Here is a 57671-nt window from a genome sequence, read left to right as displayed (position 1 = left end):
ATTTCCGGATCTCACTTCTACAAAATATAATCCTGCAGAAAGATCCGTTACATCAATGTGGTTGGTTGTGTTCGCTGTTTGAGCAGCAAAGCAAATTTCTCCAATCGAATTGTAGATGCGGATATTCGCAAAGGAAATATTTGCTGGCAATTCCACTACAAATTCATTTAGGGCGGGATTAGGAAAAATCCGGAAAGAAAAATTGGCAGAATTATTTTCTATAACACCGGTTACTGTTGCACAGGTTCCGTCATCCATCGGCATATAATTTACAATTCCGTAACTCACATTATCGTGCGCGTCGTAAATGAGTGGTTGAAGCGAAGCAGAATCAGGAACACACCAGAAATTATTTTTCAGATTTACATTGTTGCCACCGGTGTATTGCAGATCATACGTAGTGTTGTCACAAATGTGATTGCACGCGATGCTGTCCATGATCAGCGTGAGATGAATGCCGATGTTATTTCCATTGATGGCATTGTAACGGATATCCGAAGGATTGAAACCATTCTGGTGATCATAAATTCCTACACCATTGTAATCGATCACGCAATTGTGGATCTGCGAAGTTTTACCGAGGTCAATCCCGGTCACGCTGTTTGAATCGATGGTGCAGTAATTACAAGCCACTCCGTTTCCTGCAGCGATGCCCGTAAAATTATTATTCACTGTGCAATAGTTGAGCGTGGTGTTTCGCGTATCACCCAGTCCCGTTCCGTTGTGATTGAACGTGCAATGATTTAGAATATTGAGAGAGTGAGCAGAGAAACCGGCGTTGGAGTTGTACGACATGTCGCAGTAATTCATCGTGGTGCCGTACACATCAGCTGCGCCTGTGCTGTTATTCGTGAAAGAAGAGTATTCGATGATCCCGCAATTCCATCCTGTACCTGTTCCGATAAAGCCGGTGTTGTTATTGCTGAAAATGCAATTCCTGATGATCAGCGAATCGCCGCTGGTAGCGCGTTGGTCATTGAGTGCATTGTTTCCATAATGGAAATTGCAATAAGTGAATTCGCAATTCATTGTTCCTCCGTTGAGGTAAACCTCGCTCCACGCGCTTGCAACAACTGATCCGTTACTCGTGAACGTAATGGAGTCGGTGCTGGTGCCAAGTGCAATAAGTGAAGCCTGCCTGATCTCGAGTTGAGTTCCTGCATCGAATTTCACCACCACCCCGGGCTGAATGGTGAGTACGTAAGTCGGGAATAAAACAACATTTCCTGTTACTATGTACGGACTGTTTGCGAGCGTCCAGGTAGTGTTTGCGAAAATTCCCCCGCTTACATTTGTTTGTGCAGAAATAGAAATTGAAATAACGGTGAGAACTAAGAGTACGGCTATTTTTTTCATAATTAAAAAGTTAAAATCATAAATGTGATAGAATAATAAATTCGTATTACCAATGCTAAGTTACAAAATCGGTAAGGGCAATCAATGAGAAAAGTCATTTATCGCGGCGAAAGCAGTCAGGTTGAATTCCTCCAAGCTCCCGAGTTTCATATCTGCGATGTCAAATTTCGGATCGTGAAAATATTCTTTTGCCGGAACAGCTACGCATTTCATCTTCGCCAATTTTGCAGCGAGGACGCCATTGAACGAATCTTCAAATACAATGCAATTCTTTGCATTCACATGAAGAAGTTTTGCTGTGGAAAGAAAAACATCCGGTGAAGGTTTCCCGTTTTTTTCAAATTCAGCACTGTGCACCACATGGAAATATTTCAATAGCCCGAAATGCGACATCAGTTGGTTGATCAAATAGAGTGGAGAAGAGGAGGCGAGTGCAATGGGAATTTTTTTTTCCGAAAAGAAATGCAGGCATTCGTTCACACCCGGGAGCAGGCGTGCATTCGTGCTCACGAGGCGGAAAACTTCATTTACAATTTCATCTTTCGTTTCTTCGGGAGAAAAATTTTTCCACGGATGTTCATCATACCATTTCCGGATCACATCCTGGATCCTGTTGCCCATCATCTTTTCGAAATCTTCTTCTGTAGGTACTGTGGAATATTTTCCGAAAACATTTCTTTCCGCTACCCGCCACCACGGTTCTGAATCGACAAGCAATCCGTCCATATCAAAAATAGCTGCATTGATCACGGGCGAAAATTACGAATGAAGTTTTTAAAAAAGAATAAACCTGGTTCGTACGTTTCCCCCATACGTGTCCAGGTTTATTTAGTGTAGCGTAACTGGCGCAATTTCACAGGACCCTATTTCTGTGACAGAGAACCGAAGATTGGTTCGTTGTTACTTGTTGGAAGTAATCTGTTGCTTTCAATTAGCTGACAGGACAAAAGTGAAAAAGAATAAAAAGAAGGAATAGCGGTGGCGATTCTTATCAGGACATTTGTTTTACCAATAGAATAACAAAATTACTATTGATAATCAGTTATTTACAATTATATAAGGACATTGGTTTTGATTATTAGTGTAAACCTGAAATGGGATGCTTTTCCGCTTTATGATCATGAACAACCCGGTATAGCGTATCTCTTTCGATCGGGCTTCTTCCTGATCCGAGAATGAGTTCCACTAATTCATCAGTTGTCATGGAAGGATTCTGTTCTTCCGAACCGGCCATCGAATAGATCTTCGTTGTATCGTCGATAGTTCCATCGAGATCATCTACTCCGAAATTCAGCGAGAGTTGCGCATTGGTTCTTCCGAGCATGGGCCAGTACGCTTTCAGGTGGGCAATGTTATCGAGAAATATTCTTGCAATAGAATAATTCCGCATGTCTTCGATCACGGAAATTTCAGGAACGGCCGACATCTGGTTATCATGATTGCGGAATTTGAGCGGGATAAATGTGTTGAATCCTTTCGTGCGGTCCTGCAATTGACGCAAGCGATCCATGTGAGCAATACGATGCTCATACTTTTCTATATGGCCATAAAGCATAGTCGCATTCGATGGAATTCCCAATGTATGCGCGGTTGCGTGAATGTGAAGCCATTGCTCGCTGGTGCATTTATCTTCGCAGATCTTTTTCCTGATCTCTTCGTCAAAAATTTCAGCGCCACCACCGGGCAAAGAATCCAATCCATGATCGCGAAGAAATTTCAATCCTTCTTCAACAGAAACTTTTGCTTTGCGGAACATATATTCCAATTCAACAGCAGTAAAAGCTTTGATGTGGATGGAAGGACGTATCTGTTTTATTTTTTTCAGAACATTACCGAAGAATTCCAATCCGAGTTTCGGATGCACGCCTCCTACAATGTGAACTTCGGTCACCGGCTGATCTTTATAAGAGTGAACAATATCCAGCATTTGTTCTTCACTCAATTCCCATGCGCCGTCTTTTTGTTTCAATAAGCGGGAATAAGAACAGAATTTACAATCGAAAACGCAGATGTTCGTAGGTTCAATATGAAAATTACGATTGAAGTAAACGTGATCGCCGTGTTTTTTCTCACGTACAATATTCGCAAGCGAACCTACGAATCCAATGTCAGCTTCATGGTAAAGTAAAAGTGCATCGCCCGTCGTTATTCTTTCTCCTGCGAATATTTTATTTGCAACTTTTTTCAATGAAGATCCTGCAGCAGATCTTCCAATCATGTTTTGCGTCTTTTCAATTGCAACTGTATCCATAAATGAAAGGTCCCCTTTCCGGAACAAAGTTAAACATTGAACAGGAAAGGGGACCGCTAACGAGATCCGATTCTGATTACTGCACGACTATTTTCCGCGTCACTTTATCTTTTTTGTCGCTTACCTGAATGAAATAAACGCCATCGGCATTTCCGGTAAGATCAATATCCACTTCATTATTATTAAGCGCATCGAGATGTTCATTGAAAACTTCTTGGCCAACAACATTCAGAACGTGAATGTCAATATCCGAAAAATTGCTATTGGAAAAAGAGATCGTGAATTTTCCGTTTGAAGGATTCGGGTGAACGCTGAATGCGCCGAGCATTGATAATTCCTGTACAGCAACTGTTCCGCAGCGATTGGAAAGCTGAAGCGTATTGTAGGGAGCCGTATTCAGAACAGCAAGTATCCGCGTCTTCTGATTATTCGTGAAAAGATTCATAACTGCATCATCTGAATAATCCATGTAATTCTCATACATAATTCCCGGTGAAGAGGGAGAGCACGCATCAGTCACTACTCCGCTTGGAGAACCGAAAGTAGCATCGGCCTGGTTTGGCGTATCCATGCAATAATCATTTCCGGTGCAAGCGCCTCCATCATCACCCCAAATGTGAAGCAGGTCGAAGCAGTGTGAAAATTCATGTGTAGTTGTTCTTCCTAGATCATATCCTGCGAGGTAAGTTCCGGAAGGATAAATTGCGCTGCTTCCGAATACACTGTAGTGAATGACCACACCAAAAGTAGAAGTTGTATTCACCAGCGGGAATTCTCCGTAACCAAGAAGACCAGCTCCGAGATTGCACACCCAGATATTGAGATAATTATTCGGATCCCAGATATCGAGCCCGCCGGAAGAAAAATGTTTTACGTTATTGTTTTGCGAGAAAGAAGTGATCGTTGTATTTCTCCTCTCAATTCCTGTGGTAGAATTTCCTGACGGATCCACAGTAGCGAGACAGAAATTAACCCCGATGTTAGCGGCGATGCTTGTCCAAACTGCAGGAGTATTCGACGCGTCAGGATTTGTTCGCGTCCAGTCCTGGTTTAGAACGGTGATCTGCGACTGGATCTGTCCATCAGAAATATTCTGCGCTGCAGTTTTATAAACGAGGTGAACCACCACTGGAATAGTCATTACTGAACGGCTATTCTCCAGTCCTGGATGTGCAGCGATGTAAGACTGAAGATTCTGTTCGAATGATGCACGCATTCCTGCGCGATTAGGATCCTGTTGTTCGAGGTAAGTTTCATTCTGCATGATCCCGCATCTTTCCTGCTGCGATGAATTCTGGTGAGAAATCATTGTTGCATTTTGCCCGAAAGAAATGAATGAGATGGAAAATGAAATTCCGGTGAGAAGTAGTAAATGTTTTTTCATGTGTGGTCAGGATTAATATGTAACGAAGTTACTGTTTCTACGATTGAAAATCAATAATGATTCGCATGCAAATAAAAAAAACCTGCCTCGCAGAAGCAGGTTTTTTTCAGGATTTATTCTGATTATCGGCTGATCACTATACGCTGAACGGTTTTCTCTTCGCCTGCCTGAACAGTAACGAAATAAATTCCGTCTGACTGTGAAGAAAGATCGACTCCGAAAGTTCCGCCTATTGTATTTCCGAGATCCTGAACTTTTACAGTTTGACCAAGTGCATCAGTCACTGTAACCACAACATTCTCCTGCTGTGCAAGTGCAAGATTCATATTGATCATTCCGTCATTCGAAGGATTCGGGAAGAAATTAACGAGACTGCTCAGCGGCACTCCATTAATTCCCAATGCAGCCATGATATTTACATCATCAATGTACATCTGGTTTTCATAATCGCAGGTGTGTTTGAATTTGATCATGGCATTTGTTTGCGCTGCATACGGAGTAAGAGAAATTGTTTCCAATCTCCATTGTGCAGCCGTTGGAACGAACAGTGTTGTGCTGTAATTCGGAGTTGCAGTGGTAAGATTTGCTCCATACTTAAAGTACAGTTGTGTCCATGTGGCACCACAATCAGTAGAGATCATTACACGAAGCGTATCCGTATAATTTGGATTGGAAGTTGGATTCGTGTACATGCGGTACGCCACCTGGAACGTCATAGTTGGATTAAGCGCCGAAGAAAGATTCAGGTTCGGCAGAACAAGTTCGTCGATCTGTCCTGCTGCATTGTAATTGAAATCATCCATGTATGCAGAAGCAACTCCTGTTTTAGCAGCAGCAGTTGTTCTTGCCCATGTTGTTCCGGCATCAGGATTATTTATTGTGCATCCTGCAGGCGGCCATGTGGCAGATTCAAATCCTTCTGCGTACGGAAGATTATTTGCTCCCGCGATCACATTGAAATTACTACTCGTCTGATCGTTCACCGTATTTCCATCTGCTCCTGCATTCGGCGCAGTGGTCCACGAAGTGAATGTATGTGTGCCGGCTGTAGTTGTCATAGAAGAAAGCGTAACGTTTGCAGTTGCATTCGTTGCAAGACTTCCGGACCAGTTGTAAGTTACCGGTGTTGCCGCATCAATCTGGTAATGGATCACTGCTGAAGTAAGTGTAGATGTTCCGAAGTTTTTGATGGTAACGGATGGTGTGAATGTCAATCCGCAAACTGTTGCTCCCGGAGAAAGTATTGCAGTTATTCCCGCGTCAAGAGGAACAGAAACAGGAGACTGGCATCCGTTTGAAGTGGTGAGTGCATTGTAAGGTGTTGTACTAAGCACAGCCAGCATTCTTGCTTTTTGCCCGGCTGTGAAAAGATTCAAACAGTTATCGTAAGAATAATCCATATAATTTTCGAACATGATTCCGGGATTTGAAGCAGAGCATGCATCAGTGTGTGGGAATGTAAAGCAGGTAGTTGTTGCATCTGCCTGGTTCGGCGTATCAGCGCACTGGTCGCTTCCTGAACATGAACCGCCGTCATCGCCCCAGATGTGATAAAGATTCAAACAGTGAGAAAATTCGTGCGTTACAGTCCGGCCGCGATCATAAGGATTTGCGATGTCGGCAAATGTTCCGTAAGAAGTATAATTACTTCCGAATGCAGAGTAAAGAATTACAACTCCCATGGTATTGCTTACAGTTCCTGTAGGGAATTCTCCGTAACCAAGAAGACCAGCTCCGAGATTGCAAACCCAGATGTTCATATAACGGGTAGGGTCCCATGCGTCGAGTCCACCGCTTGAAAAATGTTTCACATTATCATTGGTTGTCCATGATGCAGTTGTGGTAGAACGACGCTCAATTCCATTCGTTGCCGCTCCTGCCGGGGTACGCTGCGCAAGACAGAATTGAATAGTAGTATTTGCCGCCTGCGACCAATGTGTATTAACATCAGAATTGGTGCGGCCATAATCTTCATTCACTACTTGTATCTGCGACAACACCTGGTTGTCGGAAATATTCTGAACAGCGCCATTGTAAACTACGTGCACCACCACAGGAACGGTGATCGTCATTTGCGCAGAATAACTATTCGCGTTGTTCGCAAGATAAGTCTGAAGGGCCTGCTCATAAGCGTTTCGATCCTGGTCGTAATTCGGATTGGAATTTACCATTGCCTGGTAACGATCAAGATTCATCTGATCCATTTGTGCAGGAGAAACAATATCCGTATTGAAACGGATGGTTGATTTTCCACTTACATCGTTCGGATCATTTGCGTTGCGCTCTACAAGTGTTGTGGCGCTCATACCTGTCGTGTTCTTGATCTTCGGAGTCTGGGAGAATCCGTAAGTGAATGCAAGACAAAGACAGACCGCAGAAAATAAATTTTTTTTCATGCTTTTTGGTTTTTTGGACCGGTAGGATGAACCGGTTAGCCTGTTAGGAATGATTAGTTTGTTGATTGTTTGGTTGCAGGGCTGCGTTAAAATTGATAAAAAAAAAGTGAAATTCCAAATTCCTCAACGCCAATCTATTGTCTGAAAAAGGTCATGCAGCTCATTTATTTGCCAATCGTGTTGTTTATTGCTGTTTTTTGCAATTTTGTAGAATGAAAAAGCAGGTATTGATTGTTGAAGACGAAGTCAATTTGTTGAAAACAATACGGCTCAATCTCGAAATGGAGGGGTACAATGTGACGCCCGCCATTGACGGAGATAGTGCAATAAAGGTTTTCAATGATGGCAATTTCGATCTCGTCATTCTCGATGTGATGCTTCCGCTGAAAAATGGTTTCGATATTTGCAGCGAGATCCGTAAAAAAGATGCAGACGTTCCCGTTCTTTTTCTCACTGCAAAAATGGAAGGAGAAGATCGTGTGCATGGATTGAAACTCGGGGCCGATGATTACATGACCAAGCCCTTTATACTCGAAGAATTTTTATTGCGCGTGAATAATCTTCTGCGCCGCTCAGTCAGGAAAGAAATTCAGAATTTTCCGCCGCAGATAACATTCGGCGAAAATGAAATTGATTTCACCACTTTCCAATGCAAAGGCCCGAATGGAAAATTTGAATTGACAAAAAGAGAAGTGGAGTTGTTGAAATTACTCATCAGCCGTAAAGGAGAAGTGGTTTCGAGAGAAGAGATCCTTGATAATTTATGGAAGGACGATACGCAACCCACCGGCCGCGCTATCGATAATTACATTCTCAATTTCAGAAAATATTTTGAAAAGAACCCACGCGATCCACGTCACTTCTTTTCTATTCGCGGAGTAGGTTATCGTTTCATCGGTTAGCGTTTGGAGTTTTTTCTTTCGCGATAGAATCACTTTTCCGGATCGAATCTGCCCTGTGTTTTTTCTCCTGTTGGTTTCCGCCGAATTCCACGATCATCCACGTGAGCGTAAGAACAATGAGCACACCGAGCAGGATGCTTCTGTAACGGTACAAAGGAGTCCGGTAAAGCGGGTGCGTCATCTTCTGGTAATTGTGGAGCACCTTTCCGAAATCGCGATGACGTTCTATCATGTCTTCGCGCGGTTCCTTCGGATTGAGTTGAAATTTATAGTTGGCCATGTTCGTAGTTGCGCATTCAGCGCGAACCTGCTTTAATGAATACTGATTTTAATTTATCAATGATGCGATACGTTCTCACCTTCGCATTGTTCTCTGTTATTCCGAGTATTTCTCCCACTTCTGCGAATGCACGCTTTTCGAAAAACCTCAATTCGATCAGTTGCATTTCTTCTCCGGGCAATTTCGCCAGCGCACGCAGGAGCAATTTCTGATTGTCATCATTATCACTTTCTCCGCTCTCTGCGATCACTTTTCCGAGATCATTCACATCAAGACTCACTAACCGTTCACGATCTGTTTTCCGGAAAAACATATTCATCTCGTTGATCGCGATCCGGAAAAGCCATGCTGAAAATGGGACGCCCTTGAAAACATATTTCTGTAACGAGATCATTGCTTTGAGAAAAGTGTTGGATACAATATCTGCTGTTGTTTCTTCATCGCCTGTCCTCCTGTAAATGAACACGAATACCTGCTTGTAATATTTTTCATAAAGCGCACCGAATCGCGCAGGATCTTTCCTTGCGGCTTCTATCACCTCCAGTTCCGATTTCAGATCTTCTGCGGTCTTGTGATGTTCGTTCAATTTTTCCGGTGTTTTTTATTCCTAATGCAAATATGGGGGAAAAGATACAGTAAGCAGTAGGCAGTTTGTAAGCGGCAGCAGCTAAAAATCAGTGATCAGTATATCAGCGCTCATTCGTAATTCGTACCCGATGCGCCGGAAGCAACGGTTGTATCCTTTTCCCGTCCTATCGTTATAAAGTCAAATTCCAAGACATGAAAAAATTATTTCTTTTGAGTTTCATCGGAACTTTTTCCGTGAGCATGCACATGTACGCGCAGGTGAATATGCGCAATGCGCTTAAAAATCCTCCTTCAGTTACTTCACTTCAGCTTGGCGCCGATCCCAACGATGCAAAATTTCTGATGAAAGATTTTCAGAAGTTCAGCAATGTGAAAAATGTAGTGATCAGTAATGTGAATGATTCCATTACACTGGAGCAGGATATCATTGCCATTGCCGCTCTTCCCGGCGTGCATTCCATTACCATTGAGAATTGTGAAGTGAAAAATATTTCCGGTGGAATAAAAATGCTCACGAATGTAAAAGAACTGAACGTGGTGAATTGCGAAACAATGGATCCCGGAAATCTTTTCAGCAGTGTAGCAGGAATGCCCGCCATTGAAAAATTTCATTATGAAACTTCTTCGCTGCAATCCATTCCGCGTTCATTCGGCTATCTCCGCAACCTGAAGGAAGTGGAGGTGGTCAATAAAGATATTTCGCTTGCCGATGGATATGAGATCAACAATGAAGATCCTTCTTCTCTTATCGCAAGCGATAGTATTTCACTTGGATTCGGCGACAGCAAATTGCAATTGAAATATTCCAGTTACGATGAAACATTCACACACGAGCATACAGGCATCATGCGCGATATGCTGCAGGGAATGGCATTCGACGGAAATGAAATGAAACTTCCGCACCGGCCGATCGCACTGAACAAAATTCATCCGCTTGTAAAAGAACCGATACCGGGGCTGAACGTTGTGAAAAATATTTATTCCGAGAATGCGCTTACCGGCGGCACAATAGAATATCCTTCAGGAACGAAGATCATTATTCCGGAAAACGCTTTTGTGGATGCGAATGGAAATACCGTCAAAGGAGATGTGACGATTGATTACCGCGAATTCCGTGACCCGGTCGACATCATGCTCAGCGGAATTCCGATGAATTACGACAGCGCAGGAAAGAAAGGACATTTTGTAAGTGCAGGAATGTTCGAGATGAATGCAAGTGTGGACGGAAAAGAAATTTTTCTCGCGTCAGGAAAAAATGTTCAGATGCAGTTTGCTGTCGTTGATACAGCAAGGAATTTCAATTTTTACCGTCTTGATGAAAAGAACGGATGGACGTACCAGGAAAATACAGGAAGCGTGGAATCGGATAATTCTTCCAATGCACTTACGGTTCAGTTACCATCGGAAGCGGTCCAGAAATTCTGCACGAAAATGAAAGAGCTTAGTAAAAAAAGGCCGCGTCAATTCGATCCGAACGATCTCGACACACGATACAATGACCTCGACTATTATTATGACCAGCGTAAAGGAACGTATCGCGGATTTTTTAAAACAAAAACTGCGCAGCAGAATGTTTTCCGGCTTCACAAAAATTATCATCACAAGGGAACGACGTGTTTTTATCTCGAACGCATGCTTGCTCACAATAACAACAATCCCGAGTTGCGTGCATTTGCCGGCGTGAAATGGATGACCACTGATAACCTGCGGACGAAAGAAATGAAAGATCTTTTCCGCAAACGTTCCGGGATAAATGATGTGCGCATTTATGATGATGGCGACGGATTTATTCTCGAATTGAAAACACCGAAAGGTTTCAGGAAAATAAATGTGGTTCCCGTTCACCTGTTGAAGAGCGGACCGAAAGAGATCAATGAACGTTCGAAGAATTCCATGTTCCGCAGGTACACGCGCGCGCTCGATAAAAGAAAAAATTCCATGACGCATTCTATCCAGCGAATGGGAAAAAGAAATGCAGGACTCCTGAAAGAACTTTCGCAGGATTCGCTCAATGCGTGGAAGGATTGCAAACGGCTGATGAATGATTCTGAAGCAAATTTTGATTTCGCGGGATGGATGGATTATTATAAAAATGAATTTCCAAAACTCATGGGCAACAATGCAGCTTTTTATCCTTATGGAAATTATCCGAATGGCGTTGCCGATGCGCAAACACAGCAGAATGAATTAGTGTACCAGTCACTCTCCATCGCTTCATTCGGAATTTACAATTGTGATCACTGTGGCGATATTCCCGATCCGGTGAATGTGCGTACCGATTTTAAAGTGAATGATTCGGCAACGGTTGCCACTGCAAATCTTTATCTCATTGATCGCGATGTGAATTCGGCCACCAGCTTTTTTCCTGATAAAGGAGGTAAACCATTGGTGACTTACAATAAGACCGGGACAAATGTGATGGTGATCGTCGATAAAAAAGGAAAATTATTTTACGTGAATGAAAATGCATTTCTCGACGGAAAGAAAATGAATGGTAATACGCGTTATGATGCTGCATTGATCTCCGAGAAACCTGCAACGCTGGAACAACTAAGGAATATTATTTTTGGCGAAGAATGAACTGGAATCAGTTGTCAGCGGCAGTTGTCATTCGCATTTTCGCATGTCGTCCTGAGCGAAGTCGAAGGGCGCAATTCGTTCCCTTTGTGATGGAATGTGTGATGGATTTACTGAATAATAATATGCTGTGTGTTGTCTTTCTTCAGTGAATCGCCCGGTTGTGTATTCATTCCCGGAATATCGCGTTCAAATTCCAGCGTCTCGATTTTCGGATGGCCTTTTTCTATCCCTTCTAATTTAACTTTCATCGTGTTGCTCTTTTCCAGCTCGTAGGTGATCCGTTTCGGAAAATCATGTTCCTTATTCTCGAATATCGCATGATGCGCATCACTCTCGATCAATTTGAAAAGAACCGGTTCTTTACTTTTCGGAAGTGTTGCAAAATAAAACGGAACATTTTCAACGAGATCGATCTTCAGCGGCTGATGTAAAACGGTATCTCCTTCCGGAGAAATAGAACAACTGAATCCAGTGAGACTTTTTTTATCACCGCGTTCCCAGTTCTCATGAAACACAAGTCCATTCACATCAGTGCCCGACCATTTTCCCACCATCCAGTCCAGGTCATCCATATTTCCGTGATCGGAGCAGGATTCTACCGCTAAAGAGACTATTAAGAAGATGAAAAGTTTCTTCACGCAGCTAAGGTAATGCATAATGAATAATGCATAATGGATATTGAATCACAAGGGCAAACCATTTTCATTATACATTTTCATTATGCATTATGCATTACTTCGTGAACTTCGCCAACACATCTTTCACCGCATCTTTATGAATAGTGAAAGTCATCATTTTTAATTTCACATAATCTTCGTGATAATAATAGTAACCCGGATTCTGCGGATTATTTCTTGCACTGCTTCCGCTGTCTTTGATCAGGAACCAGGTTCCATTTGTTTTTTCACAATAACCAATAAGATGAATTCCATGATCATCTGTTGTACTTCCATTGGAGAAACGGAGTTGCCGCGCATTTTCGTCAATGTATTCGTGCGGACAATCATAAGAAGGAACCATCGCCACACCCAGCGAAGGATTCATTCCTGATTCGGAAACATCACCGCCGAGCGCCATGCTGTAACCGTTCTTCACACCTGTTTTAATTATTTCCATCCACGTGTCGAGCGGAACATTATAATAATCGGTAGAATGCCACCAGTTGTCCGGAACATTATATTCTGCCTTTGTCCAATAAGGCGATTGCATGAGCGACATGAATTCGCAATAATCATCCGGATTTAATTTGCATACATCGCTCAGGTATGCCTGCGGCGACATTGTTTTTCCATTTATAGTTACAGCAGCCGGGGGTTCACCCATTTGAAAATTCATTATAGATTTCACCGTAGCCACTGCTTCATCTTCATTCCACGCTCCACTTGTTTTCAGATTTTGTAAATAAGTATTCAGTTCATCATACAATTTCTGGTGATCGTAAAACGGCTGGTTGGGTTTCATGCCGGTGAAGGCGTCATTCGGAACAATTCCATACTGTTTCATCATGCGCGTTACTGCATTTGATTCTGATCCTTCGCCGAAAGCAGAAGTTCCGCGCGTGCGGATAAATTCTTTTGTCTTCTCCACGTATTCCCAATACACAACATAAGATTCCGAAAGACGGATGTCTTGTTTTGAAATGCGATTGATCTCTGCTTCATAAAATGAAAGCGTAGAAAAACACCAGCACGTGTTGGATGCGCCCTGGGAAACGGATGGATTTGCAAATACAGTTTTGAATTCGCTCATCGATTTCGGAATATCCACATTGGTATAATCCATCATGAAACGTTTGTCCTGCTCTTCCGGTTTGGAATTGTAGTCATTCAGTTTCTGTTTGATCTGCGCGAAAAAAGGATTCGAATAAGGTTTCATCGAACCTTTATCATGCCGGTCTTTTTGCGCGTATGCGTTCGCGCACATAAGCACGAGCAGGAGAGAAAAAATCTTTTTCATACTTTTTTTTTAGAGTTGCGAAAATACGGGATGAAATCCTGAGTTGGAAAAATAATTCGGCAAATTGCAGGAACTCCGGTATAGCCGGAGAATTTCAGGCGATGAAAAAAGGTTAATGTCCGCCCATTGTATCGCTTAACGAATTTCCCTGGATCTTACTCTGCAACTCGCTAATGAGCGTTCCTTCAAAAGAGTGTATCTCCGATTTCAGTCCCGCAAGATTTGCAAGTGCAGCAGTCGGCGCCTGGCGGAATTCTTTTTCTTCCCAGGTTTTGTAATGATTGAAAGGATCCTTGCTGTTGTCATTATCAAGGTCGAGCCACATTTTTGCATTAATATTGTTCGAAGGATCGGCAAGCAAGCACATGTTGTCACGGTATTTTTCAATATTGATTTTCAACTGCGTGGCTCTGCCGCTCTCAATAAAAAATTCTCTGGCAATGCCCATGTTCAGGATACTCGCCTGCGCATCATGCAATGTATCATGGAATTCTTCCTGCATTGTTTTTATTTTTTTTATGATCTCTTCTGTTGCCGATTTCAGCTCGTCGAGTTTTGCGCGTATCTTCCGGTCCACTGCATTATCCCCGAGCTCAGCGTATGCTGCCTTGTAACTTTCATCGTTGGAATTATCATTCAGCGAATCCATCATCTGGTCAATGGAAGTGGTGGCCTGCCCGATCTTGTCGCCGAATTTTTTCCCGGCTTTCATCACGTTCACAATGAGCAATGCAAGAAGTCCGGCGAAAATAAGTCCGCACGTGATCCAGATGATCGCACGGTTATTTTTTTTCGGCGGCGGATTGAATGGCGGCTGGTAGGGATTATTATAATTGTAATTATAATTTCCAAAACCACCTTGTTGATCCTGGTTCATATAGTTATTTTATTATTTGTGGTAACTTATCGAGAGCGCTCCCTTCGAATTCCCTTACTTCCGATTCCATTTGTTTCAGAAAATATTGCGCGTCCCAAACGGTCGCATTGAAATTCGATTCATCCCATTTGGTATTGTAACCGTAATAATCGCTGTCATCCATCGGGAGTGATTCACGCAGTGTCGCAGCATCACTCATGTGAAGAGCCGCCATCATCACGATCACACGCGCACGATAGGCAACCATCCGGTCTTTCAGTGTTGAAGCGCGATCCTGGTCGATGAAAAATTTTTTTGCCGCATCCGATTGGGCATAATAAGCAAGGTTGGATTCATAATCCGTGAAATCGCGGTAATCACTGCGAATGTAATTTGCCATTTCATCCGACTGCTGCTTGAGTTCATCCAGTGCGTTGATGATCTCTGTTTCGTTGGAATGTCCTGCTGCTTGTGTTTTTACCATATCATATTGCAATTCATTCATCGATTCCTGGAGATCGGCAGATGAATTATCATAGTCAGTGGCAGCAGGTGCGGTTGTTATTGCATTCATTATTGCATTAAGTGAATCAGCCATACGGATAGAATCGGCCACCATGTCAAGATCGCGGTTGTGGAATGATTGTCTTCGCTCGACATGGGAGCGCTGAATCGTATGAATGAAAGTAAATAATGCAGCAGCCATCAGGATCGATGAAACAATATTAGCAGCTAAGATGAGTCCCTTGAATTTCTGCTGTGGAGGCGGCAATGGATTGATGAAAGGATTAGGTTGATTCATTTCTTCGGAAATTGTTTTGCAAGACTGTCGGTGCAATTCTGCCCGTACATCTCATCATTGTTCAGATTTTGTTCAGGAAGATAGAAAATATTTCCTCCCGAATTTTTTATCGAGTCAAGTCCGTTGCAATTTTTGTAGAAAAGAAAGTGTTTATCGCCAGTGCCGGCCATTTCATAATAATGCGTTTGAATTTCATTGTACCACCATCCGGCAATGATAAAAGACTTTTCATTTCCGCTTTTCATGGCGGAGATCACCTCGTCACAGAATTTCATTTTATTGATGCGCTTCGAACGTTCGGCCAAAGCAGGGCCATTCAATGGATCAAAAAATAATTCCTGTCCCGATATTTTCAATTTAAAAGCTAATGAAGAATAATTTGCTCCGCGAATGGAATCGGTGAGATTGATGCCGAAAAGAAAAGGAGAGAGGATGAACAGAAAAGTGAAAATTCGAAATTGTTTTTTGTTGAGCAGCAAGGCAAAAATGATGATGAGAAAAGGAATCACGGGAAGGAGATAACCCGATTTCTGCGGCAAACGTAAATAGGAAATGATAAGCAGGACGATGATCGTGACAGAAGCGAACAACAATCTTTCGGAGGAGAACAGGGTGACGCCGTGAATATTTCTTTTGCGGAGATTTTTCATCGCCGGGAAAAGAAATATTAAAATGGAAATTATTCCGAGTGATCCGAAAACGCCGAAGCTCATTTTGAAAAACACTTTCGCCATGCCCGGATACGGAAACTGGTCGCTGTAATTGAAAAAAGAAAATCCGTAAATGCGGTAAGCCGGAATGTAAAATAAAATGCCGGTGATGATGGCGGGAATAGTTACAAGCAGAATGTTTTTCATCCAGAATTTCAGATCGAGTTTGCTGAAAAGTAAAATAGCCCACGGCACAATAAAAATTCCCGAAGTGATGCGGCAACCGATTGCCAGGCCGATCATGATCCCGCACAGGATATTTTTTCCGCTGAGCAGAAAATAAAATGAAGCCATCACGAAAGCCAGCGACCACGCAAAATCTATTGTGTATGTTCCTGCAATGAAAAAACAAGGTGCGAATGAAAATGCAAGTGATGCGGCGAATGAATAAGGCAACTGCATTTTGCGTGCTGCTTTGTAAAAAAATAAAACTGCTGCCACGCTCATGAGCGCGCTCATGCTGTTGTACAGCCATGCGGGCGCATGATACGCGAGCACGTAAGCATACTCCTGCAACGGGTGCCCGGGGAAACGCGAAGCCATGTAATGCCCGCACTGTTTCATCTGGAAAGCATTCACCACGAGTCCCCACGAATCTTCTTCCGCACCGAAACCATCGAAGAGAAAAGGAAGGCGGGTGAGGAGCGTGATCGCCGCGAGAAATAGAAGAAGGGAAGATGGTTTGGGAGATTTCATTCTTGCGTATAGAAGAATTTACTGAACCGCATAATAATCCTGCAACTCCCAGGTCTCTCCATTGAACATTTCCCTTCTGATCACCCCGATATTTTTTGCGTAGTATTCTGTTTTGATCCAGTTGTTCTCAACAGAAGAATTATTCGAATACATAATTACATCATGATAAATAATTCCTGTTCGGCTGAATTGCAGCGAATCAAAATGCTGAATAGAAATTCCCGGGTTCTGAAAAGTAGTATCAATAGGAAAATAAAATCTTTCCGAATTTCCATAACCATTTCCCCAATGATAAGTTTCACTCAGCAGCGAAGTATTATGTACATCGCCGGTTGCAATTGCATTATAGTTATGTGTTCCGAATGAATCGGCGATCGAAGCAATGTTCATCGTAAAAGTTCCGAAACGCGTTTCATCGTGCGTCGTCGATTGTTCATCAAATGAAGTGACGTACATGCTGTCTCTCCTGCCTGATCGCATTTCGCGAAACGTCCACCATGTTCCGGTTTTGAATGCGCAATAAGATTTGAAGGAATCGCTGATTGGAAATGTAACGTGGCCCGGTTTGTGACAACCTGCAAATAATAATACTATTAATAAGAAGAATGAATTATTTTTTTTCATTAAACGAAGTTAGGAGTTATGGGTTATGAGTTTCGCGTTTTGAATAATGAGTTATTAAGAATCCGGATGAATAATTAACAGCTAAAACCTCATTTAATTAAAGTAGTTGTCCCTGGAAATATCAAATCTCATAACCCAAGACTCCTCTGTCTCAACACTTCGAACAAAACAACTCCCGTAGCCACCGAAACATTCAGCGAAGAAATTTTTCCGTGCATTGGAATTTTAATTTTCACATTGGAACGTTTTAAATATTCTCCTGAAATTCCGTCTTCTTCCGAACCCATAATAATTGCCAGCGGGCCGGTGAGATCTGTTTCGAAATAATTTGTACTTCCTTTTTCAGTGCAACTTGCGATCCTCAATCCGGAATTATTTAAATACTCAATTGCATCTTTCAGATTTTCTTCCCTGCAAACAGGAATGATGTTTAAAGCGCCGGCCGAAGTTTTTACGGCATCGCCATTCACCTGTGCAGCCCCGCGCGAGGGGATTACGATCGCATGTACGCCCGCGCACTCTGCACTGCGCGCGATGGCGCCGAAGTTGCGCACGTCTGTAATTCGGTCGAGCACGAGTACGAGCGGAGTTTCTCCTTTTTCAAAGATCTGCGGAAGAATATTATCGAGTTTGTAAAATTCTACGGAAGTAATGAATGCGGCAACGCCCTGGTGATTTTTTCCGGGAGCAATACGCTGGAATTTTCCTTCCGGAACAAATTGCCAAATGATCCCGTATTGACGCGCAATTTTTCTCACCTCGATGATCAACTCATTATTCAGATCAGATTGAATGTAGAGCCGGTCAATTTCTTTTCCTGCTTCAATCGCTTCGATCACAGCACGCGCACCGTAAATTAAATTGGAAGTGTCAACCGGTTGTTTGTCTCTGTAGTAGCTCATTTCATATTGAATACGTGTCCTTGTCTCCAGGAGTCAACGGCGGAGATCCATGCCGATTTAAAAACTTCATTACGCTCGAGTTCGAAATCGCAATTGGAAAAAGTATTCGTGGTGGAATGATCGAAAACAAAAGTGAGATTTCCCATTCCTGTTTCATTTCCATACAACCATGTTTCTGTTCCTGAAGTGCGGTAAACATTTCCCGGCGGGCCAAAGATAAGATAGATCATTCCGCGATCCGATTTCCATCCTTCGCGCTCAACGGTGAAAAGATCATTCGCAGCGCCCACACGATTATAAAAATTCCGGATCACTTCGCGCGCACGTTCTTCACTTCCTGTGCAGTTGAGCCAGAATTCATCCACCGCTTTTTTTGTATTGACCGCCGTATCCATTTTCATGTATTCATCGCGCATGGTTAAGTATCGCAATGGATAAAGCAATTCCTTTGCTACCGTTACTTCCGGAAAACCGGAATTAAAAACTGAAATAGTATAACCGTTATTTGTTTCCGGTTGCGCAGAAAAAAAATAAAAACCTTCTTTTGAAAAAGTGAATTTGCATTCGCCAACATTGTCAACCGTCCATGAACTGTCGGGCTGAAAAATAAAATTCTGTTTCTGGTACGAGTAGGGCGGGAGAGCAGGCCCTGTAGCATTCGCATAATGACGCACGTAAATTTTTGGCGTATTCCTGTTGTAGTAATGAAGATCATACGACGAACCTTTCGTAGCCCACGAATGAAAAAGCGGCGCTTCCTGCTCTGGCAGGGCGAGGTAAAAATTATTCGAAGAATTTTTATCGCTGTGATCGAGATAAAGAATATCGTAAGCAGTTGTTGCTTTATTCAGATCTCGGAAATTCACTTCAACGAAAAAATTATCTTTTGCATACACATCCATGTCCACACCTTCCATCAGAATTTTATCATCATTTCCTCCGCCGACATCGCTCATCACTACACTTCCGCTGTCCACTACCGCTTTCGGATAAAGGAGCGGATGCACTTCGTAGCTGATGAGAATGTGCGCCGTGTAATTGATGTCATTGAGATTTTTAGTGTACAACAGATCTTTTGACGGCACACTGAAATACATTCTCGTTAAACTGTCGGAAACGTTATAGAGAACATAGGAAGGGCGAAAAACTTTTTTCGGCTGATAGAAATCGGCGTAGTTCTGTTTGGTAGCAGAGGTAGAAGGATAATGACAGGATGTTGCGCCCGGAAAAAATATTATCACCGCAAACAATGCAGGAGACAGGAGAGAAAAATATTTTTTCAGAAAATTCATTTTTCTTCGGTGCCGTTTTCTTCTTCTCCCGAACGTTCCAGCAATTTCGGATCGATGTTCTTCGAAACTTTTAATCCGAGTTTTTTCAGGTCTTCGATTTTCTTAATTACATTCCCCGGCCCGACAGAAAGTTTTTTCATTGCGTCTTCATAATAAATTTTACCCTCATCCATTTTCTTTCCTAATGCGATCAGGTCGCTTGTGAAACCAACGAACTTCTCATACATTTTTGATGCTTCGTCTGCGATCTTAAGCACATTTTTATTGGCGTTTTCCTGCCTCCAGAAATTTGCAACGGTCCGGAGCGTCGCCAATAAAGTAGTTGGAGAAACGATCACAATATTTTTATCGAATGCGAAATTGAAAAGATCGCGATCGTTCTGTAAAGCAGCAGCAAAAGCCGGTTCAACGGGCATGAATAACAAAACAAAATCAATGGTATTTACTCCATAAAGTTTTTGATAATTCTTTTCTCCGAGGTCTTTGATGTGTTTGCGAATGGAAGCAATATGAGCTTTGATGGCAAGTTCTTTCTCTTCCTGGTTGTCAGAAGATGAAAACCGTTCGTATGCAACCAATGATAATTTTGAATCAATGATCAGATTTTTTTCGCCGGGAAGATCTACAATCACATCAGGAATAAATTTTGTTCCATCTTCTGCCGCCAATGAAACCTGCGTGCGGAATTGCTCGCCTTTGATCAATCCTGATTTTTCCAGTACGCTCTCGAGGATCATTTCTCCCCATGTTCCTGCCGTTTTGTTTTTATCGCCTGTCAATGCACGGGTGAGGTTCTTCGCTTCTTCACTCATCAGCAGATTTGTTTTCTGCAATTCAAGAACCTGAGATTTTAAGGAAGCCCGCTCTTTAGATTCGTCCACATAAACATCGTTCACTTTCTTTTCAAAGTCTTTTATTTTTTCTCCGAGTGGTTTCAGAATATCGTCGATCTGCGTTTTATTCTGCTCGGTGAATTTTTTCGATTTCTCCTCGAAAATCTTATTGGCAAGGTTCTCGAATTCTTTGGAGAATTTTACCTGAATTTCTTCCAGTTCTTTTTTCTGTTCTGCCAAACGCTGTTCTGTATTTTTCAATTCCGATTCTTTCCGTGCAAGAAGATCGGTGAGTGAATTGACGGAAGATCTTTCTTTTTTCAGTTCTTCTTCTTTGCGCGCACGCTCCTCGCGCAGGTCCGCCTCATAGCGCTCGCGAAGCTCCTTGTGACTTTTTACTTCGGCTTTAAGTGCTGAATTTTCACGATCAAGTTCGGAGGTATTGAAATTAGTACCGGAATTATTTTTTCCACGGAAAAAAAGCCAGCAACCTGCAGCGCCAATCAAAATTCCAATAAGGAGAAACAAAATATCAATCATGAGTCAAAGTTAATTAATCATTCCCCACAGCAATATCCTGGTTACAGGCAACATTGCTAAACAGACCGGACAACAAACGGGCGGCAAATCTTCGACAGACAATTTCTCGGTAACTGGACATAGTTGACAGAAAAACAAAAGGTCGACCCTTCAGAGATTTTTATTTGATTTTTGCCGACACACAATTTTTTGTCATAGTTTTTGAGCCCACGCTTCCTTTAGCACATTTGTAGGTTAGTTTTTAAAATGCATGGGAAAAATTACACATTTAAAAAACTTGGTTCGCACCACCTGCAAAAGGGCTAAAGTCCACCGCACAATCAAAAATATACACCAATAAATTTACTCTCCCGCTTGTTAACGAAATTGTTAATAATTATTTTTTGACTGTAAATACTCTTTTATTAATTTTGGACAGTAAATGTCAAGTCAAATCATTTCAAATTGAAAAAGATCGCAGAAATAATAAGAGAGCTAAGAGGGCAGAACGGACTATTACTCCGACAAGTTGCTTCTGAAATTGAAATTGATCAGGCACTCCTAAGCAAAATTGAGCGAGGTGAACGAATGCCAACAAAAGATCAGGTTATTCGTTTAGCAAAATTTTATAAGGTTGACGAGAAGGATTTCCTTATTGCATTTCTGAGCGACAAATTGGTTTACGAGTTACAGGACGAAGAAATGGCTGTAAAAGCAATGCAGGTAGCAGAAAAGAAAATCAATTACATTACTAAAAAGAAAAATGGCAAATAAAAAACTCATAGAACAATTAGCGAATGAGTTGCCGAGCCATTATGCAGACCGGCTTGGTGTTAATTATGCCAAATCGGTAAATCAGGAACATAAAAAAACAAACGGACAGTTTTTTACTCCAGTTGAAATTGCCGGACTAATGGGGACATTTACAGAAAATAGCGCTGACATTATTCGCATCCTTGATCCGGGTTGTGGAACAGCAATCCTCACTTGTGCTTTACTTGAAAGACTTGCCGACAAAAACAAAAATTTAGAAAAAGTTGACTTGGTTGTTTACGAGACCGACTATGAACTTATTCCTTATACCAAACAATCACTCGACTATTTGCAAAAGTGGCTGGAACAGCAAAAAATCAGTTTCCACTATTCTCTTCATACAAATGATTTTATTTTAGAAAATGCGGACATCCTTACTGATAATGGAAATTTATTTTCCACAACCATAGAGCCGTTTGATATAATTATTTCTAATCCTCCCTACTTTAAACTTCCCATTGGCGATACAAGAGCCATAGCAGCAAAAGCAGTTGTAAATGGCCATCCGAATATCTATGCCATTTTTATGGCAATTGCGGCACGACTTTTAAAAGAAAACGGAGAACTGATTTTTATTACTCCACGCAGTTATGCATCGGGAAGTTATTTTAAATTATTTAGGGAATATTTCTTTAAAATTATTGAAATAGACAACGTGCATTTATTCGTTTCCCGCAAAGACACTTTTAACAGGGATAAAGTGTTACAGGAAACTGTTATTATAAAAGGGACACGAAAACTAAAAACAAATCCGAATCCGAATCATAATGTTGTTGTTTCTTCTTCACAGGGACTGAAAGATATCGCAACACCTGAAACAAAATCATTTAAACAAATAGAACTGATTGACTTATCCTCCAATGAAAAGATCCTTTATTTGCCGACAAGTGATTTTGATGAATCGATCCTAACGGTTTTCAAAAATTGGAATGGCAATCTGAATAAATATAATATTCAAATATCCACCGGCCCAGTTGTGGCATTCAGAAGCAGAGAATATATTCAGGAGAATTATGAAAACGGAACTGTATTCCTCGCTCCTCTTTTTTGGCTGCACAACGTAAAGCAAATGATACTTGAATGGCCTATTTTAAAGTCGGAAAAAGGACAATATGTGAGAATAGAAAATGAATCAAAAGTTATTCTGATTCCTAATAAAAATTACATATTGCTCAGACGCTTCAGTACCAAAGACGACAAGAGCAGGTTAATCGCAGCTCCTTACTTCTGCAATTTTATTAAATCCGATTATATCGGTGTTGAGAACAAGGTAAATTACATTTATCGCCCCAAAGGACATTTGGATAGAAATGAAGTTGTTGGATTATGCGCTTTGCTCAACAGTGATCTTTTTGATTCTTATTTCAGAATTTTTAATGGGAACGTAAATGTAAGCGCGACTGAACTTAGAGAAATTCCTTTACCAGAACTTGAAACCATAAAAGAAATCGGGAACAACATTATTCTTTCAAATGATTTTTCTGTTGAAAACACAAACAAAATAGTAATTGAACAATTGGAACTCTCAACAAGCCTATATGAGTAAATTAGACGAAGCAAAAAAAATTTTAAAAGAACTTGGTCTGCCAACAGCGCAGCAAAATGATACTTCAGCATACACGCTTTTGGCTTTGTGCGGTGTTAAACCAAGAGACAAATGGATCAAAGCAACAAGAACAAGTCAGAAGGTTTCAAAAGGAATTATGGCTTTTGTGCACGAAGTATACGGAAAAGAATATGCTCCCAATTCCCGTGAAACTTTTCGCAGACAAGTATTACATCAATTTGTTCAAGCGAGAATTGCAGATTACAATCCTGATAATCCTAAACTGCCTGTAAATAGTCCAAATGCTCACTATGCATTGACACAAGGTGCATTAGATGCAATCCAAACTTTTGGAACGAAAGATTGGAAAAAAGCAGTTGATAAATTCATATTAGAAGAAGGTGATCTATCTAAAAAGTATAAAAAGGAGCGGAAGCAGATTTTAATTCCGGTTAAACTCAGCAATGGTAAAACTTTAAAATTATCATCTGGAAAACACAATGAAGTTCAAGCAGCCATAGTTCACAATTTTGCTGCGCGTTTTGCTAATGGAGGTTCTGTTTTATATCTGGGCGACACCGCTAAAAAAGATTTATATGTTGACGAAAAAATGCTGAAAGAATTAGGTATTCCAGTAAATCAGCATAGTAAACTTCCCGATGTTATTATTTATGACCACACGAAAAATTGGTTATTTTTAATTGAAGCGGTTACTTCTCATGGCCCTGTTTCGCCGAAACGAGTTGTTGAACTCGAAGAGTTTTTAAAAAATTGCAAAGCAGGGAAAATCTATGTGACAGCATTTCCTGATTTCGCTGAATTCAAAAAACACTCAAATAGCATTGCTTGGGAAACAGAAGTATGGTTGGCAGATGTGCCCGAACATATGATTCACTTTAACGGTGACAGATTTATGGGGCCGAGATAAAATATAAAGGGCATCTCTAATAACTTCGAACTGCTGCGTTGGGCTACGTCCTCAAAATCCTCATTTACGAATAGTAAATTTCGGTTTTTCGGGCTTGCCCGCCTTGCATTCCTGTGTTTTTAGAGATGCCCTAAATATTATGTGGCCAATATTACCAGGAGCAGGATTAGTAGCATTAATTGCAAAAGCGTTTTCAGAGGATTCAAAAGAAACGTCAAGAAGAAGTGCTGCTAAAAGTACAAGACCAAAGATATTTATAACCGTGCATGTCTAACTAAGAACCAGAAACTAAAACATTCCCACAAATCCAACATGAACTTTTCCGTCGCGGAATTTTATTCCCTGGTTGAACTGGTCGCCGAGTGCGTAGGTCATGGTAAAAATTCCCGCTTTGGTTTCGAAGAAAACTCCGGTGCCAAATCCGAATGGTGTGTCGGTTACAAAAGATGTTTTAAGGTTGTTCTCGTACCAGCAACCATCGGCAAAAAGGAAGAAGGCAGAATTTTCTTCGAGGAGAAAACGGTATTCTGCGGTGACGATCGCGTAACTGCTCGCGTAAATAGATTCTTCGTCGAAGCCGCGCAATGTTCTTAGTCCGCCTATGCGGTACAATTCGTTTTTAAAAACGCCGCCGTTGTTGTAGATCGTTGCCGACTGTAATGAAGTGCGGATAGTGGAACGTTTTCCGAATGGCCAGAATTTTTCGGCATCGAACGCTGCGGAATATTGTGTTGTCTTAAGATCGATGTTGTCATAAATAACAGGATTCAGTTTTGCATTCCGGTGAATGACACGATCGCCGGCGTCGGCAGTTGCAGTAATCACATAACCTTTCCGCGGATTGAAACGATAATCGAGTTGCTCGCGGTGAAAAGTCAATCCGTAAGTGGTCGCAGAAATATCGGCATACTGCGGAAGCGTTGTGAGATTTTCCATTCCCGCAGTGGAAATGAGATTTGAATTCCGTTGTTTTACAAATGCAGTTAAACTTGTTCCTGCGCTGAAAAGATATTGCAAACCGAAATTCTGGTTCACGTCGATGTACGTAGTATCGCGCCGGTAAAGTTTGATGGTGTAATCAATTCCAACCGGCGTGCGGAAGAGATAAGGATAATTCACATGCGCTTTCAGATCCTGCGTTTGTTCCTGCAATCTTCTCCAGTTGATGTCGATCACTTCTCCATGAGTGAAACTATTCTGCAGGCGCAGGCGCGCATCACCCGTGAAAAGAATTTTTCCGGTACGGCTGTCGGGAAGAAATCCAACCACGCCATCGAATTGGCCCGAAGGTTTTTTATCGAGATACAAAGTGAGCTTCGTGTATTTTTCCGTGAATAGAATCGTGTAGGGCTTCGTACTTTTTGCAAACGGAAGTTCTTTTATTCTTTTGGTTATTGCATCCACTTTATTTTCATCGTAAGGATCGCCGGGAGAAATTCCGATGTAATTGAAGAGATACGATCTCGAAAGTTTCAATGAACCAACGACGACAACGCTGTCGATTTTTGTAAAACGGTTTTTCTGTAAATGAAGCTGAGCGTTCAGCGAACGATCATTCACAAAAAAACAACTATCGAGTTTCACAGAAGCAAACGGATAACCGTGATCGTCGCACCAGTTGAGAATTCCGTTTTCGATCTTCGCCACATCTTTATATTTCAATGGTTTGTTTCGGTATAATTTTTCGCGGTAACCGATATCGCTGAGAATTCCTTCATCTACATTTCCTTTCGAGAGCGAAGCCCAGGAATATTTTTCACCGGCAAACAAATAGGCGGTTATCGAAAGCGAATCGTTCAGCAAACTATCGTAACGCGCTTCGAGGTACGATTCATTCCAAAGTGTGGCAAGTACATTGTGCATTTCATTCTCGCGGGAAATTTTATCGGGAAAATCTTTTTTATAATCGATGTGTTTTAAAACGTTTTCATTTCCAATCTCAATAATCTTCAGCGAATAATTTCCCTGTCCATGAACGCTGAAAGGGAAAAAAATCACGAAGAATAAATAGAATTGAAAACGCATTTTCAGATCGGTCGTGGTCAATTGTCATTAGCCATTAGTAAGTAGTCATTAGTGCCTGGTGAAAATATTTAAACAAGGCAACAATGACTATTGACTTATTTGTAAACCTTCGGACAACTTTCTCCACCGGGAGAGAACTTTATACCAACGCGCAATTCCCAGCAATGTTGTTTGATCGTAAGATTCGAATCTTTATAAGAATGTAAAACATCGGGCACCCACCACGCTTCGGTAATTAAAGCAACGGGGCCGAACGCAACGAATTCCACACCAACTCCTGCAGCGGGACAAACATGAATTTTAGAAAAAGATTGCGGGCTGCTGAAAACATATTCGAGGCGCGGGCCGACTTTTGCGTATGGAATAATAGAAACCAATTCCTGCCGGATCATCAGGTAATTATTCCACGCGATATATTGGTTCTGCTCGGTGAGTGTAGTTGAGCCGCCACTCGAACCGGGAATGGATTTCCATTTTGCGCCTTTCACATTGTATTGAAGTTCGGTCACCCAGCGATAAGTAGGATTGTCGAAAAATTCTGCGAACACTTCTCCGTTATAACGTAATAAATATTTTGATTTGTCTTTAGCTGCAGGATCAACCCATTTCCATTTTTGTCTTCCTAAAGTTCCGCCGGCCATAATTCCCCAGCCCTGGAAAAACTGTGCTTGTATTATTGCCGGTAATGAAAGCAGGAATAAAATGGAGAGGAAGCGTTTCATAGAATAAAGATAGGGGTATAGTACGAAATACGAAAAGGGTACTAAAAGTTACGAAATACGAAAAGGGTTCTGAAAGTTGCCAAATACGAAATATAGAACGCGTTCGGGATTTCGTATTTCGTACTATGCAGAAACAGCTTCCACTCCCTGTGCAATTTTCTTCACTAATCCCTGTAAAACTTTTCCCGGGCCTACTTCCACAAAATTTGTTGCTCCATCCGCAAACATATTCTGAATGGTTTGTGTCCAGCGAACAGGAGCGGTCAATTGCGCAATGAGATTCTTTTTTATTTCTTCAGGATCCGTGACCGCTTTTGCATTTACATTCTGGTAAACGGGACAGATCGGCGTATTGAAATTTGTTGCGTTGATGGCGGCTTCGAGCTCCACACGTGCAGGTTCCATTAACGGAGAATGAAATGCGCCGCCCACCGGAAGAACGAGTGCACGTTTCGCGCCGGCGGCTTTCAATAATTCACACGCCTTATTTACGCCGCTTACCGTTCCTGAAATTACAAGTTGTCCCGGGCAATTATAATTCGCAGCAACCACAATATCATTTTCAACTGAAGAGCAAATGGTTTCCACTTTCGCATCTTCCATTCCGAGAACGGCCGCCATAGTAGAAGGTTTTGCTTCGCATGCTTTCTGCATCGCGAGCGCACGCTTGTACACGAGTGTGAGTGCGTCTTCGAACGAAAGAGTTTTATTGGCGACGAGCGAAGAAAATTCTCCGAGCGAATGTCCGGCTACCATGTCGGGTTTAAAATCGGCGAGTGTTGCAGCAAGCGAAACAGAATGAAGAAAGATCGCGGGCTGAGTAACTTTTGTTTGTTTCAATTCTTCATCGGTTCCGCCGAACATAATATCGGTGATGCGGAAACCAAGAATGGAATTTGCTTTTTCGAGCAGATCTTTTGAGATCGAATTATTTTCATAAAGATCTTTTGCCATCCCGGAAAACTGGGAACCCTGGCCGGGAAAGATGTATGCTTTTTTCATAGAGGAGGATTACAGATATACAGATTACGGATTGACGAATTTACGAATATGATTCTTTTACGACTTCGAAAATAAATAAACAAAAACCGAACAGTGAACTATTATTTCTTTTTGGAAATTCTTTCAAAATCGGTAAACCACCTGTACTTCATGTGCACTTTCCCGATCGTGCGTATGCGCAGGAGCGCAGCGTGTACGGGAAAACAAATGGGAAAAGCGGCCATGAAAATGCGTGTGCTGTAAGAAACTTCCGGGTGATCTTTCGTATTGAAAACTCCGACGATCTCATTGCGGTTCGTGGCAAGAAAGCAAACGATGAATGTGAAAAAAAATGAAAGTACCCAGCATAAAACGCGTGTTTGAAAATAATAGTTGACGAGAATGGAAAATATTATTCCAAGAGGCAACAGCAGAAAAATAATCCAATTGCGATTGAGCGAAAAACGGGCGGCGAGCGAAAGCAATGCGGCAGCGAAGTAAGTTATGCTCACTGAAATGAAAGGATAGATGAGAAATTTTCCGTCGCCGAGAAATGCAAGCAACGAAAGAAAAAATGCGGAAACAAGACAGAGGAGTGTGAAAAATGCAGCGAGCCAGGTTGTTTTAGGAACATGGAATTTAAAATGCCACAGAATCAATATCCAGAAGCAGGAAAGAATTCCGGCAATGATGACGGAAGAAGGAAAATATTGCGATTCATAAAAGAACCGGTGAAAAAAAGACAGCTTATCGAATAGCAGCATTAATACGGCACCGGAGAAAAGGGCAACTGCCACGAGGAAAAAAACATGAATGAAAAAAGTCCGTTCTTCTACAGGAGGTTTTTCCGAATGAGCCACCTCATTCCAGAAATCACGATTCAGTTTTTTGTGATCCGGGTTTTTCTGCATGTTGTTAACGTTGGATTCAGAAAGATTCTAAATGTAATCAGAGCCAACCTGTCCGCAATACTGCACTGGTTCACGGAGGCGGGGACGCGAAGCCGAATAGAAATGAACAAAGCGAGGCATTGCTGGTTAAATTATTCTCTCACAAACCGGAAAAATTGTTTGTTGCCATCATTACTCAAAACGGTTCCGGAATAAATTCCCGGCGACAATTCCGCAGTTTCTATGGCGATCTCTTTTCCGGTAAAAAAAGTTTCAAATACTTTTTTCCCATTCACATCAAAGATCATGATCGTATGTTCTTTTGCATCATCCATTCGAATGGAAATATGATCCGTGCACGGAACCGGAAAGACATCCAGGGAAGAAATTATTTCATTTTCATTTATTCCCACATTGAACCCGCTGTAGAGCAACATCACCATATCTTTCTGCGCGTTGGCGGCCCCGGTGGAGAATCCTGCGACATAAATATTATTTCCTGAGATCTGCATAGCTGAAGCTCCGTCACTTTTTCCGAAAGCATCGTAAGTGGAAGTAAGCATTTGATTTCCGGCAGGGTCGTATTGTAACACAACCAGGTCGTTGTTCTTCACCAGCAACGTTCCATTCTGAATTTGCGCAGCAACGTAAACATTCCCGGTTGAATTATCTATGACAACATCAACCGCATTATCATCGTCACCGGCAGCGCCGGCAACAGTCTTCACCCATTGTTGTACACCATTCCCATTGTACTTTATGGAGATAGCATCATAGTTGGCAAATAATGATGCAGTGTCCACATCGGTTTGCCCGGCAAGAAAAATATTTCCGGAATTATCGAATGCAATCGCGGCGGGTGCATCATTCCCATTTCCCGTTCCGTTGTACGTTGTCATCCACAATCCATTTCCGGCCGCATCAAAATACCAGACGCCCATATCATCATTCAGCGAAATATTTTTCATTTTTACAGCAACGGCAATATCACCAACAGAATTGAAAGCAAGATCAACGGCATTATCATTTCCATACGCAGAAGGATAATTGTAAGCGAAAACCTGTGTTCCTGCATTGGTGTATTCGACGATGAAAGCATTATCATCAAGAGCGCTGATGCCAACTTTTCCAACGACCACAATATTTCCCGACGGTGCAATTCCAATTGCAGATGGTTTGTCGCCGGTATTTCCCGGTCCGTTGTAACGAATTGCCCATTGTTGCGTTCCACCCGAATTGTATTTTATGGTAACGATATCATAATTAGAAACAGTGGTTGCGTTGCCATCACTTTCTCCGGTGACAAAAATTTCTCCCGAAGAATTTACAACAACACCGGTTCCTTTGTCATTCTGATTCGTGGTGAGAAAATTATATTTCGTGGTCCACATCATGACTCCTGCCGAAGAATATTTCGCTGTGCAAATGGCGTAACCTGTGATCGTATCTTTTGTGTAACCGGTGATGATCACATTGCCCGATGCATCCACTGCAACACCGGTTGCTTCGTCATCAAGATTCAAAGAGCCATTGATAGTTGCCGACCAGAGTGTAGTTCCGGCAGGACTTACTTTCACCACGCACATGTCGCGCTTGTTGTACGCGCTGTACGTGTACCCGCACATGTACGAATTTCCATTGGCGTCAACCGTCATTGCATTCGTCACATCATTATGATCGCCGGTTCCGTTGTAATCTTTCGACCACGCAAGCACACCGGTTGAATTGTATTTTATTCTCCGGATATCTCTGCCGGTAATATTCGCAGTGGCATTCGCAGCAACAATTACATTCGTTGATGCATCGAGTGTAAGTGCAGCGCCCGCATCGGGATTTGTAACATTTCCACTGGTGTGTTGCCAGCGGAGATTTCCGGAGTTGTCGAATGAGAGTGTGATAATATCATTGTCAATGATCAATACATTCGCATTCATGTCAACTTTTCCGGTGAGATAAATATTTCCCGACGCATCAGCCACTACATCGCCCGCATCATCATCACCATTGCCGGGGCCATTGAATTGAGCGGTCCATTGCTGATTTCCTGTCGCATCAAATTCTACAGAGAGAATATCGTAGGATGGAGTGAGCGGAGTAACATCTACGCGTCCGGCGACAATAATATTTCCGGCATTGTCGTGCGTAACGGAAGAGGGATAATCATTTCCACCGGCATAATCAAACCAGCTTTGCCATTGTTCAATACCGGATGAGTTGTATTCCAGCACAACATAATCGTAATCTGATCCGTTATCAGCATTACCCGTAACAAAAATATTACCGGCGGCATCCTGGTCCATTTTTACTGCATGATCATTTCCATTCAATCCGTCAAAAATTGCCGTCCACACCACTGTGCCGGTTGTGGAATAACATTTTGTTACAAAATCATCATCGAAATTTGCGCAGCGCCCGGTGACCACCGCATTTCCATTCGACTGCATTACCACATCCACCGCGCGATCTGTTCCATTAGCAAGCCCGTTGTAGCGCACTGCGTACGACTGCACGCCCGCGGGAGAATAACGGATGGTAATGTAATCGTCATTGGTAATTAGTGTGGAATCATTATCGCTTTGCCCGGTGATCACTACGTTGCCGCCGGCATCAACCGCCACCGCATTTGCAATATCATTTTCATTCGCAAGATAATTGTAAGTCCTTGTCCAGAGTGAATCGCCGAGTAGATCGAGTTTGACAAGAAACATATCGGAACCCTGCCCGTTTGATTCTGTGAATCCGCAAGCGTAAACAAAACCATTCGCATCGTAAGCAATATCAAAAGCTTCATCGTGCGTATGATTGGTTCCATCATAAGTCCATGTCCAGAGCGTATCGCCATTCACATTGATCTTCATCACGAGAAAATCTTTCTGATTATTGGAACGCGTGCTGTACCCGGCGAGATAATAATTTCCGGAACCATCTTTAGTCATCGCATTCACCCGGTCGGCGTAATCGCCCGCACCATCGAAACGGTCCACCCATTGCGGACTGACTTGTGCGTGGATAAAAAAAGGAAGCAGCGTTAAGAAGAGAACAAATTTTTTCATGCGAAAGTATTGGTAGAAGAAGTTGTAAGGACAATGTTAATCAAAAGCCAAATTAGTAAAAGGGTGACTGGAATAAAAGAAAATTTCTGAAAAAAAAACCACCCTGCAGAGGATGGTTCTTCTTTAGAAAAATATTTTTTACCTGCGATTCCCCATCAGGCGGAGAAGGAAAAGAAAGATGTTGAGGAAATCGAGATATAAAGTAAGCGCGCCCATAATGGAAAGTTTTCCTGCGGCAGTATCGCCTCCGTTCACATTCGCTCCTATGTTTTTCAGTTTCTGAACATCCCAGGCAGTAAGCCCGGTGAAAATAATGACACCTGCAATGGAAATAAGGTAGGAGAATCCCTGGCTGTGCATGAAAAAATTTACAACCATCGCGATCACAAGTCCAATCAATGCCATGTAGAGAAAGGTGCCCATCTTCGAAAGATCTGCTTTGGTGATCCATCCCATGAACGCCATGGTGCCGAACATTCCGGCTGAGATGGCAAATGTTGCTCCGATCACATTCATCTGGTAGCGCAGAAATATTGAACTCAGCGAAACACCGTTCAGGACTGAATACAACATAAAAATACCAATGAGCACCGGCAGAGAAAAACGCTGAAAGCCGAGCGACATTGCAAAAACAAGAATGAGCGGGGAGAAAATGCAGAGGTAACCGAGTCCGCTCCATCCAACTACATGCCCGTCCTGCACATTGTAAATGAGTGCCGACAGCGATGGAATGCTGTAAAATAACCAGGAAGTAATTGCGGTGAAGAACAGTGCGCCGGACATCCATCCGAACACCTGTGTCATAAATGAACGCGCTGCAATTTCAGACGAATTCTGTGTTGCAAACTGGTTCATGTTGGTTTGTCTGTAATCCATAGTGGTGATTTTTGGTTATGTAAAGTTACGTGAAAAATAATCTTTTGGTTGAGCGTTTAACGGATTTTAAGACGGAGTTTTCAGCGCACATACACTCCTGAATAGACAGAGTCGTATTTGAGCGAATTATATTTTAAAGCATATTCCACTGCGGAACGAAGATCTTCGGGAGTTGAATAATCGGAAGAACCGAGTCCGCCGCCAGTGAGGATATTGGAGAAAAGAGTATCCTTCGTTTTGCCGCGATGAAGATCGAAATTGGCGATAATGAATTTCAATTCGTCGATCGCTTTCCCGTCGGCATCAGTTTTTAAAAGACTCATGAATTTTTTTCCGTCGATGATCGTTACGAATCCGCTGTAGCCGTCTTTTTCTTTTCTCGTGATGTCGCCATCCTGCACTTCTCCGTCGCGGACAATCCGGTACATGGTGTCATTGAGAATTGAAAATTTTATGGATTCAGTTTCGCCGGCCGGCATATTCAGTTTGAAATAAGTTCCAATGAAAGAGGAATCGGTTTTCAATTCCGCTCTTAAACTCAGCGGAACAGAAACTTTCATCGGGCAACCGGCGAGGATGATAACAGGAAAAAGGAAAAAATATTTTTTCATCAATGCAACTTCGAACCGATGAGTTTGATGAATTCCGAACGTGTAGTTTCATTGAGGAATTCGCCGGTGAAAGCAGAAGTTGTAGTTACTGAATTCTGTTTCTGAATTCCGCGCATCTGCATGCACAAATGCTGCGCTTCAATAACAACGCCGACGCCAAGCGGTTTCATTGTATTCTGTATGCAATCGCGGATCTCATTGGTAAGCCGCTCCTGAACTTGTAATCTGCGCGCGAACGCGTCTACCACGCGCGGAAGTTTACTCAAACCAACAATGCAGCCATTGGGAATGTAGGCGATGTGCGCTTTCCCGAAAAAAGGAAGCATGTGATGTTCGCACAGCGAATACACTTCAATATCTTTCACAAGAACCATTTGCGAATATTCTTCTTTGAACATTGCCGAGCGAAGAATTTCTGTGGGATCGAGATCATAACCGTGCGTGAGGAACTGAATTGCTTTTGCAACGCGCTCAGGAGTTTTCTGCAAACCTTCGCGCACCGGGTTTTCACCGATGTCTTCCAGAATGAGTTTGTAATTCCCTGCAATTTTATCGGTACGCGATTTATTGTACTTGTCAATTTTTACGTAACCGAATTCTTCTTCAAGGCCGTTTCCGTTCATAAAATTGGTTCCTTTCTTTTAAAAATTTTATCCGCCGAAATATTCCACAGAATTATTTTCCGTTTCAATGAGTTTTACCGAATGTAATTGCACGTTGTGTTTTTTCAGCGGTGACTCCAGTTGTTTCCAGATCGCGACCGCCACATTTTCAGTCGAGGTCATAATACCTTTCATAAAATCGACATCGATATTCAGATTTTTATGATCCACTTTATCAATCACGTTTTCGCAAATTAATTTACTGAGATCTTTCAGGTTCATGAGGTAACCGAATTGAGGATCGATCTCTCCTTTGATGGTAATGAAAACTTCGTAGTTGTGCCCGTGCCAGTTAGGGTTTGCACATCCACCGAAAATTTCCATATTTTTTTTCGGACTCCAGTCTTCGCGATACAATTTATGCGCGGCAGTGAAACGCTCTCGTCGTGTGAGGTAAATCATGGTGTAAAGTTACGGGTTATTGGGTTATTGAGTTATTGGGTTATTAGTAAGGAGTGAGAGCTAAAAAAATAGCCGGGAATATTCAGAAATAATAATACCCTGTTACCCTAATACCTGAACCCGATACCTTATTACCTTAGCCCAATGAAAATATTATTAGTCTCGGCGACCTACATGGAAATCTCTCCACTCTTCGCCCACATGAAATTCATTGCGGAAAATGGCCCGCGTATGAAAAAATATTCTCTCGGAAATAAAGAGATCGATTCGCTCACCACCGGCGTTGGAATGATCGCGACGGCTTCGTGGTGCTCGCATGTTCTTGCCACGAATAAATATGATCTCGCCATCAACTTCGGTACGTGCGGAAGTTTCGATCGTTCACTCGATCCGGGAATGCTCGTGCATATTGTTACCGATCGCATTGCGGAACTCGGCGCCGAGGATGGAGAAAAATTTCTGACGGTGAATGAGCTGAACCTGCTCGGAGAAAATGAACTTCCGTTCAAATGGGGGCAACTTGTGAATCTTGCTCCGCCTTCAAATCCCGTGATGAATGCAATTGCTACCGTGAATGGAATTACGGTGAATAAAGTTCATGGCAATGAAAAAAGTATTTCGGAAACCGTGAAGCGCTGGAATCCGCATGTGGAAAGCATGGAAGGCGCGGCATTCATGTACGCGTGCATGACGCACGATACCGTGTTTGCGCAGGTGCGTGCGGTGTCGAATTTCATTGAGAAAAGAAACCGCGATGCGTGGAAAATGGCAGAAGCAATAAAAAATCTCAGCACAACGGGACTTGAAATTCTTAATGCGTTTTAATTTTCGTTTTTTTCGCAGTTCGTAATTCGTAAATTTCGTAGTTCGTAGTTCGCCAATTTCGTAGTTCGTACAGTAGTAAATTTCGTAGTTCGAGAATTTCGTAATTCGTACAGTAGTAAATTTCGTAATTCGTACAGTAGTCATGAATATTTCTCTCGGTTTTTCTCCCTGCCCTAATGATTGTTTCATTTTCGATGCGATCGTCAACAAGCGCATAGACACGCAGGGAATTGATTTTGATTTGGTGATGGAAGATGTGGAGACATTGAATAAAAAAGCTTTTCATTCTGAAATTGATATAACGAAACTGAGTTTTCATGCATTCGCGCATTGCACGGAAAATTATTTTCTCCTGAATTCAGGAAGTGCGCTCGGGATAAATTGCGGCCCATTACTGATCTCAAAACGAAAAATTTCAAAAGAAGAAATTGCGGAAGGAAATTTGTGCATCGCTATTCCCGGAAAATTTACGACAGCTAATTTATTATTCGGACTTGCTTTTCCCAATGCAAAACTGAAAACGGAAATGATCTTTTCTGAAATTGAAAATGCTTTGTTGAATGAAAAAGCAGACGCCGGGCTCATCATTCACGAAAATCGTTTTACTTACGAAGAGAAAGGTTTGAAAAAAATAATCGATCTCGGCGAATACTGGGAAGAAAAGACCCGATCGACAAGCTCAGGGCAAGCGGGCCACCCGATTCCTCTTGGCGGAATAGTGATGAAAAGAAAATTCTCCAATGAAATTCAGCATCGCGTGGATGCGCTCATACGCGCGAGTGTGGAGTACGCGTTTGTGCACCCGGATGCGTGCATGCCTTTTGTGCGCGCACATGCGCAGGAGATGAGCGAAGAGGTGATGATGAAACACATTGAACTTTATGTAAATGAATTTTCTGTCGATCTCGGAAAAGAGGGGAGAAGTGCGGTGGAAGAATTATTTTCTACAGCGAAAAAGTCAGAAATAATTTCTGCGATTGGTAAAAATATTTTCCTCGACTGAATGCTCTGCTTCCACGAAATCGTGGTGGTGCGCGGGAATGTGCGGTAGCCCTCTGTGGTTAAACCGTCAGAAGCATTACCTAATCCTTAACTTCGTTGCTCATGAATGTATTTCAGGAAATCGTAAACGATCCGGAGCGCGCTCTCCTCATCATTCTCAACCTTGTGATCATTGAAAGTCTGCTTTCTGTTGACAATGCTGCGGTGCTGGCGACGATGGTGCTGGATTTGCCGAAAGAGAAACGAGGGAAAGCATTGAAGTATGGGATTCTCGGCGCTTACGTTTTCCGCGGAATAAGTTTAGTGCTTGCTGTTTATCTTGTAAAGATCTGGTGGCTGAAAGCGGCCGGCGGCGCTTATCTTCTTTATCTCTCTGTAAATTATTTTTCATCGCGCGCCACTCCGGAAAAAGAAGATGATACGCTGAATAAAAATGAAAACTGGTTGTATAAAAATACCATCGGGAAACTCGGCGTTTTCTGGTCGACAGTTCTGCTCGTTGAAATGATGGACATGGCTTTTTCAATCGACAATGTTTTTGCGGCAGTTGCTTTTACGAATAATATCATTCTCATCTGCACCGGTGTTTTCATTGGAATTCTCGCCATGCGTTTCGTTGCGCAGGGATTTGTAAAGCTCATGGAAAATTTTTCTTTCCTCGAACCGGCGGCGTTCGTTGTCATTTTTATTCTCGGCGTAAAACTGATGATGAGTTTGTGGACGCGCTTCAACCCGAATTCACCTCTGGCAATTTTTCTCGAAAGCCATGAAGCGGATCTTTATGTTTCCATAGGAACTGTTTCTGTTTTTTTGTTGCCGGTGATCACGTCGTTTGTTTTTGGCTATCCGAAGAGAAAGTAGCAGGCAGTAAAATTTAATCTGTAATGGCTGCAGCGATTTTATTTTCCGGGTACAAAAACAGAATATGGTCACTGATTATTCAGCCGACCGGGCCGAGAAGCACAGCAGTGAATTTAATGCAATGCAGCCGCCACGATTAGCCCCGGCCAACGGACGGGAACAAAGAAAATTTAAAGCGGTGAAGTACCGCTTCTGAAAAATAATCTTGAGAACATGAATGTGTTTTATAATTTTACAGAGAATTTCAAATCTTAAATCCGAATGAAAATAGTAACTGGCGCAGCAGGATTCATCGGTTCATGTCTCGTTTCAAAACTTAACGAGGAAGACATCGAAGACCTTGTTCTGGTCGATGATTTTTCAAACGAGCAGAAACTTCCGAATCTCAATGGTAAATATTATCAGGAACGGATCGATCGTGGTTTGTTTGAAAAATGGTTCTTGAAAAATGCTTCTGAGATCGATGTTGTTTTTCACATAGGCGCGCGCACGGACACGACGGAGTTTGACAAAAAGATATTTGATGAACTGAATGTGGCGTATTCGAAAATGATCTGGAATATTTGCGCTGAAAATAATATTCCGCTCATCTACGCTTCTTCCGCCGCAACGTATGGACTCGGTGAATTTGGTTACGACGATGATCATTCGAAAATTGAAAAACTGAAACCGCTGAATCCGTACGGCGAATCGAAAAATGAATTTGATAAATGGGTTTTGGGACAAAGTAAAACTCCCCCGAACTGGTACGGGTTGAAATTTTTCAATGTGTACGGGCCGAATGAATATCACAAAGGAAGAATGGCTTCGGTGATCCTGCATGCGTTCAACCAAATTTCTTCTTCGGGTGAAATGAAATTATTCCGTTCGCACAAACCTGAATTCAAAGACGGGGAACAGTTGCGCGATTTTATTTATGTGAAAGATGTGGTGGAAGTAATTTTGTTTTTATACCGCAATCATCCCGCTTCCGGAATTTACAATCTCGGCACCGGTAAGGCGCGTTCATTTCTCGATCTCGCACACGCAACTTTCAAAGCAATGAATAAGGAAGAAAAAAATTCTTTCATTGATACGCCGGCCGATATCCGAAACAAATACCAGTATTTTACAGAAGCGAATATGCATAAGCTGAGGGATGCGGGATACAAAAACGATTTTACTTCGCTCGAAGAAGGAGTGGGGGATTATGTGAAGAATTATCTTGACAAAAAGGAATTCCTCTAACGCGTGGAATCAAAAAGCATGCGGTGATTTTTTATGGAGCGGGAATGAGTTGTCAAGCTATTTTTACTCTTTGGTCGAGCAGTTCAATATTGAAATTTATTTTAGCGTTCAAAGCTTTAAAAACTTTTATGATAGTTTCAAAACGTGCGTCTGTCAAACTATGTTCAAGTTTTGAGATTTGAGCTTTTTGTACTCCAACGAGATCGCCCAATTCTTCTTGAGTCAAATGTCTTTCCTTTCTTGCTCTTTTTATTGCTTCGCCAAGAAGGTCAAGGCGCAATTCGCTTTCAAATTCGTCACGTTTTTTGGTGCCTTTTTTACCAATATGTTTGTCGGTAATTTCGTCTAACGAATAAAGTTTTAATTTTTTACCTGTTTTCATTTTGTATGAGTTGTTTGGTTAAAATATTGTTTTCTTAATCGCTCTGCTTTGTCAAGGTTAGCGAGCGGTGTCTTGTCAGTTTTTTTAATTATTCCATGTGTCGCAATTACTATGGTATTTGATTTTTCTCTGTTGTCCCAAAAAGCGAAAAGTCGGTATTTTGTTTTTTTATACAAAGTCCTGAATTCCCAGATGTCGCCAGTAAGTTTTTTAAAAAGTTCATTATCATTAATAACTTGTGCTTTACGAATATTATAAATGATTTTTTCGCGAGCTTTGAGGTCAAGTTTTGCAATGAATTCGTCAGCGTCTGCAAGGAATTGAACCTTAAATTTTTCTGTCACAACCGATTTTTATACAAATATACGAGTTTCTTTATTAGGAAACAAATTTAACTTTGTCATTGGTGTCAAGGTTGCGCCTAACGGTTTGCGGGTTTAAGAAGTTGGCGATTTCGGTGTACAAAACTGTCAACCTGTAATCTTAAAAAGTGGATGAACTACAAAGTGAAAAAAGTAAAAGTGGTGGCGATGGAGCTGAGGAAAAATGGAATTCAGAACACGATGAACATTTTTTTGTTCATTATGAACATTGTTTTTCGCTGGAAAATATTTTCCGTTTGTCATTAACAGAAAAAATTGTGTTGTGAACTTTTGTGGAGCGGGAGCGAGTTGCGCTATTCGGGCGAATAGGAGAATTATTTTTTGAAAAGGGAAGTTGTGCCTGCCCGACCCAAACCGGGCGGGCAACGGGCACCCGTGTTAGGCGTTCGTACTTTATTCTGCAAGTTCATTTAATAGTTTTTTCGGAGCATAATGAATTTTAAAACCTTTCTCTAGTGATTTTTCTACAAGTTTTTTGTATTCTTTCCATGTAGTTTCTTTGTCTGTATATTGCAAAAGCTCATTAAAAGTCAATATTTCATTGTTCCGAATTTCAAAAATATCCCACTTAGAATAGTCTTTAGGATTCATTAAACAGCAAACAGTCTGAACTCGAATATTGTTAATGAATACCTCTAAATCACAGATTGCTTTTTCCAATTTGTACTTCAGCCAATCCTTATCCGCAATGTCAGAGACATGGAAAATATGAACAGTGTTCTTCAACTTGTTTAATAATACGATTTCAGTTGAACCACATAAATTTCCTATTTGAATAAAATCGTCTGGAACTTCTGGTCTGAATTCACTATCAAATATTTTTATGGTTTCCAAGCTGTCCAAAAAACTAAAAGGTTTTTCAAACTCTTCATCATCACCTTCAATAATTAGGTTTGCTGGTATGGCTAGTAAATCGTTACCAAATATTTTAAAGGAATGAACTCGTCTAAAATTTTCTGGAAACAATAAAAGTCTTTCCCCAGAGAGTTCAGATTTTTCTGAAAACGCACCAAGCTGTTTTTCAAGTTCCTTCAATTTATCTGTCATTTTTATTGCCATTAGTCCTTTTTTTAGGCTCATCTTGTATGACGCCTAACTCGTTTATAACCCTGACGTTTTCATCCTTATCTCTCCAATTCGGGCGGATAAGCCCGACGAATTCAGGGTTTATCAAATATAATCCAAAGCACTTAGAATTCCATATCGCCGAACGGACTTTTGATATCCTGTATGCTTTTTGTACTTACATGAGAGTATATCTCCGTGACCCTACTGCTGCCATGGCGGAGGGCGGTCCGGAATATTGCCGAAGAAATTACGCCCGGCAATTAATTTCTAAAATTAATTTTCCGGAAATTGCTGCTTCATTCTTTTTTCCATCTCCATCGCGATCGCTTTTCCATCTTCTCCTTTTTCTTTCAGCTTCGCAATAATATTGAGATAACTTTTCTTATCCCGATCCTGGCTGAGTTTGAAAACAGTATCGATCTCTTTTATTTCAATTTCGAATGCGACTATAGCATTCATCACTTTCTGTTTGAAAGCTTCCGGAATATTATCATACGTCGTCGTTGAACTCTTATCATAATTCTCAAAATGTAAAGAGGTCAAACGCAAAACATCTTCCAATGCAGCGTCGTCAAGAAATCTGATCACACCTTTCACATGCACGCTCATATAATTCCATGTCGAAGGCAAATGCGGATCGCTGTACCACGTAGCGCTCACGTACGTGTGCGGGCCATTAAAAACCGCGAGCACATTTTCATTATGTAAAAATGCTTTATGATGATCCGTATTTTTCATGATATGCCCGCGTAGTATTTTCTTTCCGTCTTTTTCTTCAATGAAAACAGGAACCTGCGTTGCGATTGGTTTGTTCTGTGAATCGCAACCGGTGAGAAAAGCGAAAGGGTGTTGATCGATAAATTCTTTGATGACCTGTTCGTTTTTTTCTTTGTGATAAGGAAGATCGTACATAAAGTGAAATTTTATTTCAAAACAGAACTCACGGCTTTCTCACTCTGCAATCATCAGCTTTTCGACGGCAAGAATTTTATTGTCCTGCACGAGCTGGATAAAATAAAATCCATCTGGTAAATTATCTCTTTGAAGGGTGATGGTTTGGCCCAGTCCAATTGTTCCTGCGTTAATCGTTTTTACATTCTGTCCAAGATCGTTATACAATTTTACTTCTGCACCACGGATCTCCGGCCCGTTTATTTTTAGTGTGGCAGTTTCACTGAAGGGATCAGGATAAATTTTTACAGAATAAGAATCGGCGTCAGCAATATTTTGCGAAGACGACAAAACGTTATTCCAGCTATAGAAAACCGGAACGTCGTTGTTGAGATAGATCGTGTAAGAACTTCCAACGGCAATCGAACTTTGTTGCACGAGTGAATCGCAGTAAGTAGGATAAAGCGAATCGCATGCAAGAGGAATGTCCCATCGGTAAAGTTGTCCTGGCCCCGTGATCACAATACTGTCAGTTGGATTCGTTGACCACGCCACATTCATTCCTAATGGATTGATGATGTAATGATAAAGCTGCGGATCACTTTCAGGAATATTCTCCACTGTGTCGGCTGACGAATTTGAAAAAAGATCTTTCGCCAGCCAGCGATAAACGTAGTAAGAAGGTTTGCGCACGCTATTGATGCTTAACAGATCGAGATCGCCGAACGTTGCGCCCCAGCCGGAATATTCGGGTCCGTGATTCCAGTGCATTTCACTTACACCATTTGCAAAACCGGTGATGAAATAATAAACAACATAAGATGCATTATCGCGCACAAGCAATGTTGGTAAACGGCCATCTGTGTCAGAAGAATTGTGATAAATATTTTCACATGCGGGGCAGTACGGACCTCCGCCTTCCATAAAAACAACCGGCTTTCCCTGCGCAGAATCGCGCAACCATGCTACTACTCCGGGAATATCATTCCAATAACCGTACATGTGCACATCCACTTCGTCATACATTGCATTATTGAAAATATATTGTACGTTTCTCCTGTTGCTTTGAAAACCAGGGATCATAATAATCTGTGGTGGCGTTACATTTTGAGTTGATGTACAATTCTGGCTGAGGCAAAGTGTGGGCTGATTAAAATAATTTTCGGAAAAAGATTCTTTCGCACCACGTGGATCAATTCCTGCAAAACAAATTACTGAAGAAGGTTGTTGTGTTTTGATAACGCGGTAGGTCATGTTTACCAATTGAACGAATTGCTGCGCATTTGCGAGTAACGTGTCATTGTATGAGCTGCACCACACGCGCTGCCATTCCTGTCCCACAACTTTCCATTCTTTCACAGGATAGATAAGCCCGTTCATGTCATTGGTAGTATCTCCATCGTACCGGTCGACCAACGCCTGCACAAAAATTTTCCATTGCGCGGTGTCGCTTCCAACAGGCATCCATGAAGAACCGTTATCACTCGTGGGATTGAGATGTGAATCGTACGCACATGTTCCGGGAATACTATCCTGCGAAGTAAGCGGGCTGGTGCAATTAATGACGATCATCGTACGCAGGCCGAGTGTTTGCGCATTCTGAATTCGTGTGTCGAGTAAACTCCAATTGAAAGTGGACGACATGTTCTGCTGAATATCGCGCCAGCTTACAAAAGTGTAACTCACCTCAGCGCCAAGATCCTGCGCGATGAACGGATTATTTCCGCTCGAATAAAATCGCTGATTAAGTTGTGCCGGAGAAAGGGTTGAGAATAAAATAAACGCAGCGAGTAAAAAGTTTTTCATCGTACAGTTTTTTTGAATTATGAGTAAGACCACGCTGCGCCTGCAGGGTTTAAATTTAATCCACGAACATACATGAAGCAAAAAAATGTTTCTCTCAAGGAAATGCCAACTGCCGCTACTTCTTCTTCCCGCCCTTCGCATTCTTCTGCGCATCGACCAATTGTTTTTGCCGTTCGCGTTGCGCTTTCTCCAATCGCTGCATGAAACCCGATTGCTTCACAGGTTTCTTTTTATTCTCGTCGATCTTCGCTCGAATCGCATCGTGATCCACGAATCTTTTCATCACTGCCATTTGTGTGAACGTGATCATGTTGCTGATGAAATAATAATAACTGAGCGCCGAGGAATAACTGTTCAGGAATCCGAGGAAAAGTATGGGCATGATGTAGATGAGCCATTTCATTCCTGGAAGTTGTGCGCTTCCGGGTTGTAATGTCTGTTGGTTCATCCACGTGTAAAGAATAGTAGAAACGGTCATGAGCAGTGCAAACAAACTCATGTGATCGCCATAACCGGGAACATTGAAACCAAAATTCCAGACAGAATCATAAGTGGAAAGATCGTGTGCCCACAAAAATCCATGCTGGCGTAATTCATACGCCGAAGGGAAAAGTCGAATGAGTGCGAAGAGGATCGGGATCTGCAGCAACAAAGGAATACAACCAGCAGCAGGATTCACCCCGGCTTTTTTGTAAAGCGCCATTGTCGCTTGTTGTTTTTTCAGCGGATCATCTTTTCCAAATTTCGCATTGATCTCATCGATCTCCGGTTTAAGCACGCGCATTTTAGCTGAAGAGAGAAATGATTTGTAGGCGATCGGGAAGAGAACGATCTTCACAATGATCGTGAGCAGGAGAATTACAATTCCGTAATTCGCGATGTTGTCGCCGAGCCAGGAAAAAAGAGGAATAAAAATGTAACGGTTGATGCCGCCAAAAATAGACCAGCCGAGATTGATCTCGCGTTCGAGATGGAGATCGTAAGATTTAAGATCGCTGTATTTGTTCGGCCCGAAATAAAAATTCATTGCGAAAGATTCTTTTGCTGTTTTCCTGAATGGAACCGGAACAGTTGCCGACATGGATTTCACCGTGAAAGGATCGGAAGGTGTGTGAATGGAAGCTTCACCGTTGTTGGCGAATTTTGTTTTCGCAATGAGAATGGAAGAAAAATATTGTTGCTTGAAAGAAACCCATTTCACATTCCCGATCAGTGATTTGGAATCTTCTCCGGTTTCTTTCAGATTATCCACACCATCTTCCCCGTCGAAATTATAGAAGACAGAAGCCACCATTTGCTGGTTCTTGAGGCTTTTTTCCTGCGAAGGAGTGTTCATTGCCCAGGTAAGGTCGAGTTGCGACTGGCCGTCATCGAGCAACTGATCAAGCCCTGCGAATGAAGTCGTGCAGCCAACGAGACTGGAATTTCCACGCAGCGAATAACGAAATTCGATGTAGCAGCCGGTTGTGTCAGGATACAACCTCATGGAAATGCTGTTGGAATCTTTTCCATTCACCCTGAATGAATTTCCGGCAGCGTGAAAATAAAGTGAATCGGTAGAGTAACGTTTTCTCTTGCGGTCGAAGAAAGAGAGGCCGAAGTGAGTGGAATCGTTGTTGAAAAGATAGAGCGGTTTTCCGTCCCACGTTTTTATTCCTTTCAATTCCACTCTTACGATCTTGCCGCCTTTGCTCGCGATATCGGCTTTCAGTCTTTCATTTTCAATCGTGAATACAGAATCAGTTCCTTTATGCGCGTTGCAGAAGATCCCGAAATTCTGTTTCTCCAGCGCTTTGCGCAACGAATCGGAATTGATGTTGGGATTTTTAGCCAGGAAATTCTTTATGCTGTCGTCTTTCTTTTTATTGAGCGCCACCTTTTCCGAATGATCGATCGAATCGAGATGAGCGATGGAATCGTCGATACGTTTTTGTGTGGCTGCTTCTTTATCCTTGTTACCGGAATTCCACGTCATCCAGAAAACGAGGATGAAGGAGATCATTACGAAACCTATAAGTGTTCTTCTGTCCATTTAAGCGTTATTGAGACCAGGAAATACGGGGCGATGCAAACTGTTTTAAGAGCGGGCAAAGATATGGAATAATGTGGCTTTCAGGTTTGATGATACCCTTTGAAAACAGTCGGATAAGCAATGAAATTATTTTAAAATGAAAGAGCCACGAAATATCGCGGCCCTGTCATAAAAAAAATCAATTACCAGATCAGGACACGGTCTTCCGGTTTGCGGTACATTTTATCTCCTTCTTTCACACCGAAAGCATCATAGAATTCCTGGAGATTTGAAAGCGGCCCGAGCACGCGGAATCGTGCAGGCGCATGCGGATTTGTTTTTACCTGGAAGATCACGGCTTTCGTTTTCTGATTGGTTCTCCACGCCTGCGCCCACGCAAGGAAAAATCTTTGCTCTGCAGTAAATCCGCAAATCTTCGCCGGTTCAGGTTTTCCCTCGAGCGATTTTTTGAAAGCATAATAAGAAATGGTGAGTCCGCCGAGATCGGCAATGTTTTCTCCATTGGTGAGATGGCCGTTCACATGAAGTTGCATGCTATCGACTGCAACGAACTGGTCGAATTGCGCGGCGAGTTTTTCTGTTTTATTTTTAAAATTCGTGCTGTCCTGTGTGGTCCACCAGTTCTTCATATTTCCATCGGCATCGTACATGGAACCCTGGTCATCGAAACCGTGAGTGAGTTCGTGCCCGATCACTGCGCCCATTGCTCCGTAATTCACCGCATCATCAGCATTCGGATCGAAAAAGGGCGGCTGCATTATTGCGGCGGGAAAAACAATTTCATTATTCGAAGGATTGTAATAAGCATTGATCGTTGCCGGCGACATTCCCCATTCCATTCTGTCAACCGGTTTGGAAAGTTTTGAAATATTGAATTTCATATCGAAGATATTCCCATTGAGAATATTTTTCATGTAGGAATCTTTTGTGATCATCAGCCCCGAATAATCTCTCCACTTATCGGGGAAAGCAAGTTTCCGCAGAATGGATTCCAGTTTTGCAAACGCCGATTTTTTTGTTGCATCACTCATCCAGTCTCTCGACTGAATTCTTTCTTTGTAGGCGGCTATAAGATTCGTCACCATTCCATTCACACGATCTTTTGCTTCCTGGCTGAAATGTTTCTGAACATAAATCTGGCCGAGCGCTTCGTTGAGTGCGCCCTGCGTGTTACCGAGAACACGTTTCCATCTTTCCTGTTGTTTCTGAATTCCGCTGAGCATTGTTCCGAAAAAATTGAAATTTTCATTCGCCACCGCGCTGTGCAATGCAGGCGCGCAATTGTGTACGAGCGCAAAGCGCAGGTAAGCTTTCCATGCATCGAGCGGAGTAGATTTAAGCATGTGGTTGAACTGGCGCAGGAATGAAGGTTGCGTGACGATCACAAAATTCACAGCAGGAATGCCCAGCGCAGTGAAGTAAGTATTCCAGTCAAAATCGGGACACAACTTCATCAGATCCTCCTTCGACATTTTGTTATACATTTTTTCAAGGTCGCGTTCTTCTTCTGCCGACATGGAAGAATCGGCGAGCATGGATTCGATCTGGAAAACTGCTTCACCGTTTTTCTTCGCAGTCATTTCATCATCACCCATAAGCTTGAACATATTCAGCAAATGAACTTTGTAAGCTTCGCGGAAAGGTTTGGTTTCTTCGGAAAAATAATATTCTTTTTCCGGGAGAAAAGTTCCGGATTGCCCCACGTAAAGCGCATTGGTTTTGCTGTCTTTCATATCGGCAGTAATGCCCATGCTGAATCCAGCCGACATTTCCATGGAATGAAGTTCTGCTATCTCTGCATTGAGAGACGCGAGGTCTTTTATTGCGTTAATGTGGTCGAGGTATTCCTGGATCGGTGCGAATTTTGCATTTTCAACTGCAACAGAATCCATTCCTGAGCTATAGAAATCACCAATCTTCTCTGCATTCGATCCTGCAGGATTATTTCCTTTTGCTGATTCTTCACAAATAGCTCTCAGATCTTTTTTGCTTTTATCAGCAAGAATATTGAAAGCACCCCAACTGTTTTCAGAAGAAGGAACCGGGTTATTCTTGAGCCATGTACCATTCACATATTGGTAAAAATCATCCTGCGCGCGAACGCTTTTGTCGAAATTGGTGGTATCGATGGCGTTGTTGGAAGTGGCTGCCTGTTCGTCGGGATTACAGGAAGAAAATGTTGCAACGAAAGCAAGCGGAAGAAAAAAAGGAAGAAGAGTTTTCATGATCTGGAATTTGAGTTGATTTTCGTCAATGAAGTTGTGAAAATAGGAAAAATGAAAACGCCGCCGACACATTATTCCCGGCGGAAGATTTCCGTTGTGAATGGTGCATTTCCGGCTATAGAAAACCGGGTTTTGGAAGGGATAATGGCGTATTGATACATTTGTGTGTGCGAACGCTGTTTTGTTTTTCCTTCCTGTTCCTTTTTTTTTCCTGCGAAGAAAAAACAAAAAAAGATCCGTCTCCGCCGGACAGTTCCATTCCGATTGAGAACGATTCTCTCGTAAATAAATCATTTCTGGAAAAAGCAAATTCAGATTCTGTTACGGAAAAAAAAATGAGTGAGCTGGAAAAAAAACTGATGGAAGCCGGGCTCATTAACGTGAAAGATCTGGATTCCACAATTAAAACAGAATTGCGTTATTCCACGATCAATAATTTCCTGAAGCTGGATATGTACGGCGATTTCGATCAGTGTTACCTGCAGAAAGATGTGGCGCAGAAATTAGCCGAAGCGCAGAAGTACCTCAGGAAAAAATTTCCATTCTATTCGCTGATCGTGTATGATGCGGTGCGGCCACAGCATATTCAGCGCATGATGTGGGACACGCTTCATCTTCCGCCGGGCGAGCGGCAGAAATATCTTTCCAATCCGGGAAAAGGTTCTTTGCACAATTATGGTGCTGCGGTTGATCTTTCCATTATTGATGAGCATGGAATTCCGCTCGACATGGGAACCGATTTTGATTATTTCGGTGACAAGGCACAACCACAGAAGGAAAATGAATTACTTGCGAATGGAGAATTGACACAGTATGAAATTTCGAATCGTGAAATTCTCCGCGAAGTGATGCGTCATGCCGGATTTTTCGGGATACAAACCGAGTGGTGGCATTTTAATTCGTGTACGCGCGAACGTGCAGCAGAAATTTATAAAATGGTGGAGTAGGTGAGAGCGATCAGAAAAGATGAAACTTCTGTTTCTGGAATTCATCAAAATTTTTGTACCCGCCGTGATGATCGCCGAAATTCATACGGTAACCGATCATGACTTCGTGCGAACCGCTGTGTCCTTTTCTTAAAGGAGAAATTCCAATATCGTAGGAATAAATGAATTGAAAATGATCGAGGAGAATGTATCCTGCTTGTAAAGCGATGGCATCTTTAAGACGCCATGAAACTCCACCCATGAATTTTTCACGGTAATGCACACGCAGGTTGTAATTGATCATGATCGGAAGGCCGGTAACATATTCAGCCATGAGATTATTTTCCCATACATATTCAGGGTTGCCGTGAAAATTGTATCCGCAGGTGAAAAAATAATGCGGCACATAACTCACGATCGATTTTTTCGTGGTGTCATTCAGATAAAATTCCGATTTGTTATTGACCATCGAAAGAACACCGAGCCCGAAATGAAAACGATCGTTGTACAATAAAATTCCGGCGCGCGCATTTGTTTTCCGTTCCGAATCTGTAATCGTATTATCAACGGCCGGATCTCCGGTCCAGTGCGTGGTCATCTTCGATCCGTCTATCGTGTACTTCATGAAATCTGCACCGAATCCGGCGGAGAATTCCACATCTGGAAAATGAAGATGATAAGCTGCAGTGAAGCCGAGATCTGTTCTGTTCGTTGGTCCCGTTACATCTTTGAACATAGTAGTACCAATGCCCAAACGGCCTTTCCACAAGCGGCTGTGTATTCCTGCGAATTGAGTGACGGGCGCATCTTCAAATCCAACCCATTGCTTACGATAAACGAGTCGCGCATCCAGGTCACCGCGCGTTCCTGTGTATGCGGGATTCAATTGGAAAAACATGGAAGGATAGCCGGTATAATCGGGCAATTGCTGCGCAGAAATTTTTACGGAAAAAAATCCGGTGGACAACAGCATCAAAAGAAAATATTTTTTCATGATCACCGGACGATTGTAATTGATTTATAATATTTCGCAGAGCCATCACCTGGATCAAGTACTAAGTAATAGGTTGCCTCCGGAAGTTTGTCCCCGTAATTGGTTCCGTCCCATCCCGGGTTGTTCGCATAACCCGTCATCGCAAATACCTCCTGGCCTGTGCGCGTGAAAATCTCAATGCGGTTGTTCGGATATTTTCCGATGTTCCCGATGTATAAATAATCGTTCACTCCATCATTATTCGGAGAAAATGTATTGTAGAAATAAAGTTGGTTATCAGGATGAACGGTTACAGTAACAGTATCGGCGCTAATGCAACCATTTCCGTCCTGTGCATACATCACGTATAAAGTTGTTGTGAGCGGTTCCACTGTAACCGGGTTCCCCTGTGAATTTGAAATAGAATTATCGCCCAGCCAAACGTAATTTACTCCACCTGTTCCGGTGAGAATAGCAGTTTGTCCTTCGTTGATGGTGGTTGCGCAACATGCATCAACAACAGGAAGAGGATTTACAGTAACAGTAACAGTAGATGTTTTACTGCTGCATGTGGTACTTGTAATCGTAACGGAATAAGTAGTGGTGATGGTTGGATTTGCAGAAGGTCTTGGGAATGTTGCATTGTTGAGTGTGGAGGTCGGCGTCCACGCATAAGTTACACCACCGGCCATACTGTTCCATACCGAACCAAGCATGATGGTATCTCCAATGCAAATGCTGGTATCGTTTCCGGCGTTGTAAGCCCAAATCGGGTTGAGATCAACAAAAATAGAATCGCGTTTTACAGTTCCGGTTGCGTCGGTCACTTTCAAATAATACCATGTGGGCACAGCTGGATTCACACTTGGATTAGCAATTGTTGTATTGTTGATGTTCACGTTTGGAGTCCACAGGTAAGTGTAGGGAGTGGTTCCACCGGATGCGGTTGGAGTTCCACCGAGGGTGACCGATGCGCCGGGGCAGATCACGGTATTATTTCCGGCAAATACCACGAGCGGTTGTGCATTCATTTTTGTTACGAATGCAATGGAGAAAACAAAAATGAAAAAGTTCGCGGGTAACTTCACGTTAATCGATTAACAAGAAACACAAAGATAAGATTTGAAGGTGATTTCAGAAAAGACGTGAAAAGTTGAAAATCGTTTGCTGCAGATTCAATTTACAATGGAATTATTCATCCCTCATATCGATGGTTTGCTTTACCACGTGCGTTTTTGTATCGAACTGAAAAGTGGAATCGGCAACCACAAGATTCGGAGTGAAAGTCTTCACGGCATAGGTGGTAGTTGATCCATCTTTATTCAGGAACACAACTGTTGTGATCTGTTTTTTCACTTTGTCGATCGTGAGTTTTACGGTATGATAATTTTTCTTATCAGGTTTTTCCGGGTAGAGATCAATGTACTGGTAAACCACGCCATCCTTGGTTTCTTCTTTGATGAATTTGTATTTGAAACCTTTTTCATGAATGGTAAAAATATCATTGGGAGAAATGGTATTGTCATTTTTCTTTGCAGCAGGATCCGGGGCATTATCAATGGTGAGTTCGCCGTCTTTCTCTGTATAAACCCATGTAGTTTTTCCGTCGTTGTAATATTCCTCTTTGTAAACTTTGTCTTTCACTTTATTGTCGAGTACAATCTTGTACTTGCCGCTTTTCATCACCACATTGCCATCTTTAACGTCGCTCGTTCCGTCTGCTTTTTTTGTGGTGATGCTGAACGTTGCAGTAATGGAGGAATATGCTTTCGCTGTTGCACTCACATCATCAAGAATAACTTTGGCTTTCGGATCGTAATTCGGATCGTTTGCCTGGGGCTGCGCGTGGAGCGCGCATGCGAGAAGTATAGCTGGAAATGCTGCAATGATTTTGACGGAGTGGATCATGACTTGAGTAACGTTAGTTGATTCAATAATTCCAAAAAGCGTTCCAAAGTTAGGAAACTCGCAGCGTCCGTGCCTGTTGTTGATGAAAAGTCTTGTTAATTAATACCCTTCACGCCACATCGCCCTTCTTCCCGGTATTAATTTGCACGAGTTTTTCTTCCAGCGCCATCAGATCTTTGATCAAAACTTCTCTTGCTTTACTTCCTTCGAATTTACCGATGATGCCGGCCGTTTCGAGTTGATCCACAATTCTGCCTGCACGGTTATAGCCGAGTTTCAGTTTCCGTTGCAGCAGCGATGCAGATCCCTGCTGCTGATTCACCACGATGCGCGCCGCTTCTTCAAAAAGAGAATCACGATCGCCTTCATCAATCTCAAACTTTCCGTCGGCAGTTTCATCCACATATTCCGGCAAAAGAAAAGCATCAGGATAACCACGCTGATCGCCGATGAAGCGCGTTATCCTTTCCACTTCAGGCGTATCTACAAAAGCGCATTGCAGGCGAATGAGATCGTTGCCGGTTGAATAAAGCATATCGCCTTTACCAATGAGTTGTTCTGCTCCGCCCGAATCAAGAATGGTGCGTGAATCGATCTTGGAAGTTACGCGGAACGCAATTCTCGAAGGGAAATTCGCTTTTATGGTTCCTGTGATAATGTTGACTGATGGACGTTGTGTAGCGATGATGAGATGAATTCCTATTGCACGCGCGAGTTGCGCAAGGCGCGCGATGGGAGTTTCAACTTCTTTGCCCGCGGTCATGATCAGGTCTGCAAATTCGTCCACAACAAGAACTATATAGGGAAGAAACTTATGTCCGTTAGCAGGATTCAGTTTGCGATGAATGAATTTTGCATTGTATTCTTTGATGTTGCGCACTTGTGCTTCCTTCAGCAAATTATAACGATCATCCATTTCAATGCAAAGCGAATTCAGTGTATGAATTACTTTTTTTGTATCGGTGATAATCGCTTCAGCCGAATCGGGAAGTTTAGCAAGGAAATGCCTTTCGATCCTGTTGAATAAAGTGAGTTCTACTTTTTTCGGATCAACAAGGACGAATTTTATCTGCGCCGGATGTTTTTTGTAAAGCAATGAAACAAGGATCGCATTCAGCCCCACAGATTTTCCCTGTCCTGTTGCGCCGGCCATCAGCAAGTGCGGCATTTTACCGAGATCAGCAATGAAAATTTCATTCGCAATCGTTTTTCCCAAAGCAACCGGGAGATCCATTCCTGTATTCTGAAATCGTTCAGATGCCATGAGCGCTCGCATCGGAACAACCTCCGGATTCATATTCGGGACTTCAATTCCTATAGTTCCTTTGCCCGGAATAGGAGCAATGATGCGAATGCCGAGAGCAGAAAGACTGAGTGCAATATCATCTTCCAGGTTTTTGATCTTGGAAATGCGGACTCCTGCAGCAGGAATTATTTCATAAAGAGTAACAGTCGGGCCGATCGTTGCTTTGATTTTCTCAATGGCAATTCCATAATTGCCGAGTGTTTCCACGATACGGTTTTTATTCAGCGTCAATTCTTCTGTATTCACATTCGGTTCACTTCCTGACGCATAATTTTCAAGCAGCTCTATTGACGGAAACTGGTAACCGGAAAGATCAAGTGTGGGATCGTATTCACCGAATTCACGGACCAGATCATCCGACTTAGCACCGATCTCATCGGCGCTCAATTCGCCGGAATTCTCTTTTTTCTCAATGGTGAACTGGATATCGTCATTGCCGGAAAGATCTTTCGTTACCACTTCCTGTTCTTTTCCTCCGGTTGTATTGAGCGGAGAAATGATATTGTCGACCGGCAATTCGATCACGGGCACTTCTGTTTTTTCTTCCTGTTTTATTTCCGGAATAATTTCTGTTTCTTTTTTTTCTTCTTCATTTCTGTGAATGATGAAAGAATTTTTCAGATCATTTTCTTCCGCTGCCAATTCACTTTCAGCAACAACTTCCGGCTCTTTTTTCTTCAACCATGCGAATGATAAATTAAAATTTACAATCAGGAAAACCAGTAGTGAGAAAGCGAGGAGTAAACCGGTGCCAATGGGGCCCACTACAGAATTCAGCCACGAGCTGCTTTCGAAACCAAAAACTCCGCCGGGAAAAAAGAATTTATTTTTAAAAACAAATCCGAGAAGGATCGAGCCGAAGAGCAGGGCGTAAATTCCGTACGAAAAAGTTTTTCTCAACGGGAGCAGGCGGATATGGGCAAGCAGGCGCAACCCGAGTACAAATCCTGCCATCGGGAAGAAGAAAGAAGTTACGCCAAACCAGTTGTGAATGAAAATATGAGAGATGAGTGCGCCTAATTTTCCGAGTACATTCGAAACCGAAACATCGGAAGCGAGTAAAGTTCCCAATGGCCCCATCACTTTATCCTGGTCGGTTTGCCACGAAAAAAAGTAGGAAACAAATGCGACTGTGAGATAAGGAGCAATAATAAAAACGAGAAATGCGCCGGTAATGCGATGCAGTTTCTGATCGGTGCGCAGGCGCGTAATGAAATTTGCAATGGGATTTCCTTTTTTGCGGCGCGGTGCGGATTCCGTATTCTTTTTCTCTTTCGGTGAATTTTTCTTTTCCGGTTCAGTATCTTTTTTGCGCGATCTCGTTTTTTTTTCTTCTTCCTCTTCAATATCCAGACCGGGATCCTCTTCGGACTTTTCCGGTTTTTTCAAGGATTTTTTTTCCCTAAATTCATTCCGTACGGTTTTGAGGGTTTCATTTTCTTTTTCCGCCATGGTATAAAACGCTTAATGAACAGATAAAATTATTCCTTGCCATGCCGCCGGGAGGAGCACCACAGAAATGTTATGAACTTTTGCCTGTTTACAGGAAATTAATCGAAGAAACCAGAGAACATTTTCTCGATTTCTTTATTCTTCACCTTGGTATATTCCGGGGCAACGGTAAAGAAATTATCATCAATCTTCGATTCAGTGACAGAGGAGGCGGTGAAGTGTAATTTGAGCCCGTATTTCTTCAGTGTATAATCCATCAGTACCCCATCGATCTTGTAATAAGCGTTCGACCAATTGGGATTTTTTATAGAGATGTCATGCGTTAACCAGACCTCGGTGGACGGGGAACCATCAACAAATTTCAGAACCGCATTCACACATTTGCAACCTGCAATTTCTTTCGTTTTATTGCCATACTCAACAGTGTAATCCGGAAAATAATAATTAGTTTTTGCGATCTCATCCATATCCATCACACTTTGTTTTTTCTCGAGAAAATAGACCTGACTGAGAAAAATTTTTTTCACAGGATCAGAAATGAATTTCATTCTCACGAATCCCAATCCGGCTTCAAGTTCTGCTGCCGAATAATCGTTCTTGAAAGTCACCGTCATTTTATCCGGCATGGTCATCGAAGAAAAATCTTTTCCATCGACCACGCTCGCTTTGTAGGAAATTATTCCTTCGCGAATATGTTTCTTGAAAATTCCGGTTTTAGGATTGAAAAGCAGAAAACTCAAGCCCGCGATGAGTGAGATAAAAAGGAGAAGAATGACGATTCTTTTCTTCGAAAAACGCGAGCTCATAATTTTTCGGGTCAATGCTGGATATTCAGATTCGGCGAATCTGTCATACGTCCGTTTAGGACGCGGCAAGGTAAAGATAAATTCCGAACGGCGGATTGGCTTTTTCCCCTCTAATAGCCGAGCGTTTTGAGCATGGATTTAAAACTCTGCTCTTTGGCAAAAAGACGAGTTACTACTTCACCTTCTTCGTCTTTGTCAATGATCACGTGCTTCGGTGCAGGAATAAGGCAGTGCTGAATTCCACCGTATCCGCCAAGTGATTCCTGGTAAGCACCGGTGTGAAAAAAACCAATATACAAGGGGTCCTTTTCACCCTGGCTGGCCTTAGGGAGAAACACCTGGTTGGCATGCGCTTCGGTATTGTAAAAGTCCATACTGTCGCAGGTAAGGCCTCCTAGATTAACATTCTGATATTCTCTTTCCCAGTGATTTATGGCAAGTAATATAAATCTTTGGTTAATACCCCATGTATCAGGAAGAGTTGTGATGAAAGAACTATCGATCATATACCACAACTCGCGGTCGTTCTGCAATTTTGTATCAATCACGGAATAGAGCGCCGCACCACTTTCACTCACAGTGAATGATCCGAATTCGGTAAAAATATTCGGCTCAGGAATTTCATTGTTGTCGCAGAAATTCTTGATCTGCGAAATGATTTCTTCGATCATGTATTCATAATCATATTCGAAACCCAGTGAAGTTTTGATCGGCATTCCACCTCCAATATTCAGCGAATCGAGAGATGGACAAATTCGTTTAAGTTCCCAGTATATTTTCAGGCATTTTGCAAGTTCTGTCCAGTAATAGATCGTGTCTTTTATTCCCGTATTGATAAAAAAATGAAGCATCTTCAATTCGAACTTCGGATTCGAACCGATCTTTTCCTTGTAAAACTGGATGATCTCACTATGGCGAATTCCCAATCGTGAAGTGTAAAACTGAAAATTCGGTTCTTCTTCAGAAGCAATGCGGATACCCATCTTCATTTTCGACCCCTTGAAATATTTTGCATAATAATCGAGCTCCGCTTTATTGTCAAGCACCGGAAGAATATTGAATCCGTCATTAGCAAGATCGGTCACCATCTGCTGGTATTGCTTGCGTTTGTAACCATTGCAAACCACAAAATGTTCTTTCGTCATCAACCCTTTTTTGAAAAGTTCTTTCACAATATTGATGTCGTAAGTAGATGATGTTTCCAAGTGCACATCATTCTTCAGTACTTCTTCCAGCACAAATGAAAAGTGAGAACTCTTTGTGCAATAACAATAGGTATAACTACCTTTGTAATCCACTTTTGCCATAGCAACGTGGAATAGCCGTTTTGCTTTCTGGATCTGCTCACTGATCTTGGGAAGGTAAGTCACCTTCAATGGTGTACCATATTTTTTGATAATATCCATTAATGGTATATCATTGAAATACAATTCATTTTCCTGAACGGAAAATCCTTCCTGGGGAAAATTGAACGTTTGTTCGATCAAATTCTGGTAGGTGTTTTCCATAGCTACCGGATTGAGAACAGAAGATGTGGGTGAGTTACTTGTGCGTGTGTGCATGATATGTAAGTGAGTTGCTTTGAAACAGAACACAAAAGTAAGAGATAATATGGCCTACAAAAAAATAAAATTCATTGAAGTCAAATCCGAGATTGGAGCTGGAACCAGGGGAGCCAGTCTTGGGGTAGATGCCATTAAAATTGCTGCACTTGATTATGGCTCCAGCATGTTTCGCCAGCATGAGTCTGTTGAAATCAAGAACGAGAATAACCTGCTGTTTGAACCCACAGCGCAACCTTACGCCAAGAGGATCAAGGGAATGATCACCATGTACGAACGGGTGGCAAGCGAAATTCAGAAAACCCTTCGTTCAAACGGCTTTCCTATTGTACTGGCTGGCGATCATAGCACGGCCGGAGGAACCATAGCCGGAATAAGAATGGCTTACCCCAAAGCAAGACTCGGAGTGATCTGGATCGACGCGCATGCCGATATCCATTCTCCATGGACCACACCATCAGGCAACTTGCATGGTATGCCGATAGCCGCATCGTTAGGTGAAGACAACGTGGCGAACAAGATGAATAAGCCGGATAAAGAAACGATTGAGCTCTGGAAAAAACTGAAAGAAGTAGGAGGTGTTGTACCCAAACTTCAATACAGGGACCTCGTTTACGTGGGTGTGCGCGATGTGGAACCGGAGGAGACTTCTCTTCTGAAAAAGCATAATGTAAAAATGTTTACTACGAATGAAGTGAAGAGACACGGAGTGGAAAGAATTGCACGCGACACACTCGCTCATCTCAATCAGTGCAATCTAATTTACATTTCATTCGACGTGGACAGTATGGATTCATCTATTTCAAAAGGCACAGGCACCCCCGTTCGCAATGGTATTACTGAAAAAGAAGCCGGTTCTCTTCTCGTGCGGCTTATTCAGAATGAAAAAGTCTGCTGCTTCGAATTATGCGAAGTGAATCCTACTCTTGATAAAGAAAACCTAATGGCGGAAAATACTTTTGAAATTCTTACCAAAGTTGTTTCGCAGATCACTTACTGATTTTATGAATTCTCCTGAACAACTTCTTTCTACACACATTCTCCGCGCTGTTGAAACGCTTTTCGGCTACACTGCGAATAACAGCAACATCGCATTCCAGAAAACAAATCCTCAATTCGAAGGAGATATTTCTCTTGTTGTTTTTCCATTTGTAAAATCGTCGGGAAAGCTGCCCGAACAAACGGCGCAACTGATCGGCGAATATCTCAAGTCAAATGTTCCTGAAGTAGAAAAATTCAACGTGGTCAAAGGGTTCCTGAATATTATTCTCGGGAAAGAATTCTGGCTGAGCGGACTTAAAGAAATTGCAGCCGATGAAAATTTCGGAACAAAGATCGCCACGGATTCGTCTCCGCTCGTTGTGGTGGAATACAGTTCGCCCAATACAAACAAGCCGCTTCACCTGGGCCACATACGGAATAATTTACTGGGTTGTTCTATAGCACAACTTCTCGCTGCGAACGGAAACCGGGTGACGAAAGTGAATTTGGTGAATGACCGCGGAATTCATATTTGTAAAAGCATGCTCGCATGGCAGAAATTCGGGAATGGAGAAACACCGGAGTCGAGTGGAATGAAAGGTGATCATCTGGTGGGGAA

51 protein-coding genes (2 of these 51 only partly in view) are annotated in these 57671 nt (G+C 42.2%); 13 read left to right on the top strand and 38 right to left on the bottom strand.

Annotation, left to right across the window (positions count from 1 at the left end; genetic code table 11):
* The 5 genes from HY064_15695 to HY064_15675 all read right to left on the bottom strand — a co-directional run.
* Positions 1 to 1356 carry the 5' portion of a T9SS type A sorting domain-containing protein gene (locus HY064_15695; GenBank protein MBI3512101.1) on the bottom strand. The gene continues 33 nt to the left of window position 1, outside the view, so only the first 1356 of its 1389 coding nucleotides appear in the window; the start codon lies at positions 1354 to 1356; its stop codon lies off the left edge, out of view.
* 81 nt (positions 1357 to 1437) lie between these two features.
* Complete coding sequence (gene hxpB / locus HY064_15690) at positions 1438 to 2106, bottom strand: hexitol phosphatase HxpB (protein ID MBI3512100.1); 669 nt, start codon at positions 2104 to 2106, stop codon at positions 1438 to 1440.
* 328 nt (positions 2107 to 2434) lie between these two features.
* Positions 2435 to 3607 (bottom strand): aminofutalosine synthase MqnE, encoded by a 1173-nt coding sequence (gene mqnE / locus HY064_15685; protein ID MBI3512099.1) that lies wholly within the window; start codon positions 3605 to 3607, stop codon positions 2435 to 2437.
* Positions 3608 to 3683: 76 nt separating this feature from the next.
* Positions 3684 to 4991: a T9SS type A sorting domain-containing protein gene (locus tag HY064_15680; protein ID MBI3512098.1), complete on the bottom strand. Its 1308-nt coding sequence runs from the start codon at positions 4989 to 4991 to the stop codon at positions 3684 to 3686.
* 122 nt (positions 4992 to 5113) lie between these two features.
* Positions 5114 to 7387, bottom strand: a complete 2274-nt coding sequence (locus tag HY064_15675; protein MBI3512097.1) for a T9SS type A sorting domain-containing protein — start codon at positions 7385 to 7387, stop codon at positions 5114 to 5116.
* A gap of 212 nt (positions 7388 to 7599) precedes the next feature.
* On the opposite strand from HY064_15675, the gene HY064_15670 reads away from it, so the two are divergent.
* A complete protein-coding gene (locus HY064_15670) occupies positions 7600 to 8289 on the top strand; it encodes a response regulator transcription factor (GenBank protein MBI3512096.1) in 690 nt (229 codons plus the stop codon).
* On the opposite strand, the gene HY064_15665 is transcribed toward HY064_15670, so the two are convergent.
* Entirely contained in the window at positions 8279 to 8569 is a 291-nt protein-coding gene (locus tag HY064_15665; GenBank protein ID MBI3512095.1) for a hypothetical protein, read from the bottom strand. The two genes, HY064_15670 and HY064_15665, sit on opposite strands and share 11 nt — an antisense overlap.
* A gap of 16 nt (positions 8570 to 8585) precedes the next feature.
* Positions 8586 to 9155 (bottom strand): sigma-70 family RNA polymerase sigma factor, encoded by a 570-nt coding sequence (locus HY064_15660; GenBank protein MBI3512094.1) that lies wholly within the window; start codon positions 9153 to 9155, stop codon positions 8586 to 8588.
* Positions 9156 to 9349: 194 nt separating this feature from the next.
* Here HY064_15660 and HY064_15655 point away from each other — a divergent pair, with 194 nt between their 5' ends.
* On the top strand, positions 9350 to 11737 hold the full coding sequence (locus HY064_15655; protein ID MBI3512093.1) for a hypothetical protein: 2388 nt from the start codon (positions 9350 to 9352) through the stop codon (positions 11735 to 11737).
* 107 nt (positions 11738 to 11844) lie between these two features.
* On the opposite strand, the gene HY064_15650 is transcribed toward HY064_15655, so the two are convergent.
* The 9 genes from HY064_15650 to rmuC form a co-directional block, all read right to left on the bottom strand.
* Positions 11845 to 12375 (bottom strand): hypothetical protein, encoded by a 531-nt coding sequence (locus HY064_15650; protein MBI3512092.1) that lies wholly within the window; start codon positions 12373 to 12375, stop codon positions 11845 to 11847.
* A gap of 94 nt (positions 12376 to 12469) precedes the next feature.
* Positions 12470 to 13693: a peptidase C1 gene (locus HY064_15645; GenBank protein MBI3512091.1), complete on the bottom strand. Its 1224-nt coding sequence runs from the start codon at positions 13691 to 13693 to the stop codon at positions 12470 to 12472.
* Between the two features lie 112 nt (positions 13694 to 13805).
* Positions 13806 to 14570 (bottom strand): hypothetical protein, encoded by a 765-nt coding sequence (locus HY064_15640; protein MBI3512090.1) that lies wholly within the window; start codon positions 14568 to 14570, stop codon positions 13806 to 13808.
* Positions 14571 to 14574: 4 nt separating this feature from the next.
* Positions 14575 to 15351, bottom strand: coding sequence for a hypothetical protein (locus tag HY064_15635; protein MBI3512089.1), 777 nt, complete (start codon positions 15349 to 15351; stop codon positions 14575 to 14577).
* On the bottom strand, positions 15348 to 16757 hold the full coding sequence (locus HY064_15630; GenBank protein ID MBI3512088.1) for a hypothetical protein: 1410 nt from the start codon (positions 16755 to 16757) through the stop codon (positions 15348 to 15350). The genes HY064_15635 and HY064_15630 overlap by 4 nt, the downstream gene beginning before the upstream one ends.
* 18 nt (positions 16758 to 16775) lie before the next feature.
* Positions 16776 to 17381: a hypothetical protein gene (locus HY064_15625; GenBank protein MBI3512087.1), complete on the bottom strand. Its 606-nt coding sequence runs from the start codon at positions 17379 to 17381 to the stop codon at positions 16776 to 16778.
* A gap of 128 nt (positions 17382 to 17509) precedes the next feature.
* Positions 17510 to 18283, bottom strand: a complete 774-nt coding sequence (gene rlmB / locus HY064_15620; GenBank protein ID MBI3512086.1) for a 23S rRNA (guanosine(2251)-2'-O)-methyltransferase RlmB — start codon at positions 18281 to 18283, stop codon at positions 17510 to 17512.
* Positions 18280 to 19575 (bottom strand): GWxTD domain-containing protein, encoded by a 1296-nt coding sequence (locus HY064_15615; protein MBI3512085.1) that lies wholly within the window; start codon positions 19573 to 19575, stop codon positions 18280 to 18282. The genes rlmB and HY064_15615 overlap by 4 nt, the downstream gene beginning before the upstream one ends.
* The gene (rmuC, locus tag HY064_15610) at positions 19572 to 20948 is read right to left on the bottom strand and encodes a DNA recombination protein RmuC (protein ID MBI3512084.1); all 1377 of its coding nucleotides are present in this window, start codon (positions 20946 to 20948) and stop codon (positions 19572 to 19574) included. The genes HY064_15615 and rmuC overlap by 4 nt, the downstream gene beginning before the upstream one ends.
* 444 nt (positions 20949 to 21392) lie before the next feature.
* Between rmuC and HY064_15605 the strand changes: the two genes are divergently transcribed.
* From HY064_15605 to HY064_15595, 3 genes are read left to right on the top strand one after another with little or no spacing between them, the layout of a single operon-like run.
* Positions 21393 to 21701 carry a helix-turn-helix transcriptional regulator gene (locus HY064_15605; protein ID MBI3512083.1) on the top strand — a complete coding sequence of 103 codons (309 nt, stop codon included), beginning with the start codon at positions 21393 to 21395 and terminating at the stop codon, positions 21699 to 21701.
* Complete coding sequence (locus HY064_15600) at positions 21691 to 23286, top strand: Eco57I restriction-modification methylase domain-containing protein (GenBank protein MBI3512082.1); 1596 nt, start codon at positions 21691 to 21693, stop codon at positions 23284 to 23286. The genes HY064_15605 and HY064_15600 overlap by 11 nt, the downstream gene beginning before the upstream one ends.
* On the top strand, positions 23279 to 24214 hold the full coding sequence (locus HY064_15595; GenBank protein MBI3512081.1) for a restriction endonuclease: 936 nt from the start codon (positions 23279 to 23281) through the stop codon (positions 24212 to 24214). Before HY064_15600 ends, HY064_15595 begins: the two co-directional genes overlap by 8 nt.
* A gap of 288 nt (positions 24215 to 24502) precedes the next feature.
* Here HY064_15595 and HY064_15590 read toward each other — a convergent pair whose 3' ends face one another.
* The 9 genes from HY064_15590 to HY064_15550 form a co-directional block, all read right to left on the bottom strand.
* Positions 24503 to 26239, bottom strand: coding sequence for a hypothetical protein (locus tag HY064_15590; GenBank protein MBI3512080.1), 1737 nt, complete (start codon positions 26237 to 26239; stop codon positions 24503 to 24505).
* Between the two features lie 95 nt (positions 26240 to 26334).
* Positions 26335 to 26961 (bottom strand): hypothetical protein, encoded by a 627-nt coding sequence (locus HY064_15585; GenBank protein ID MBI3512079.1) that lies wholly within the window; start codon positions 26959 to 26961, stop codon positions 26335 to 26337.
* 123 nt (positions 26962 to 27084) lie between these two features.
* On the bottom strand, positions 27085 to 27963 hold the full coding sequence (fabD, locus tag HY064_15580; GenBank protein ID MBI3512078.1) for an ACP S-malonyltransferase: 879 nt from the start codon (positions 27961 to 27963) through the stop codon (positions 27085 to 27087).
* A gap of 101 nt (positions 27964 to 28064) precedes the next feature.
* Complete coding sequence (locus HY064_15575; GenBank protein MBI3512077.1) at positions 28065 to 28853, bottom strand: US12 family protein; 789 nt, start codon at positions 28851 to 28853, stop codon at positions 28065 to 28067.
* 131 nt (positions 28854 to 28984) lie between these two features.
* Complete coding sequence (locus HY064_15570; GenBank protein ID MBI3512076.1) at positions 28985 to 31885, bottom strand: hypothetical protein; 2901 nt, start codon at positions 31883 to 31885, stop codon at positions 28985 to 28987.
* Between the two features lie 138 nt (positions 31886 to 32023).
* Positions 32024 to 32761 (bottom strand): Bax inhibitor-1/YccA family protein, encoded by a 738-nt coding sequence (locus tag HY064_15565; protein ID MBI3512075.1) that lies wholly within the window; start codon positions 32759 to 32761, stop codon positions 32024 to 32026.
* Between the two features lie 80 nt (positions 32762 to 32841).
* Complete coding sequence (locus HY064_15560; GenBank protein MBI3512074.1) at positions 32842 to 33372, bottom strand: hypothetical protein; 531 nt, start codon at positions 33370 to 33372, stop codon at positions 32842 to 32844.
* The gene (gene folE, locus HY064_15555; protein ID MBI3512073.1) at positions 33372 to 33995 is read right to left on the bottom strand and encodes a GTP cyclohydrolase I FolE; all 624 of its coding nucleotides are present in this window, start codon (positions 33993 to 33995) and stop codon (positions 33372 to 33374) included. The genes HY064_15560 and folE overlap by 1 nt, the downstream gene beginning before the upstream one ends.
* A gap of 27 nt (positions 33996 to 34022) precedes the next feature.
* Positions 34023 to 34436, bottom strand: a complete 414-nt coding sequence (locus tag HY064_15550) for a 6-carboxytetrahydropterin synthase (protein ID MBI3512072.1) — start codon at positions 34434 to 34436, stop codon at positions 34023 to 34025.
* 144 nt (positions 34437 to 34580) lie between these two features.
* On the opposite strand from HY064_15550, the gene mqnB reads away from it, so the two are divergent.
* The 4 genes from mqnB to rfaD all read left to right on the top strand — a co-directional run bounded on the left by mqnB (position 34581) and on the right by rfaD (position 38351).
* A complete protein-coding gene (gene mqnB / locus HY064_15545; protein ID MBI3512071.1) occupies positions 34581 to 35261 on the top strand; it encodes a futalosine hydrolase in 681 nt (226 codons plus the stop codon).
* Positions 35262 to 35403: 142 nt separating this feature from the next.
* Complete coding sequence (locus HY064_15540) at positions 35404 to 36264, top strand: 1,4-dihydroxy-6-naphthoate synthase (protein ID MBI3512070.1); 861 nt, start codon at positions 35404 to 35406, stop codon at positions 36262 to 36264.
* 101 nt (positions 36265 to 36365) lie between these two features.
* Positions 36366 to 37124 (top strand): TerC family protein, encoded by a 759-nt coding sequence (locus HY064_15535; GenBank protein MBI3512069.1) that lies wholly within the window; start codon positions 36366 to 36368, stop codon positions 37122 to 37124.
* Between the two features lie 261 nt (positions 37125 to 37385).
* Complete coding sequence (gene rfaD, locus HY064_15530; GenBank protein ID MBI3512068.1) at positions 37386 to 38351, top strand: ADP-glyceromanno-heptose 6-epimerase; 966 nt, start codon at positions 37386 to 37388, stop codon at positions 38349 to 38351.
* Between the two features lie 52 nt (positions 38352 to 38403).
* Here rfaD and HY064_15525 read toward each other — a convergent pair whose 3' ends face one another.
* Together HY064_15525 and HY064_15520 are read right to left on the bottom strand one after the other, a co-directional pair.
* Positions 38404 to 38733 (bottom strand): helix-turn-helix transcriptional regulator, encoded by a 330-nt coding sequence (locus HY064_15525; GenBank protein ID MBI3512067.1) that lies wholly within the window; start codon positions 38731 to 38733, stop codon positions 38404 to 38406.
* On the bottom strand, positions 38730 to 39077 hold the full coding sequence (locus tag HY064_15520) for a type II toxin-antitoxin system RelE/ParE family toxin (protein MBI3512066.1): 348 nt from the start codon (positions 39075 to 39077) through the stop codon (positions 38730 to 38732). The genes HY064_15525 and HY064_15520 overlap by 4 nt, the downstream gene beginning before the upstream one ends.
* A 146-nt stretch (positions 39078 to 39223) precedes the next feature.
* Between HY064_15520 and HY064_15515 the strand changes: the two genes are divergently transcribed.
* Positions 39224 to 39382, top strand: coding sequence for a hypothetical protein (locus HY064_15515; protein MBI3512065.1), 159 nt, complete (start codon positions 39224 to 39226; stop codon positions 39380 to 39382).
* Between the two features lie 127 nt (positions 39383 to 39509).
* Here the strand turns inward: HY064_15515 and HY064_15510 are convergent, their stop codons facing one another.
* The 5 genes from HY064_15510 to HY064_15490 all read right to left on the bottom strand — a co-directional run bounded on the left by HY064_15510 (position 39510) and on the right by HY064_15490 (position 47138).
* Positions 39510 to 40196 carry a hypothetical protein gene (locus HY064_15510; protein MBI3512064.1) on the bottom strand — a complete coding sequence of 229 codons (687 nt, stop codon included), beginning with the start codon at positions 40194 to 40196 and terminating at the stop codon, positions 39510 to 39512.
* A 261-nt stretch (positions 40197 to 40457) separates the two neighbouring features.
* Positions 40458 to 41096: an FMN-binding negative transcriptional regulator gene (locus HY064_15505; protein ID MBI3512063.1), complete on the bottom strand. Its 639-nt coding sequence runs from the start codon at positions 41094 to 41096 to the stop codon at positions 40458 to 40460.
* Positions 41097 to 41135: 39 nt separating this feature from the next.
* On the bottom strand, positions 41136 to 42881 hold the full coding sequence (locus tag HY064_15500) for a T9SS type A sorting domain-containing protein (protein MBI3512062.1): 1746 nt from the start codon (positions 42879 to 42881) through the stop codon (positions 41136 to 41138).
* Positions 42882 to 42996: 115 nt separating this feature from the next.
* Entirely contained in the window at positions 42997 to 44883 is a 1887-nt protein-coding gene (gene yidC, locus HY064_15495) for a membrane protein insertase YidC (protein MBI3512061.1), read from the bottom strand.
* A 212-nt stretch (positions 44884 to 45095) separates the two neighbouring features.
* Entirely contained in the window at positions 45096 to 47138 is a 2043-nt protein-coding gene (locus HY064_15490) for a M13 family metallopeptidase (GenBank protein MBI3512060.1), read from the bottom strand.
* 167 nt (positions 47139 to 47305) lie between these two features.
* Between HY064_15490 and HY064_15485 the strand changes: the two genes are divergently transcribed.
* Positions 47306 to 48085, top strand: coding sequence for a M15 family metallopeptidase (locus HY064_15485; protein MBI3512059.1), 780 nt, complete (start codon positions 47306 to 47308; stop codon positions 48083 to 48085).
* Between the two features lie 10 nt (positions 48086 to 48095).
* Here HY064_15485 and HY064_15480 read toward each other — a convergent pair whose 3' ends face one another.
* The 6 genes from HY064_15480 to HY064_15455 all read right to left on the bottom strand — a co-directional run bounded on the left by HY064_15480 (position 48096) and on the right by HY064_15455 (position 56017).
* Positions 48096 to 49058: a type IX secretion system membrane protein PorP/SprF gene (locus HY064_15480; protein ID MBI3512058.1), complete on the bottom strand. Its 963-nt coding sequence runs from the start codon at positions 49056 to 49058 to the stop codon at positions 48096 to 48098.
* Positions 49059 to 49060: 2 nt separating this feature from the next.
* Positions 49061 to 50125, bottom strand: coding sequence for a gliding motility-associated C-terminal domain-containing protein (locus HY064_15475; protein ID MBI3512057.1), 1065 nt, complete (start codon positions 50123 to 50125; stop codon positions 49061 to 49063).
* Between the two features lie 103 nt (positions 50126 to 50228).
* Positions 50229 to 50945, bottom strand: a complete 717-nt coding sequence (locus tag HY064_15470) for an outer membrane lipoprotein carrier protein LolA (protein ID MBI3512056.1) — start codon at positions 50943 to 50945, stop codon at positions 50229 to 50231.
* Positions 50946 to 51054: 109 nt separating this feature from the next.
* The gene (locus tag HY064_15465) at positions 51055 to 53703 is read right to left on the bottom strand and encodes a DNA translocase FtsK 4TM domain-containing protein (protein ID MBI3512055.1); all 2649 of its coding nucleotides are present in this window, start codon (positions 53701 to 53703) and stop codon (positions 51055 to 51057) included.
* 98 nt (positions 53704 to 53801) lie between these two features.
* Complete coding sequence (locus HY064_15460; protein MBI3512054.1) at positions 53802 to 54509, bottom strand: hypothetical protein; 708 nt, start codon at positions 54507 to 54509, stop codon at positions 53802 to 53804.
* 110 nt (positions 54510 to 54619) lie between these two features.
* The gene (locus HY064_15455; GenBank protein ID MBI3512053.1) at positions 54620 to 56017 is read right to left on the bottom strand and encodes an arginine decarboxylase; all 1398 of its coding nucleotides are present in this window, start codon (positions 56015 to 56017) and stop codon (positions 54620 to 54622) included.
* 103 nt (positions 56018 to 56120) lie between these two features.
* On the opposite strand from HY064_15455, the gene rocF reads away from it, so the two are divergent.
* Positions 56121 to 57071, top strand: coding sequence for an arginase (rocF, locus tag HY064_15450; GenBank protein MBI3512052.1), 951 nt, complete (start codon positions 56121 to 56123; stop codon positions 57069 to 57071).
* Between the two features lie 4 nt (positions 57072 to 57075).
* Positions 57076 to 57671 carry the start of an arginine--tRNA ligase gene (locus HY064_15445; GenBank protein MBI3512051.1) on the top strand. It continues 1192 nt past the right edge of the window, so the window shows 596 of its 1788 coding nt (coding positions 1-596); its start codon is at positions 57076 to 57078; its stop codon lies beyond the right edge, outside the window.

The organism is Bacteroidota bacterium, from assembly GCA_016194975.1.
Taxonomy (GTDB): Bacteria; Bacteroidota; Bacteroidia; order Palsa-965; family Palsa-965.
This window is presented reverse-complemented; position numbering and strand designations above follow the sequence as displayed.

Bases quoted from the DNA above. Each gene is read 5' to 3' on its own strand.
- HY064_15570 (MBI3512076.1), bottom strand. From the start codon at position 31,885: ATGAAAAAATTTGTTCTCTTCTTAACGCTGCTTCCTTTTTTTATCCAC.
- HY064_15615 (MBI3512085.1), bottom strand. From the start codon at position 19,575: ATGAATTTTCTGAAAAAATATTTTTCTCTCCTGTCTCCTGCATTGTTT.
- HY064_15455 (MBI3512053.1), bottom strand. From the start codon at position 56,017: ATGGAAAACACCTACCAGAATTTGATCGAACAAACGTTCAATTTTCCC.
- HY064_15585 (MBI3512079.1), bottom strand. From the start codon at position 26,961: ATGAAACGCTTCCTCTCCATTTTATTCCTGCTTTCATTACCGGCAATA.
- HY064_15505 (MBI3512063.1), bottom strand. From the start codon at position 41,096: ATGTACGATCTTCCTTATCACAAAGAAAAAAACGAACAGGTCATCAAA.
- HY064_15640 (MBI3512090.1), bottom strand. From the start codon at position 14,570: ATGAACCAGGATCAACAAGGTGGTTTTGGAAATTATAATTACAATTAT.
- folE (MBI3512073.1), bottom strand. From the start codon at position 33,995: ATGAACGGAAACGGCCTTGAAGAAGAATTCGGTTACGTAAAAATTGAC.
- HY064_15590 (MBI3512080.1), bottom strand. From the start codon at position 26,239: ATGCGTTTTCAATTCTATTTATTCTTCGTGATTTTTTTCCCTTTCAGC.
- yidC (MBI3512061.1), bottom strand. From the start codon at position 44,883: ATGATCTCCTTCATCCTCGTTTTCTGGATGACGTGGAATTCCGGTAAC.
- HY064_15510 (MBI3512064.1), bottom strand. From the start codon at position 40,196: ATGAGCCTAAAAAAAGGACTAATGGCAATAAAAATGACAGATAAATTG.
- HY064_15465 (MBI3512055.1), bottom strand. From the start codon at position 53,703: ATGGCGGAAAAAGAAAATGAAACCCTCAAAACCGTACGGAATGAATTT.
- HY064_15680 (MBI3512098.1), bottom strand. From the start codon at position 4,991: ATGAAAAAACATTTACTACTTCTCACCGGAATTTCATTTTCCATCTCA.
- HY064_15625 (MBI3512087.1), bottom strand. From the start codon at position 17,381: ATGAAAAAAAATAATTCATTCTTCTTATTAATAGTATTATTATTTGCA.
- mqnB (MBI3512071.1), top strand. From the start codon at position 34,581: ATGAAAATATTATTAGTCTCGGCGACCTACATGGAAATCTCTCCACTC.
- HY064_15560 (MBI3512074.1), bottom strand. From the start codon at position 33,372: ATGAAAAAATATTTTTTCCTTTTTCCTGTTATCATCCTCGCCGGTTGC.
- HY064_15575 (MBI3512077.1), bottom strand. From the start codon at position 28,853: ATGCAGAAAAACCCGGATCACAAAAAACTGAATCGTGATTTCTGGAAT.
- HY064_15460 (MBI3512054.1), bottom strand. From the start codon at position 54,509: ATGAGCTCGCGTTTTTCGAAGAAAAGAATCGTCATTCTTCTCCTTTTT.
- fabD (MBI3512078.1), bottom strand. From the start codon at position 27,963: ATGAAAAAAGCATACATCTTTCCCGGCCAGGGTTCCCAGTTTTCCGGG.
- HY064_15490 (MBI3512060.1), bottom strand. From the start codon at position 47,138: ATGAAAACTCTTCTTCCTTTTTTTCTTCCGCTTGCTTTCGTTGCAACA.
- HY064_15600 (MBI3512082.1), top strand. From the start codon at position 21,691: ATGGCAAATAAAAAACTCATAGAACAATTAGCGAATGAGTTGCCGAGC.
- HY064_15645 (MBI3512091.1), bottom strand. From the start codon at position 13,693: ATGAAAAAGATTTTTTCTCTCCTGCTCGTGCTTATGTGCGCGAACGCA.
- HY064_15470 (MBI3512056.1), bottom strand. From the start codon at position 50,945: ATGATCCACTCCGTCAAAATCATTGCAGCATTTCCAGCTATACTTCTC.
- HY064_15480 (MBI3512058.1), bottom strand. From the start codon at position 49,058: ATGAAAAAATATTTTCTTTTGATGCTGTTGTCCACCGGATTTTTTTCC.
- rlmB (MBI3512086.1), bottom strand. From the start codon at position 18,283: ATGAGCTACTACAGAGACAAACAACCGGTTGACACTTCCAATTTAATT.
- HY064_15540 (MBI3512070.1), top strand. From the start codon at position 35,404: ATGAATATTTCTCTCGGTTTTTCTCCCTGCCCTAATGATTGTTTCATT.
- HY064_15630 (MBI3512088.1), bottom strand. From the start codon at position 16,757: ATGAAATCTCCCAAACCATCTTCCCTTCTTCTATTTCTCGCGGCGATC.
- HY064_15565 (MBI3512075.1), bottom strand. From the start codon at position 32,761: ATGGATTACAGACAAACCAACATGAACCAGTTTGCAACACAGAATTCG.
- mqnE (MBI3512099.1), bottom strand. From the start codon at position 3,607: ATGGATACAGTTGCAATTGAAAAGACGCAAAACATGATTGGAAGATCT.
- rocF (MBI3512052.1), top strand. From the start codon at position 56,121: ATGGCCTACAAAAAAATAAAATTCATTGAAGTCAAATCCGAGATTGGA.
- rfaD (MBI3512068.1), top strand. From the start codon at position 37,386: ATGAAAATAGTAACTGGCGCAGCAGGATTCATCGGTTCATGTCTCGTT.
- HY064_15535 (MBI3512069.1), top strand. From the start codon at position 36,366: ATGAATGTATTTCAGGAAATCGTAAACGATCCGGAGCGCGCTCTCCTC.
- HY064_15500 (MBI3512062.1), bottom strand. From the start codon at position 42,881: ATGAAAAACTTTTTACTCGCTGCGTTTATTTTATTCTCAACCCTTTCT.
- HY064_15595 (MBI3512081.1), top strand. From the start codon at position 23,279: ATGAGTAAATTAGACGAAGCAAAAAAAATTTTAAAAGAACTTGGTCTG.
- HY064_15655 (MBI3512093.1), top strand. From the start codon at position 9,350: ATGAAAAAATTATTTCTTTTGAGTTTCATCGGAACTTTTTCCGTGAGC.
- HY064_15665 (MBI3512095.1), bottom strand. From the start codon at position 8,569: ATGGCCAACTATAAATTTCAACTCAATCCGAAGGAACCGCGCGAAGAC.
- HY064_15525 (MBI3512067.1), bottom strand. From the start codon at position 38,733: ATGAAAACAGGTAAAAAATTAAAACTTTATTCGTTAGACGAAATTACC.
- HY064_15675 (MBI3512097.1), bottom strand. From the start codon at position 7,387: ATGAAAAAAAATTTATTTTCTGCGGTCTGTCTTTGTCTTGCATTCACT.
- HY064_15635 (MBI3512089.1), bottom strand. From the start codon at position 15,351: ATGAATCAACCTAATCCTTTCATCAATCCATTGCCGCCTCCACAGCAG.
- HY064_15670 (MBI3512096.1), top strand. From the start codon at position 7,600: ATGAAAAAGCAGGTATTGATTGTTGAAGACGAAGTCAATTTGTTGAAA.
- rmuC (MBI3512084.1), bottom strand. From the start codon at position 20,948: ATGATTGATATTTTGTTTCTCCTTATTGGAATTTTGATTGGCGCTGCA.
- HY064_15550 (MBI3512072.1), bottom strand. From the start codon at position 34,436: ATGATTTACCTCACACGACGAGAGCGTTTCACTGCCGCGCATAAATTG.